This is a genomic window from Pontibacter mangrovi, assembly GCF_006385705.1.
Classification (GTDB): domain Bacteria; phylum Bacteroidota; class Bacteroidia; order Cytophagales; family Hymenobacteraceae; genus Pontibacter; species Pontibacter mangrovi.
In genome coordinates this window covers 1-57671 of the sequence record NZ_VFRQ01000019.1, presented here as the reverse complement: position 1 = coordinate 57671, position 57671 = coordinate 1, and the positions used below count along the sequence as shown (strand labels likewise).

The 57671-nt window shown below is 44.5% G+C and carries 48 protein-coding genes and 2 pseudogenes (1 of these 50 running past the window's edge); 44 read left to right on the top strand and 6 right to left on the bottom strand.

Features of this window, described 5'->3' with window-relative positions:
- Positions 1 to 621, bottom strand: the start of a protein-coding gene (locus tag FJM65_RS20645; RefSeq protein WP_140624182.1) for an RNA-binding domain-containing protein. Its footprint begins 834 nt before the window's first position; only the first 621 of its 1455 coding nucleotides appear in the window; the start codon lies at positions 619 to 621; its stop codon lies off the left edge, out of view.
- A 507-nt stretch (positions 622 to 1128) separates the two neighbouring features.
- On the opposite strand from FJM65_RS20645, the gene FJM65_RS20640 reads away from it, so the two are divergent.
- The 4 genes from FJM65_RS20640 (at position 1129) to FJM65_RS20625 (ending at position 3577) form a co-directional block, all read left to right on the top strand.
- Positions 1129 to 1419: a JAB domain-containing protein gene (locus tag FJM65_RS20640; protein WP_239023049.1), complete on the top strand. Its 291-nt coding sequence runs from the start codon at positions 1129 to 1131 to the stop codon at positions 1417 to 1419.
- Complete coding sequence (locus FJM65_RS20635; RefSeq protein ID WP_140624180.1) at positions 1403 to 1750, top strand: Rossmann-fold NAD(P)-binding domain-containing protein; 348 nt, start codon at positions 1403 to 1405, stop codon at positions 1748 to 1750. Before FJM65_RS20640 ends, FJM65_RS20635 begins: the two co-directional genes overlap by 17 nt.
- Before the next feature lie 174 nt (positions 1751 to 1924).
- Entirely contained in the window at positions 1925 to 2311 is a 387-nt protein-coding gene (locus FJM65_RS20630; RefSeq protein ID WP_140624179.1) for a VOC family protein, read from the top strand.
- Positions 2312 to 2323: 12 nt separating this feature from the next.
- Entirely contained in the window at positions 2324 to 3577 is a 1254-nt protein-coding gene (locus FJM65_RS20625; protein ID WP_239023048.1) for a PQQ-dependent sugar dehydrogenase, read from the top strand.
- Positions 3578 to 4108: 531 nt separating this feature from the next.
- On the opposite strand, the gene FJM65_RS20620 is transcribed toward FJM65_RS20625, so the two are convergent.
- From FJM65_RS20620 to FJM65_RS20610, 3 genes are all read right to left on the bottom strand, one after another.
- Positions 4109 to 4783 (bottom strand): DUF5655 domain-containing protein, encoded by a 675-nt coding sequence (locus tag FJM65_RS20620; RefSeq protein ID WP_239023047.1) that lies wholly within the window; start codon positions 4781 to 4783, stop codon positions 4109 to 4111.
- 93 nt (positions 4784 to 4876) lie between these two features.
- On the bottom strand, positions 4877 to 5299 hold the full coding sequence (locus FJM65_RS20615; RefSeq protein ID WP_140624177.1) for a DUF1801 domain-containing protein: 423 nt from the start codon (positions 5297 to 5299) through the stop codon (positions 4877 to 4879).
- A 294-nt stretch (positions 5300 to 5593) separates the two neighbouring features.
- The gene (locus FJM65_RS20610) at positions 5594 to 6823 is read right to left on the bottom strand and encodes an HD domain-containing protein (protein ID WP_140624176.1); all 1230 of its coding nucleotides are present in this window, start codon (positions 6821 to 6823) and stop codon (positions 5594 to 5596) included.
- 261 nt (positions 6824 to 7084) lie between these two features.
- On the opposite strand from FJM65_RS20610, the gene porX reads away from it, so the two are divergent.
- The 24 genes and pseudogenes from porX to FJM65_RS20495 all read left to right on the top strand — a co-directional run bounded on the left by porX (position 7085) and on the right by FJM65_RS20495 (position 34771).
- On the top strand, positions 7085 to 8647 hold the full coding sequence (gene porX / locus FJM65_RS20605) for a T9SS response regulator signal transducer PorX (protein WP_140624174.1): 1563 nt from the start codon (positions 7085 to 7087) through the stop codon (positions 8645 to 8647).
- A complete protein-coding gene (tsaE, locus tag FJM65_RS20600) occupies positions 8640 to 9092 on the top strand; it encodes a tRNA (adenosine(37)-N6)-threonylcarbamoyltransferase complex ATPase subunit type 1 TsaE (RefSeq protein ID WP_239023046.1) in 453 nt (150 codons plus the stop codon). The genes porX and tsaE overlap by 8 nt, the downstream gene beginning before the upstream one ends.
- 154 nt (positions 9093 to 9246) lie before the next feature.
- Positions 9247 to 10473 carry an alanine dehydrogenase gene (locus FJM65_RS20595; protein ID WP_140624172.1) on the top strand — a complete coding sequence of 409 codons (1227 nt, stop codon included), beginning with the start codon at positions 9247 to 9249 and terminating at the stop codon, positions 10471 to 10473.
- Between the two features lie 100 nt (positions 10474 to 10573).
- The gene (locus FJM65_RS20590) at positions 10574 to 12058 is read left to right on the top strand and encodes an MBOAT family O-acyltransferase (RefSeq protein WP_140624169.1); all 1485 of its coding nucleotides are present in this window, start codon (positions 10574 to 10576) and stop codon (positions 12056 to 12058) included.
- Positions 12058 to 12984 (top strand): hypothetical protein, encoded by a 927-nt coding sequence (locus FJM65_RS20585; protein ID WP_140624167.1) that lies wholly within the window; start codon positions 12058 to 12060, stop codon positions 12982 to 12984. Before FJM65_RS20590 ends, FJM65_RS20585 begins: the two co-directional genes overlap by 1 nt.
- 73 nt (positions 12985 to 13057) lie before the next feature.
- Positions 13058 to 14971, top strand: a complete 1914-nt coding sequence (locus FJM65_RS20580) for an acyltransferase family protein (RefSeq protein ID WP_140624164.1) — start codon at positions 13058 to 13060, stop codon at positions 14969 to 14971.
- 114 nt (positions 14972 to 15085) lie between these two features.
- Positions 15086 to 15249 (top strand): annotated as a pseudogene (locus tag FJM65_RS21830) (IS982 family transposase); the annotation flags it as partial.
- Between the two features lie 1037 nt (positions 15250 to 16286).
- A complete protein-coding gene (locus FJM65_RS21415) occupies positions 16287 to 16451 on the top strand; it encodes a hypothetical protein (protein ID WP_181163818.1) in 165 nt (54 codons plus the stop codon).
- Positions 16452 to 17452: 1001 nt separating this feature from the next.
- Complete coding sequence (locus tag FJM65_RS20570; RefSeq protein WP_140624159.1) at positions 17453 to 18910, top strand: lipopolysaccharide biosynthesis protein; 1458 nt, start codon at positions 17453 to 17455, stop codon at positions 18908 to 18910.
- A complete protein-coding gene (locus FJM65_RS20565) occupies positions 18907 to 19968 on the top strand; it encodes a nitroreductase family protein (RefSeq protein WP_140624157.1) in 1062 nt (353 codons plus the stop codon). Before FJM65_RS20570 ends, FJM65_RS20565 begins: the two co-directional genes overlap by 4 nt.
- A gap of 1 nt (position 19969) precedes the next feature.
- Positions 19970 to 21091 carry a polysaccharide pyruvyl transferase family protein gene (locus FJM65_RS20560; protein WP_140624155.1) on the top strand — a complete coding sequence of 374 codons (1122 nt, stop codon included), beginning with the start codon at positions 19970 to 19972 and terminating at the stop codon, positions 21089 to 21091.
- Between the two features lies 1 nt (position 21092).
- Complete coding sequence (locus FJM65_RS20555) at positions 21093 to 21950, top strand: glycosyltransferase family 2 protein (RefSeq protein WP_140624153.1); 858 nt, start codon at positions 21093 to 21095, stop codon at positions 21948 to 21950.
- 51 nt (positions 21951 to 22001) lie between these two features.
- Positions 22002 to 23195, top strand: a complete 1194-nt coding sequence (locus FJM65_RS20550) for a glycosyltransferase family 4 protein (RefSeq protein ID WP_140624151.1) — start codon at positions 22002 to 22004, stop codon at positions 23193 to 23195.
- A gap of 36 nt (positions 23196 to 23231) precedes the next feature.
- A complete protein-coding gene (locus tag FJM65_RS20545; protein WP_140624149.1) occupies positions 23232 to 24158 on the top strand; it encodes a glycosyltransferase family 2 protein in 927 nt (308 codons plus the stop codon).
- A complete protein-coding gene (locus FJM65_RS20540) occupies positions 24158 to 25285 on the top strand; it encodes a glycosyltransferase (RefSeq protein ID WP_140624147.1) in 1128 nt (375 codons plus the stop codon). The genes FJM65_RS20545 and FJM65_RS20540 overlap by 1 nt, the downstream gene beginning before the upstream one ends.
- Positions 25286 to 26392: a glycosyltransferase gene (locus FJM65_RS20535; RefSeq protein ID WP_140624145.1), complete on the top strand. Its 1107-nt coding sequence runs from the start codon at positions 25286 to 25288 to the stop codon at positions 26390 to 26392.
- A 129-nt stretch (positions 26393 to 26521) separates the two neighbouring features.
- Positions 26522 to 27646, top strand: coding sequence for a glycosyltransferase family 4 protein (locus FJM65_RS20530; protein ID WP_140624143.1), 1125 nt, complete (start codon positions 26522 to 26524; stop codon positions 27644 to 27646).
- 193 nt (positions 27647 to 27839) lie between these two features.
- Positions 27840 to 28802, top strand: coding sequence for a GNAT family N-acetyltransferase (locus FJM65_RS20525; RefSeq protein WP_140624141.1), 963 nt, complete (start codon positions 27840 to 27842; stop codon positions 28800 to 28802).
- A 6-nt stretch (positions 28803 to 28808) separates the two neighbouring features.
- Positions 28809 to 30014 carry a hypothetical protein gene (locus FJM65_RS20520; RefSeq protein ID WP_140624139.1) on the top strand — a complete coding sequence of 402 codons (1206 nt, stop codon included), beginning with the start codon at positions 28809 to 28811 and terminating at the stop codon, positions 30012 to 30014.
- Positions 30014 to 31024 (top strand): polysaccharide deacetylase family protein, encoded by a 1011-nt coding sequence (locus FJM65_RS20515; RefSeq protein ID WP_239023045.1) that lies wholly within the window; start codon positions 30014 to 30016, stop codon positions 31022 to 31024. The genes FJM65_RS20520 and FJM65_RS20515 overlap by 1 nt, the downstream gene beginning before the upstream one ends.
- Before the next feature lie 144 nt (positions 31025 to 31168).
- Complete coding sequence (locus tag FJM65_RS20510) at positions 31169 to 32350, top strand: glycosyltransferase family 4 protein (protein ID WP_140624135.1); 1182 nt, start codon at positions 31169 to 31171, stop codon at positions 32348 to 32350.
- The gene (locus FJM65_RS20505) at positions 32322 to 32939 is read left to right on the top strand and encodes a sugar transferase (RefSeq protein WP_140624133.1); all 618 of its coding nucleotides are present in this window, start codon (positions 32322 to 32324) and stop codon (positions 32937 to 32939) included. Before FJM65_RS20510 ends, FJM65_RS20505 begins: the two co-directional genes overlap by 29 nt.
- A gap of 109 nt (positions 32940 to 33048) precedes the next feature.
- The gene (locus tag FJM65_RS20500; protein ID WP_140624131.1) at positions 33049 to 33645 is read left to right on the top strand and encodes an acetyltransferase; all 597 of its coding nucleotides are present in this window, start codon (positions 33049 to 33051) and stop codon (positions 33643 to 33645) included.
- A gap of 1 nt (position 33646) precedes the next feature.
- Positions 33647 to 34771, top strand: coding sequence for a DegT/DnrJ/EryC1/StrS family aminotransferase (locus FJM65_RS20495; protein ID WP_140624129.1), 1125 nt, complete (start codon positions 33647 to 33649; stop codon positions 34769 to 34771).
- Positions 34772 to 34842: 71 nt separating this feature from the next.
- Here FJM65_RS20495 and FJM65_RS20490 read toward each other — a convergent pair whose 3' ends face one another.
- A complete protein-coding gene (locus FJM65_RS20490) occupies positions 34843 to 35175 on the bottom strand; it encodes a hypothetical protein (RefSeq protein WP_140624127.1) in 333 nt (110 codons plus the stop codon).
- A 595-nt stretch (positions 35176 to 35770) separates the two neighbouring features.
- Here FJM65_RS20490 and FJM65_RS20485 point away from each other — a divergent pair.
- Both FJM65_RS20485 and FJM65_RS20480 read left to right on the top strand, forming a co-directional pair.
- The gene (locus FJM65_RS20485; protein WP_140624124.1) at positions 35771 to 37702 is read left to right on the top strand and encodes a nucleoside-diphosphate sugar epimerase/dehydratase; all 1932 of its coding nucleotides are present in this window, start codon (positions 35771 to 35773) and stop codon (positions 37700 to 37702) included.
- A 376-nt stretch (positions 37703 to 38078) separates the two neighbouring features.
- Complete coding sequence (locus FJM65_RS20480) at positions 38079 to 38843, top strand: outer membrane beta-barrel protein (RefSeq protein ID WP_140624122.1); 765 nt, start codon at positions 38079 to 38081, stop codon at positions 38841 to 38843.
- A 117-nt stretch (positions 38844 to 38960) separates the two neighbouring features.
- On the opposite strand, the gene FJM65_RS20475 is transcribed toward FJM65_RS20480, so the two are convergent.
- A complete protein-coding gene (locus FJM65_RS20475) occupies positions 38961 to 39860 on the bottom strand; it encodes a flavin reductase family protein (protein ID WP_140624120.1) in 900 nt (299 codons plus the stop codon).
- Positions 39861 to 40236: 376 nt separating this feature from the next.
- On the opposite strand from FJM65_RS20475, the gene FJM65_RS20470 reads away from it, so the two are divergent.
- The 14 genes and pseudogenes from FJM65_RS20470 to FJM65_RS20405 form a co-directional block, all read left to right on the top strand.
- Entirely contained in the window at positions 40237 to 41022 is a 786-nt protein-coding gene (locus FJM65_RS20470) for a polysaccharide biosynthesis/export family protein (RefSeq protein WP_140624118.1), read from the top strand.
- A 19-nt stretch (positions 41023 to 41041) separates the two neighbouring features.
- The gene (locus FJM65_RS20465) at positions 41042 to 43396 is read left to right on the top strand and encodes a GumC family protein (protein ID WP_140624116.1); all 2355 of its coding nucleotides are present in this window, start codon (positions 41042 to 41044) and stop codon (positions 43394 to 43396) included.
- 160 nt (positions 43397 to 43556) lie between these two features.
- Complete coding sequence (gene tviB / locus FJM65_RS20460) at positions 43557 to 44864, top strand: Vi polysaccharide biosynthesis UDP-N-acetylglucosamine C-6 dehydrogenase TviB (protein WP_317131350.1); 1308 nt, start codon at positions 43557 to 43559, stop codon at positions 44862 to 44864.
- Positions 44865 to 45070: 206 nt separating this feature from the next.
- The gene (wecB, locus tag FJM65_RS20455; RefSeq protein ID WP_140624114.1) at positions 45071 to 46189 is read left to right on the top strand and encodes a non-hydrolyzing UDP-N-acetylglucosamine 2-epimerase; all 1119 of its coding nucleotides are present in this window, start codon (positions 45071 to 45073) and stop codon (positions 46187 to 46189) included.
- 10 nt (positions 46190 to 46199) lie between these two features.
- Entirely contained in the window at positions 46200 to 47462 is a 1263-nt protein-coding gene (locus FJM65_RS20450; RefSeq protein ID WP_140624112.1) for a lipopolysaccharide biosynthesis protein, read from the top strand.
- The gene (locus tag FJM65_RS20445; protein ID WP_140624110.1) at positions 47431 to 47931 is read left to right on the top strand and encodes an acyltransferase; all 501 of its coding nucleotides are present in this window, start codon (positions 47431 to 47433) and stop codon (positions 47929 to 47931) included. Before FJM65_RS20450 ends, FJM65_RS20445 begins: the two co-directional genes overlap by 32 nt.
- Positions 47932 to 47942: 11 nt before the next feature.
- Positions 47943 to 49247 (top strand): O-antigen polymerase, encoded by a 1305-nt coding sequence (locus tag FJM65_RS20440; RefSeq protein ID WP_140624108.1) that lies wholly within the window; start codon positions 47943 to 47945, stop codon positions 49245 to 49247.
- Positions 49247 to 50326, top strand: coding sequence for a glycosyltransferase family protein (locus FJM65_RS20435; protein WP_140624106.1), 1080 nt, complete (start codon positions 49247 to 49249; stop codon positions 50324 to 50326). Before FJM65_RS20440 ends, FJM65_RS20435 begins: the two co-directional genes overlap by 1 nt.
- Positions 50323 to 52500: a bi-domain-containing oxidoreductase gene (locus tag FJM65_RS20430; protein ID WP_140624104.1), complete on the top strand. Its 2178-nt coding sequence runs from the start codon at positions 50323 to 50325 to the stop codon at positions 52498 to 52500. Before FJM65_RS20435 ends, FJM65_RS20430 begins: the two co-directional genes overlap by 4 nt.
- Positions 52501 to 52512: 12 nt before the next feature.
- The gene (gene wecB / locus FJM65_RS20425) at positions 52513 to 53634 is read left to right on the top strand and encodes a non-hydrolyzing UDP-N-acetylglucosamine 2-epimerase (protein WP_140624102.1); all 1122 of its coding nucleotides are present in this window, start codon (positions 52513 to 52515) and stop codon (positions 53632 to 53634) included.
- Positions 53606 to 55186: an alginate lyase family protein gene (locus tag FJM65_RS20420; RefSeq protein ID WP_140624100.1), complete on the top strand. Its 1581-nt coding sequence runs from the start codon at positions 53606 to 53608 to the stop codon at positions 55184 to 55186. Before wecB (FJM65_RS20425) ends, FJM65_RS20420 begins: the two co-directional genes overlap by 29 nt.
- 1 nt (position 55187) lies before the next feature.
- On the top strand, positions 55188 to 56357 hold the full coding sequence (locus FJM65_RS20415) for a glycosyltransferase family 4 protein (protein ID WP_140624097.1): 1170 nt from the start codon (positions 55188 to 55190) through the stop codon (positions 56355 to 56357).
- Positions 56358 to 56464: 107 nt separating this feature from the next.
- Positions 56465 to 57529: a glycosyltransferase family 4 protein gene (locus FJM65_RS20410; RefSeq protein WP_140624095.1), complete on the top strand. Its 1065-nt coding sequence runs from the start codon at positions 56465 to 56467 to the stop codon at positions 57527 to 57529.
- A gap of 57 nt (positions 57530 to 57586) precedes the next feature.
- Positions 57587 to 57671, top strand: a pseudogene (locus FJM65_RS20405) (hypothetical protein); the annotation flags it as partial.

The following is a 57671-nucleotide window of genomic DNA, read 5'->3' as shown; positions in this document are numbered from 1 at the left end:
TGTGTACCCTTCCTGGTTTGTAGCGAAATCGCGCCGGTAGAAGCCGGCAGTCTTTAGTAGCTGCTCATCATTAAGTGCCAGCCACGGGTGGTTAGGGTCCCGGCTATAAATGAGGTTTCTTACTTTTGGAAACAGCTCAGGCTTGAAATCTGAAAACTTCAGATAAGGATAGATAGTACTCTCTGAAAAATGAGCACGTTTCCTGTTGTACAGTTCGGCTACTTGACTGTGGTTGTTCAGGCGGTAATCTCCATCCTCGCTTCTGTCAAAAATGACGCTGTTGGTTTTGTGTACTTGTGAACTCTCAGGAACCTGGATATAAAGGATGCTTTTACCATCCAACACGTATTCCTCCGGGAAAAGAATAAACGGCGGTTCAAGTTTCTGGGCGTTATTGGATAAATTTACAAGATCTACCTTGAGTTGCCTCACGCTGGCCGGATCAATACCAAGCACAGCACCATCATCGTCCACGCCAAGCAAAATATTCCCACCGGCGCGGTTCAAGAAGGCACAGACAGTTTCAAACAGGTTTTTAGGCAAGCTTGTCGCGGCCTTCTTAAACTCTGTCCTTAACCCCTCTCCTTCTTTCAGTATCCGACGAATTCTATTGTCACTCATGTCTTGGCTCACATAGCTATTAATGCGTAAGTTATAAAATTGCCATCAATTGATGAAGATGGAATTTGCAAAGAAAGGTATCATGGCACTGATAGAAGCATCGTTGTATGAACTAGATCCGGGCTCCCATACAAAAGAAAGCATTCATCCTCGATTCGCGAATAGTAAATTGAGAAGCTGCCAAGAGAATTTGAAATGATTAAACCAGAGTGCGGGGCAGCCCACGCTATAGGCTAATCCGATGCGCACACATGGAAAAGCAGCTTAGCTAAGATGCATGGGTTATGGGGAAAAAAATACAGCCATGCAAACCAGCCATCCTTGCCATCGCGATCCAAACCTGCCCGGACAGGTCGAATGCGCCGGAAATTCCGTTAACCGCAATGCCAGGGCGGACACTGTTTTTCAGCGGCTGCTGAAACATCGGGACCTCTCCTATAGCAAGATACTTTGACCGTAAAGTAAGCTGTGGTTTACAAAGAAGCGGATTTTTGTAAACCACAGTTTGTGTTACGTCCCGTGATGATGAGTGCCTCGGCTGTCATCATCTCCCACAACCATCTCTCTGGCAACCTTAAGCCAAACCAGGCGGACCTGCAGTTCACCAAAAAAATGATACAGGAAGGGGAGCGGCTGGATATTGCCGTGCTGGCCCGCCTCTTCCTCACCAGCGAGGGCTACACTCACTTGCAGACGAGGGGCTTCTCTAGCCCTTCGTTTCAACTCTTGTCACCTATGTGCGTCATGCGCATAGGTGATCATTTGGGGCAGACAGGTAATTATGATCTCACCAAATGATGTAGCTAAATTTATAACCAGCAAAATAGAGCAGGGAGTTGACCATTCAGAAGTGATAGAAATCGTCGGACCAAAAAAGTACGCAAGCAACGATATAGCAAAGGAATTCAGCAAAGTGCTTGCAAAAGAAATCGTCACGCACGAGATCCCGCGACAGGAATGGCGTGCCGTGATGAAAGGAGTTGGCTATGCAGAGGATGCTACCAGGAATTTCATAAAAATGACAGAAACGGTTGCCAACGGCAAGGCCGAACCGGAAGGAAAAGGACCCAACCCAATAGCAATGGATTCAACCTTTGAAGAGTACTTCCATCGATTCTTAGGAAAATAAATGGGTCTGCGGATAAGGTTTTACAAGCCTGATGCGGGCAAAAGGGTTACATTTGAATGGATTGCACGTTAAGGATCATAGCGGCAAACCAAAAGCACAGTGCTAACTCGCTCCAGGCCTCTATGTAACCATGGGCAGTCATCGTAAAAAAAGCGCCACTTAATCAGATGAAAAATGAATAAAGACTTCAAACCAGCAGGCTACAATTCAGTCTCGCCGTATTTTATTGTCAACGGTGCTCAAAGGTTTATCGACTTGATGGCAGTAATTTTCAGTGCAAAGGAACTAAGAAGGTATGAAAAGCCAGACGGGACGATCATGCACGCCGAAATGCAGATTGACGATTCTGTCATCATGCTTAGTGATGCATCGGACAGGTTTGCTTCTGTTCCATTAGTCATGCATGTTTACGTTCCTGATGTAACGGAAACTTTTAACAAAGCCATTACAGCAGGCTGCCAAGTCATGGAACAGCCAAAAGAACGTGAAGGAGACCCTGACAGAAGAGCAACATTTAAAGACTTTGCAGGAAATATATGGTCAGTGGGAACGCAGTTGTAGCTTACAAAACACATGAGAAATAGACCGATAGCGAAAACAAGGCTGGCCATGGCGGCAGGCGCGCTGCTGGCCCTGTCCTCCTGCGGGGAGAGGCAATCCCAGACGGCCCAAAGCGAGCGCGCGGCTCCTCCCGTGGCGGCGGCGCCGGTAGAGTCCAAGGCACCCAACACTGCCTACCGGCCGGCCTTTCCAGGCCAGACCAGGGTGGCCGGCGTGAAATCCTCCACCGTCTACGAGGGAAAGGTGCTGACAGATGGCCTTGAGAGCCCATGGGGCCTGACCAGCATGCCCGACGGCAGGCTGCTGATCACCGAGAAAGCCGGCACCATGCGCATCGCCTCTTTAGCAGGGGAGCTGAGCGCCCCCATCACTGGCATCCCGAGCGTCAGTGCCGATGGGCAGGGCGGCCTGCTCGGCGTCCGGCTCGACCCGGACTTTGAGCAGAACAGGATGGTGTACTGGGTTTTCTCAGAGCCGCTCCCGGAGGGCACCCTTACTGCCGTGGCCAAGGGAAGGCTTTCGGCGGATGAAACCAAGATCGAGGGGGCACGGGTGATCTACCGCGCCACCCCGGCCTACGAAGGCACCCTGCACTACGGGGGAAGGATCCTCTTCGATGAAGGCGGCAACCTCCTTGTCAGCACCGGGGAGCGCTCCGACACACTCACCCGGCCGCAGGCGCAGCAGCTTAGCTCCGGTCTGGGGAAGATTGTCCGCATCACCAAGGAGGGAGAGCCCGCCCGGGGCAACCCATTTGAAGGGCAGGAAGGCGCCAGGCCTGAAATCTACTCCTACGGTCACCGGAACGTGCAGGGGCTTGCCTTCCATCCGGAGACGGGGGATCTGTGGGAGAACGAGTTCGGCCCCCGGGGTGGCGACGAGCTTAACAGGATCGAGGCCGGCAAGAACTACGGCTGGCCCACCATCACCTATGGGCTTGAGTACAGCGGTGAGAAAGTAGGGGAGGGCATCCAGCAGCAGGAAGGGCTTGAGCAGCCGGTCTATTACTGGGACCCCAGCGTCTCCCCCAGCGGGATGACCTTTTACAGCAGCGACAGTATCCCGGAATGGAAAAACAACCTGTTCATCGGCGGGCTTAGCGGCATGCACCTTGTCCGGCTCGTGCTCGAGGAGAGCAAGGTGGTGGGGGAGGAAAGGCTGCTGGCAGGTGAGAAGCAGCGCTTCCGCGATATCACCCAGGGCCAGGACGGCGCCTTGTATGCCATTACCGACCAAGGGAGGTTATACCGCGTGTATAAAAAATAAGATCATAGCATTCCCCTGCATGGCAGGCTGAAAAGAAGAGAGGCGCCTCATTTAAAGGAGCCTTTTTTCTTTTTCGGGGCTAAGAGTAAGCAGGGCCTGCTAGCGCTGATGATAACCTCAGGCATGCCCGTATTTATCAAAGCAGCGGCGGTTGCCTTGACAGCTCCCTAAGCCAACCAAGCCTGATAGGTTATGCTGCGCCCTGCGCACCTTTAAAGGCAAGTTCTTTCGCCTATGTGGCTTACGGAAAAATGCCAAAGAAAGCCCTCGCCCTCGGGGCAGTGGCCAGGGGAGGCCGCTTTGCTTTACGCGATCTTCGCATTTGCAACCCTATGTTCTACCCGGTCGCGCTGGCAGGCTGTTATCTTTGCTGCAGCAAGCAAGCGCCGGAAGAACCCGCGAGCCAAGTCAAGACCTACCGCTTCAAGCTAAAACCGACCAGGGGGCAGGCGCAGGTCGGTTTGAGCAGATGCTCGCGCACAAGGCCAGGTGGCGCGGCAGGGAAGCCCCCACCATACCCGTCAGGACTGCTCAGGATGCGGGTAACGAAACCCGGGCCTGCAACTCTCCGGCAGGTCCTGGACTTGCGCCAAGGGGCACACCCTCGACAGGGATGTGAACGCAGCCGTTACCATCAAAAAGAAGGCGGCCGGGCAGATTGTTTCCGCCTGGGAGAGATACAGCGGCAGGAGCCGGGTAGCCCAGGAATCCCGCTGCCTTCAGGCCTGGGAGAGGCAATAACCCTGCCTTGTCATAGGCTGCCTTGATCCAGCCGATCACTTCTTTGTCAATGCCATTTATGTCGGTAAGATTGATTTTGTGAGAGCACATGGCGTTGGGTTTTTCGGGCACTAATTTTCCAAGGGGTTCCTGCCCGCTGAGGTGAAGTCCGATGTCAAAGCGTGTTTTTGTCGCAGGTTTGAAAGTGGCAAACTGCTTTTTTCGCCTTACGCGCACATAGGAGTTCTTGGGTGTGATCTCTATGTCCTCCCCCAACTTAGTCACTTCATCTAGGAGTTTGTTGTAGCGTGGTTGTTCTTTTCCTGCATACTGCCTGCCTATCAATGCGTCTGGATTAGCCGCAGCGCCAGCGTCAGCGCCCTTGGACTTGTGTGCAACAAGGTTTGCATAACCGTGCGTCAACCCGTGCTCTTTTTTAGGTACCGGATGATCTCTGAGTGTTTTGCGATTTTTCCCTGGAAACAATTTCGGTCCATTGTGCTAAGGTCTTCCCTGTGTTTTTGTGCAGGTTTTCAATCATTGCCAGCCTTGCCTTGTCCATAGATGCAGCGTGTTTGGTCAGTTATATTTTGTCTGAAGAAATGCAATGGTGGATCGCATCAGCTTTTTGAGTGCTTCTTGATCGATATCTGCTAGTCTCTTTATGTAAATACAGGATTTCCCCATTTTAAATTTCCCTAGATCCTGCAACAGCTCCTCCTGGCCCGGGCCTCCTGTGTACACATAAAGGGAGATGGCGGCTTTTCTGGGGGAAAAGCCCACGAGAGGCCAATCGCCCTCCTGACGGCTTCTCTCTGACTTATAGTGGTATTGCCCAAAGCCGATGATGGCGTTTCCCCACATTTTCGGCGCATGCCCTGTAAGGTCCTGCATCAATTTTAGGATCTCAAAGCTGTCCTTTCGCTTTTGTTCAGTGTCTGCAAAAGAGGAAATGAAGGCGCCAACGTCTGCATCATGCTGTTTTGTTTTTAATTCGGCCATGTCAAGCATATTTATGGTTTGTCACTGTTACGGGCTCCATTACCCACGAGGGCTGAGCAGATGGGGTGTGCCGGGCGCAGGGGGAATACCCGCCGCACCATGGCTGAAGGGAAGGTGCTTTGCGCCAGAAAAAGCGGTCCGGTCGGATGAGAGGCTGACAGCCCGGTATGCCGCCTCCCTCCCTTCAGCTTTCAAGATAAGCATCTGCGGGAGAAATGCGGCAGCATGGCCATTATTTTGTGGCAGGCCTGCCGTGAGGGCAGGGGAGGCCCTTACGGCAAGGAAGTGGCTTTTTCAGTGGGCCACCTCCTTGGGGTAGCAGACAAAGTGCTTTTCGACCTTATAGCTCAGGGCGCGGATGTTAGGCAGGTCCGAGGCCTCGGCCACATCCACCACGTAGCCCGACTTGGTGAGCATGCCGATGGTCTGTCCCTCCACGTCGTAGGCGTTGTTGCCGATCTTGCCCGAGATCATCAGGTAGCGGATATCGTCTTCGGCCAGCTTGTACTTGTCCTGCACCAGTTCCTTGAGGCCCAGGAGCATGTCCGCTTCAATGGGTTTGGTTGAGATGTATACTTTAAACAGGCGGCGGCTCAGGATGCACTGGGCCAGGTAGGACAGGATAAAGTCCGGGTGGTGGGCCCACTCTTTGATGCCGCTCCAGATGTCGTGGTCGTCCAGGGAGACAAAGCGCTCCAGGATGCTTTTGTCCCGCCTGAAGTCCTCGAGCGTGAGGTCAGAGGACAGGAAATAGCGCAAAGTGGAGCTGGCCGGCACCTCCTGGCCCAGCTGCAGGAGCTCCCGGGCGCGCTGCACCACGCGCAGCACCATGTGCTCGGCGCTGATCACGGTCTTGTGCAGGTATACCTGCCAGTACATCAGGCGGCGGCTCACCAGAAAGTTCTCGATGCTGTAGATGGCCTTTTCCTCCACCACCAGCTTGTCGTTGGCCACGTCCAGCATCTTGATGATGCGGTCGGCGCCGATCTTGCCTTCGTACACCCCGGTATAGAAGCTGTCGCGGTTCAGGTAGTCCAGGCGGTCCACGTCGAGCTGGCTGGAAACGAGCTGGTGAAAGAAACGGCGCGGGTAGTTATCGGTGAAAATATCGATGGCCATGGCCAATCTTCCGCCGAACTGTTCGTTGAGCAGGTGCATGATGTGCAGCGAGAGGTGCTCGTGGTGCACGTTTTTGAAGATGGCCGTCTCCAGGGCATGGGAAAAAGGTCCGTGGCCCACGTCATGCAACAGGATGGCAATCAGCGAGGCCTCGTACTCGGTATCGGTAATTTCATTATTTTTACTGCGCAGCGTCTGCAGGGCCGTGTCCATCAGGTGCATGGCGCCCAGGGCATGGTGAAAACGGGTATGCAGCGCCCCGGGGTAGACCATCTCGGTGAGGCCCAGCTGCTTGATGCGGCGCAGGCGCTGGAAGTAGGGATGCTCGATGATATCGAATATTAGCTCAGTCGGGGCGGTGATAAAGCCGTATACCGGGTCGTTAAATATCTTTTTCTTGTTCACAGAAGCAAAGGTTTGGGTGTTTGACTGCCAGGTGGCCGGCCGGCGGGCAGCCTGCTAGCTTAAACTTGTCAGGGCGTTTAAGGTTTAAATGGATGCCCCTGTCTTCCCGGCGAGCGGCACGGTTTGTGCGCGGCACGTGGGGAGCGGGCTTAACAACTGGGGCGTTGTGCCGTTTAATAGTATTAGCCCCTGAACGTGGTGGCCATCAGGTCATCATGACAATAACAGGAATCATTAGCAAACAGCAACGAACGATAAACGATGCAAAGATACACCATTTTATGGGCCGATGACGAGATCGACCTACTCAAACCGCACATCCTGTTCCTCGAGGACCGGGGCTATGACATCACCCCGGTCAACAGCGGGGCGGACGCCATTGAGGAGTTCCGCGAGCGCAGCTTTGACGTGGTGTTTTTAGACGAGAACATGCCCGGCATCAGCGGTCTGGAGACCCTGAACGAGCTCAAGGCCCTGCGGCCTGCCGTGCCGGTGATCATGATCACCAAGAGCGAGGAGGAGCACATCATGGAAGAGGCCATCGGCTCGAAGATCACCGATTATTTGATCAAGCCGCTCAACCCCAACCAGATCCTGCTGTCGGTCAAAAAGGTGCTGGAAAACAAGCGCCTGGTAAGCGAGAAGACCAACATGAGCTACCAGCGCGACTTCCGCCAGCTGGGCATGGCCTTCGGCGAGCGGCTGAGCTCGCAGGAGTGGGCCGATATTTACAAGAAGCTGGTGTACTGGGAGCTGGAGATCGACGAGACCGAGAACAAGAGCATGGCCGATGTGATCAACATGCAGAAAGACGAGGCCAATACGAATTTCGCCCGCTTTATCATGGACAACTACGAGGACTGGATCAACGGCGATGACGACGAGGCCCCGCTCATGTCGCACCAGCTCTTCAAGCGGCGCGTGTTCCCGATGATGAAGGAAAGCGACCGCCCGGTCTACTTTGTGCTGATCGATAACCTGCGCTACGATCAGTGGAAGGTGCTCGAGCCGATCATCTCCGAGTACTTCTCGGTGGACTCCGAGGAGATGTTCTACTCTATTCTGCCCACTACCACGGCCTATGCGCGCAACGCCATTTTCTCGGGCTTGCTGCCCACCGAGATCCAGAAGAAGTACCCTAAGATGTGGGTGAGCGATGATGAGGACGAGGGCAAGAACCTGCACGAGGCGGATTTTTTGGACCTGCAGTTCCAGCAGAACCGCGTAACAGACAAGCACAGCTACCATAAGATCACCAACGTGCAGGCCGGCCGGGACCTGCTCAGCAAGTTCACCAACCTGGACAACAACAAGCTCAACGTGATCGTGTATAACTTTGTGGACATGCTCTCGCATGCCCGCACCGACAGCAACATGGTGCGCGAGCTGGCCCCGGACGAGTCTGCCTACCGCTCCATCACCAAATCCTGGTTCCTGCACTCGCCGCTGTTTGACACCCTGCGGCTGATCGCCGAAAAGAAAGGCCGGCTCGTGATCACCACCGACCACGGCACGATCCGCGTAAAAAGGCCCTTTAAGATCATCGGGGATAGAAACACGAACACCAACCTGCGCTACAAGCACGGTAAGAACCTGGGCTACACGGACAAAGACGTGTTCACGGTGCGCAAGCCGGAACGATTTTTCTTGCCAAAGGCCAATGTTTCCACTACGTTTGTATTTGCGATAGAAGATTACTTTTTTGCCTATCCAAACAACTATAACTACTACGTAAACTATTACAAGGACACCTTCCAGCACGGGGGCGTCTCGCTTGAGGAAATGATCATACCCTTTATCACACTTTCGCCCAAGAATGCCTAAGATTGGAGAGAAACCGACACTGGTGAGGATGTCGTCGTTGGCGGAGTTGCCAGCGGCGGCTTCTGTGCTTTTAGAGGAGGCCGCCTCGGAGCCTGTGATCCTGTTCGAGGGGCCCATGGGCGCGGGCAAAACCACGCTCATCAAGGAACTTTGCCGGCAGCTGGGTGTTCTGGAGAACGTAAGCAGCCCGACCTTTGCGCTGGTCAACGAGTACGAGGGGGAAAAGGGAAAGCTAATTTACCACTTCGACTTTTACCGGATCAACCACGAGCGGGAGGCCCTGGACATCGGGGCACCGGAGTATTTTGAGTCGGGGAACCTGTGTCTGATCGAGTGGCCCTCGATGATCCCGAGCCTTTTGCCCGAGCGTTACCTGCTGGTGGAAATCACCCCGGACGCCGAGGGAAAGGAGCGGGAGCTGCGCATTTCCCGGGTAGCAGGCTAAGTCTCCCTGCCAGGAAAAGAAAAGCGCGCAGAACCCGCCGGACGCGGTAGAAACGTTAGGTAAGGATGCTGAAGGCATCCATTGGCATAAACAACCAGGGGATCGCCCGACAAGCCTGCAGGGCTTGTCGGGCAGGACCCTTAACAGATGAAGTATGACGGAGAAGTTTGCCGTAGATTTAGGAAAGCTTGCCACCAGCCCGGCTTTGTACCCGAAAGAGTCCATGCTGGCTGTGGAGGAGCGCCGCCGCAGCCTGTTTATCGGCATTCCCAAGGAGTCTTCTTTCCAGGAGAACCGCATCGGCCTGACGCCGGACGCCGTGAAGCAGCTCACCGACCAGGGGCACCGCATCCGGATCGAGGCCGGGGCCGGCGGACCCTCCAAGTATTCAGACAACGAATACTCCGAGGCGGGCGCCAAGATCGTCTATGCCACCGAGGAAGTGTACGAGGCGGACGTGATCTTAAAGATCGCCCCGCCCACTTACGAGGAGATTGAGTACCTGCGGCCGGGGCAGACGCTGATCTCGGCCCTGCACTTTGGCAACCTCACCTCAGACTACATCAACGCGCTGCTGCGCAAAAAGATCAACGCCATTTCCTTTGAGCTTATCCGCGACAAGTCCGACGCCAAGCCCGTGGTACGGGCCATGAGCGAGATTGCCGGCAGCACGGTGATGATGGTGGCGGCCGAGTACCTGAGCAGCAGCAACGAGGGCAAGGGCATCATCCTGGGCGGCATCACCGGGGTGGCGCCCACGAAGGTGGTGATCCTGGGCGCGGGCTCCGTGGCCGAGTTTGCCGCCCGCGCCGCCCTGGGCCTGGGGGCGGAGGTGCGCGTGTTTGACAACCACATCTATAAACTCAGAAGACTCAAGCACAACGTCGGCGCGCAGATCTTCACCTCCACGCTGGACAAGGCTGTGATGTACAGCGAAATCAAGCAGGCCGACGTGGTGATCGGGGCCTTTGTGGCCGATGAGGGACAGATCACCTGCATGGTGGAAGAGAGCGTGGTGGCCCAGATGAACCCGGGCTCCATCATCATCGACGTGTGCATCGACCAGGGCGGCTGCTTTGAAACCTCGGAGATGACCTCGCACACCCGCCCGGTCTACCGCAAGTACGACATCATCCACTACTGCGTGCCCAACATCCCTTCGCGGGTGCCCCGCACAGCCTCGCAGGCGCTGAGCAATATCTTCACGCCCATCTTCAGTGAGTTCTCCAAATACGGCGGCATCAACGAGGTGCTGTTCATAAACGAGCACTACCGCAGCGGCGTCTACATCTACAAAGGCAGCCTCACCAACGCCCACATCGCCAAGAAATTCGGCATGCGCTACAAAGAACTGGGGCTGATGATTGCGGTGCGGAATTAAGAAGACTACTCTTTCTGATAATAATGTTTAGCTACCTTCTGTACTTTTGATAGTAGTAAAATATTGGCAAATTTGCGTCTTGTTTTAGACTAACAAACTTATGCTTTTCAACTCGTTTGAGTTCCTCGTCTTCTTTCCGACGGTGGTGGGGCTCTACTTCCTCTTGCCGCACCGCTTTAGGTGGATACTCCTTTTGATCGCTAGCTACACCTTTTACATGTTCTGGCGCGTGGACTACGCCATTATTCTGGTCATTTCTACACTGATTGACTACCTGTGCGGGCGCATGATGGACCGCTACAGTGAGGAAGAGCGCACAAAGCGTAAGCCCTGGCTGTGGCTGAGCCTTGTGTCTAACCTGGGTATCCTGTTCACCTTCAAGTACTACAATTTCTTCTCCACGGCAGCCGTGGACCTGGCGCACTTGCTGGGTGTGAACTATGCTGCGCCGGCCTTCGAGCTGCTCCTGCCCATGGGCATCTCCTTCTACACCTTCCAGACAATGAGCTATAGTATAGACGTCTACTACGGCAGAATAAAGGCAGAGAAGCACTTGGGCATCTTTGCCCTGTTCGTAACCTTCTTTCCACAACTTGTGGCAGGGCCCATCGAGCGGGCGGGTAATCTCCTGGGCCAACTGAAGGAGAGGCACGAGTTCAACTATGACCGGGTGACCAATGGACTTAAGCTCATGGCTTGGGGCTTGTTCAAGAAAGTAGTAATCGCCGACCGCCTGGCCGTGATGGTGAATCAGGTCTACAACAACCCCACCGACTATGAGGGAATTCCGCTGATCATGGCCACCGTGTTCTTTGCCTTTCAGATCTACTGCGACTTCTCGGGCTACTCTGACATCGCCATCGGCACGGCTCAGGTAATGGGCTTTCGCCTGATGGAGAACTTTAGAAGGCCCTACTTCTCCAAGTCCATCAAGGAGTTCTGGGGCCGCTGGCACATCTCCCTCTCCACTTGGTTCCGCGATTATTTATATATTCCGTTAGGGGGTAACCGTGTATTGAAGTGGCGCTGGTACTACAACTTGTTCGTGGTATTCCTGGTGAGCGGTCTCTGGCACGGAGCCAATTGGACCTTCATCGTGTGGGGGGCGCTGCACGGCTTCTATCAGGTGTTCGGCAACCTCACGGCCGGGCAACGGAATGCTGTGGTCGATCGCCTGGGGCTCAACAGCAACAGGACATTGTACAAGTTCATCCAGGTAGTCATCACCTTCTTTCTGGTGTGCATGGCCTGGGTGTTCTTCCGTGCCAACACCATTTCCGATGCTTGGTACATTACTACCCATATGTTTCAGAACATTGGGGTAAGCGCAATGGAGCTGTTAGTGCAGCTCGTGAATCCCAGATCCGCCCCAGTCCTGTGGCTGGACAGGAAAGAGTTTATCTTGTCTGTGCTGTTCATAGCGCTTATGGAAGGAATACATATCCTGCAACGAGGCCGGGAGCTGCGGATGCAAATCGCTTTCTCCAGACCAATTACCAGATGGACCGTGTACAGTTTGTATCTTTTCGTCCTGTTCTACTTTGGCATCTACAACTCAAGTGCCTTCATTTACTTCCAGTTCTAATGAAAAACTTTGCTCTTAAGGTAATCCTGCTGCTAGGCGTAGCGGCAATAGTTCTAGTGCCTGTCATGTGGAAGTTCGATACGGGCTATGTAGATCCGTTCTATACCCGTTTAACCACCGCACCAGCCCCTTCTCTGATTATCGGAACCTCAAGGGCTGCGCAAGGCCTCCAGCCACAGGCTTTCAAAAGCCTAGATCCGGAGATGCAGAACTTCGCTTTCACGCTATCCCATTCCCCGTTCGGTCCGGCTTATTTGGACTTAATAAAAGAGAAGGTCGACGAGGATGCAGAAGATGGGTTATTTATAGTGGCTGTCGATCCCTGGGCAGTTTCCTCCCTGACAAAAGAAGAGGAGAATACGGAGAACTTCCGCGAAAACGCTTCATTTGTTTCCAAGATAAACCTAGAGAACGTTAACCCAAATTATGAGTACATCTTTCGCTTCTACCCTAAGCCGCTCTACAGCGTGTTCGGTGGAGGGAAAAATGAGATGAGGCTTCACAAGGACGGATGGTTGGAGGTAAACATCAAAGTGGACTCAGCCATTGTAAAGAACAGAACAACAAGGAAGCTCAAAGACTATGAGGCATATGCCAGGGAAGGATCGTTGTCGCCGGTCCGGCTACAGTCGCTGAGTGAAACGATAAATTTTCTGGACAAACACGGGGAGGTGTACCTGGTGAGGCTGCCGACTTCTGCAGAGTTTGCCGCGCTAGAGAGAAGGTACTCTCCTGATTTTGACATAAAGATGAGAACTCTGGCCGCAAGCCATGGTGTGCATTACCTCAATTACATTAATGCTTCAGGCAAATACCAGACCACTGACGGAAATCACCTTTACAAAGAGGCCGGCAAACTACTCTCAGAGAAAGTAGCTTCAGACATTTTGCATATTAAAAAGCTAGTATCTGCTGATGCTGGTTAGCTGTAAATAAATATTGTAATCTCCAACTACAGCATTCCTTCAGAAAGACCGTTCACAGATTAAATTATATTATATGACCATTGAAAGCCTGCCTAAAAATAGCTTTAGGTATGACATAAATGCCCTTAGAGCTATTGCTGTACTAGGAGTCTTACTTTTTCACTACAAAGTCTCCTATTTAGAAGGTGGATTCACAGGTGTAGATATCTTCTTTGTCATCTCTGGCTACTTGATGACTAGGATAATCCTCGGATCGATCGGGAAGGGTGAATTTTCTTACAAAGACTACCTTATAAAAAGGTTAAAAAGAATTGTCCCTGCACTGTTATTTCTTGTCATTGTACTTACACTAGTAGGCTTCTTTGTTTATCTACCCGAAGACTACAGGCTAAATCAACGGAACGCTGCAGCTAGCCTGCTGTTTTACTCCAATATATTGTACTGGCAAAGTGCTGATTACTTTGCCCCTTCTTCCGATACCAATATCCTTCTGCACACTTGGTCTTTATCCGTTGAGTGGCAGTTTTACTTACTATACCCCGTCACTCTAGTTATATTAAAAAAGCTCTTAATAAAGCAAAAACCCTTTGTTGTATTCTTCACCGGTTCTACACTGTTCATACTTATTGCTTCCATTATTTATTCAAACTTCAACCCAACTTCCTCTTTCTACTTACTTCCCACAAGATCTTGGGAAATGCTTGCAGGCGGAGTTGCATTGTTTTCAGAAGGAGTACTAAAGAGCCACAGATGGAGGAAGGTTACAGCAATAGCAGGTTATTTATTAATCCTGCTGTCCCTGTTAATTCTCCATCCTTCCATGGTTTGGCCAGGAGTTTATACCACTATCCCTGTTCTAGCTACATTCTTAGTGATAATAGCAAACTTTAATGACTTCAGAATAGTGAGGCATGCAAGCGTCCAATTCATTGGCCGGATATCATACTCTCTGTACTTATGGCACTGGCCAATTTATGTTATAGCTCTTTATTTTGGAGTGGAAGCGGGTTGGATATCTATCCTTTTACTTACTCTTATAGCATTTTTTTTAGGGTATGTTTCATATACTTACATTGAATCCTATAAATTCAATAGCATTACACCGATTGTTGTCTGTATGTCCCTTCTCTTTATAGGCACTACAGCCCTTAGTTATTTTAGCACAAATCACGTTTTGTTTAAGCCTAAAACATTAGAAATTGCTAGCTACCGCTCAAGCCACCAGATTGAGATAGATAGTCTGATGAGCACTGGTGAATGCTTTTTGACATCAAAGCATACTGGAATAAGAGACTACCAAAAAAACGTCTGTTTACAACTGAATAAGAATAGGAAAAACTTCCTACTCATCGGCGATAGCCATGCAGCTCATCTTTCAGCATCTCTAAGAGAACATTTCGAAAGGAATGATAGCCGACTCTTTTTGATTGCATCAAGTGGAGGGTTCCCTACAGTTGAACCTTTTGGTAATAGTAGATTTAAGGAAGTGATGGATTATGCCTACAGAGACTTCATTCCTAACAATGCTGACAATATTGATGGGGTAATATTAAGTGCAAACTGGGTAAAAGCGATGAGTTCTGTCACTACCACTGAAAAACTTGTTAAATACATGGCTGAAACTCTAACTTATTTCAGGAAACATAACATAAACGTAATTATAATTGGCCAAACAGATGCCTACATTATACCCTACCCAACGATCATGGCTAGGGAGCACGAGTATGATCTGCAACTCAGGAACAGCTACATAAACAAAGGGATTTATCAAATAAATGAAATACTATGCAGCGAGTTCAAGAATAACTACATCACTGTTCTAGAGCCCAACTCTGCTCTACCTCTGTCTACCGGTGATACTCCTTATATATGGGATAACAGCCATATGACCAAAATTGGCGCTGACTTAGTTGTAAAGAAAATAATGGACAGCCAAATAGCTCATAGTTTTTTTAGTAATAGTTTCAAATCTATTGTTCATAAGTAATTCAAGTTGCGTGATAATGCACGCGGTGTTATAAAAAAAACTGTCCTGCCAGTGGCCGCGCTTACGGTTTAAAGTTTGCAGACTTAAACCGTAACAGCCAAGAGAGAACAGACCATTACCATATACTGCTTCATCGACATCTCTTCCATGCCGTTGACGGAAAAGATGACGCTCACTGCAAAATAATTGATGCCGAGCTGCTGAGCACGGCTCTGCGCTTGGCCCGCAACCTCCACCCGGCCTACTCCTACATGCAGGTTCACCACGGGGTGAGCCGCTCATGGTCTGTCTTTCTCTGGATCTGCTCCGGAAAGCGCATCGAAACCACCTTCTTCGGCATCTTGGGCTTCTTTCCCTAGAAATTACACGCTGTTACGCCAGAAGGCTTCATCCTCAAAGGCATCCTCAATACCGTCGCCTTTACCCTGGCTCAAGGCGTCTACTAGCGCGCAACTTGAGTTAAGTAACTATAGATTACCCTAATACCCAAAATTTATTGAGTTGTACGCCAGTTTTGTTTTAGGCGCATGGCACATTATGATTATCCAGCACTGATCAGAGAAGATTTCTCTGATTTGCTTCGAGTAGAGCAAGAGCAGCAGCGGGCCCTTCCCTGCAGCAGGTCGGGGAGCAGGTAGGCCTGGGGCGGAACAAGAACCAGCTGCTGTGGAAGCAGTACTGCCAGCAGGGGTTCAATTCCCTGCTGGTGACCCACTACACGGGCTGCTGGGCCAAGCTTGACAGCTGCCAGCAGGCACGCCTGCTCCAGCGTCTGGACGAGGACGGCATGCTCACGCAGAGCCAGATCAACACTTGGGTCCTGGCCGAGATGGGAATCACTTACTCCCAGAGCGGGCTTACTGCCTGCTCACCCGGCTGAAGGTAAAGCTCAAAACGGGCCGGCCGGTGCACGTGCATAAGGATGGGGCCGGAGAAGAGGCTTTTAAAAATTTCGAGTGGCTCAGGAGCGACTAGGGGCAGCGGGTTTACTTCACCGACGAGATGCGCTACGGCACCCGTACCCGTTCCCGCCGCAGCTGGAGCAGGTCCCGCTGCCCGGTGAAGCTGTGCTACGAGTGGTCCTACCTCTACGTGGCCCTGTGCCCCTTCACCGGGGACGTGTTCGCCATGCTGTTGGCCTAGACAAGGCCGGTTTACAGCTCTTCCTTCAGCAGCTGGAGCTTCACCTGGAGGAGAAGGGTTGCCGGTGCCCATTGCCCATCGGGGACGGGTTTCGGCGCACACGGCCTAGGACTGGGGGCGCAGCGGGCTGAAGTGGCAGCGACTGCCTACCGCCTGCCCCGAGCTTAACCCGGTGGAGCGCTGCTTCGAGGAGCTTCGCCAAGGGACAGCCAATAAGGTCTTTGCAGACATTGGCCAGATAGAGCAACTGCTCGAAAGTCTGGTCAAGGACTACATCCAGCAGCCACAGAAAGTAAAGCAGCTAACCCTGTTTCCCTACATGGAGCAAGGCGCATAAATGAATTGATACTAGTATAAGTTACAGGCTCGCATTTTTTATTACCTGATTTTCTGTTTTGTAAGCCAATCCTCCTATCGGACTAACTTACTTATTTTCTTTTGAAGTTTATGACTGGTTTAAATTAGACTATGAATCACTTGAAGCTTTCATTGTATGATGTATTGCATAATGTATAATATATGTGCTACAATCATACTATAAAAGTTGCAATATTAATATAAGACGCAATCAATAATGAAAGTTTGCTTCCTATACTAATCACGTCTTTTGTGTTGTTCATAATCACTCTTTGAAAAAATCTTTAATAATAACAACTAGACATGTTTTAAATTTGCTTAATAGTGCATATCTCATATGATAACTGTAGATTTGTGATTTAGCATCCGGCAGCTGGTACAAAATGGAACTTCCTAAAGTTTAAGCAAGCCTAGTTGGAGGGCATTGCATTAGTGTCGATCCATACAATCTGGCACAGGAGGTAGGGTATTACCTGGAAATAATATTAGTGGGTCGCCGCCTAAAAGATGGAGTGGGTGAATATGTGGCGCATGAGGTAGTGAAGCTGATTGTAAAGAAAGATATTTTGGTGAAGGACGCAAACGTGCTAATGCTCGGTATTACTTTCAAAGAGAACTGACCAGACGTACGTAATACTAAAGCCGTTGACATCCTACACACCCTGAAGAGCTACCACATAAATCTCTCAATATACGATTTTTAGGCTGAACCAGCGGGGCTGAAATATGAGTATGGTTGAGACTCTATAACTACCTTGGACAATTCTATTACCTATGAAGCCGTTATTCACGCAGTATTGCATAAGGAGTTTAAACAACTTGATTTGACTAAAATTTGTAACCTAATGCGGTAGTGTATGACGTGAAGGGAATGCAGCTAAAGGAATTGGCTGACGCTCTGTTGATGTTTTAGGTGCTCTTAAAATTTGTGTTTAAAAACGAGTTTAATATTTGTTGCTCGATAAACTACTATAATTTTACATGAATAATAAATCCCTTAAAGGGAAGGTGGTTACAGGTATTTTCTGGAATGCTATTCAATTAATCGTAAACCGCTCTTTTTCTTTTATTATCAAGCTTGTATTGGCAAAGCTTCTATTTCCAGAACAATTTGGTTTAGTTGGGATGGCGGCTGTTTTTACAAGCTTTGTTCAAGTTTTTAATGACTTAGGATTTGGAGCAGCTTTAGTGCAGCGGAAAGACGAAGATCTTCGGGAAGAGCACTATCACACATCCTTCTGGACAGGTGTTATTTGGTCAATTGCATTGTATATTACTATAGCTTTGATAGTAGCTCCTTTAGCTGCAGATTTTTACAAAGAACCTGTGATGAGGCAAATAATTCCAGTGATGAGTCTAGGTGTTCTAGCTAGCCCAATCAATCTGGTACATAGAGCTCAACTTACTAAAAGTCTTGATTTTAAAAGGTTAACATATATAAGTAATTTTAGTAGTATATTCTCTGGTATACTATCCTTAATACTAGCTTTTTCAGGTTTTGGGGTATGGGCGTTGGTTTTCAATTCTGTAGCAACGTTTGTAGTAGCAATGCCTATGTATTTCAAAGCTACAAAGTGGAAACCTAGATTGATTTGGGAGAACGAGGCTTTTAAAGAAATCTTTGGTTTTGGCGTTAACACTATGGGGACACAGGTTTTCAATAACCTAATCAGTAAATTCGATTATCTTATAATAGGTAAGCTTCTTTCCGCTTCGGCATTAGGTGTTTATACTTTAGCTTTTACTCTGACAGACACATTTAGAGGTCAATTAATGTCTGTTATGAATACTGTCATGTATCCCATTTACGGCAAGAAGCAAGATGATGTTAAATCCCTGGCTTTGTACTATCTAAAAGTAGTTGAATATAATGCGATCATAATTTATCCAATAATGATGTTGATGATGTTATTTGCTTCACCCATCATTCATGGATTCTTTGGTGAAAAGTGGGTGGATGCTATTATTCCAGTTCAAATTCTTTCTGTGTCCGTAGTTTTTCATCTTATGGTAAGTTCCAACACATCTCTTATTAGAGGAATGGGAAAGCCCGGATTAGAATTCAAGCTCCAACTCTTCAAATCATTGGTATTATATGTCCCTCTGATTTTCATAGGGACAAAACTCTATGGTACCGTAGGCGCAGCAACAGCGATATTAATAAATAAAATTTTAAGCGTTTTTATAGCACAATACTTTCTAAAGAAGCTTTTAAACATATCATTCCTGAAATTATTATCAGCCATAAAACCGAGTGGTATTGGGTTTGTTATCGGATCCATAGTTGGTTATATACTGCACTTTAAATTAAAAATTTTTTGGCCCTTAAGTGCAGTTATTTCTTTATCAATCTATTTATTGATAGTTTATTTTATGATTGGTAAGGAAATATTATATCAAATTAACTCCTTTAGAAAGCAAAAAAAATCAGTAAGATGATTAAGAAGATTATAAAAAGATTTAAGGCATACCGGAAAAAAATCATAGACTACTACCTTCCAGAATTTTGCTATAAAAGCACATTCATGTCATCGATGTATTATTTTATCTTCTCACCAGCATTTAGAAGAGAAAATAAGGCAGTCTTAGCTGGGAAAGTCAAACATATGAAAGAAGCACAAGTGGAAAAAGCAAATTACTTTTTGCTTGTGCGGAATATTCATAGAATTGAAAAAGGATTACTGATGCGTCCAAGGCGTGATGTTTTTGCCAAAGACTATATCAAAGAAACAGTTGATTCATATATTGGTGTAATGGGTAATCAATCAGAAAGCCTTTCACAGTTAAGTTGGTTCACAGATGTCCTTAATTCTTATTTTGATACATCAGGAGAGGATAAGGTAATTGCTAAAGAAAAGATTCGCTACAAGGAATTTGTACAAGGGTTAGATGGCCAACTCTCTAATTTTCAGTGTACGAAGATCAAAATTCCGTACCATAGAAACGAAGAACTCAAGCCAAGGATTAGCTACGAAGACTTTCATAAATTAAGTAAATACAGAAGATCAGTTAGATGGTTCTTAGAGCAACCAGTTCCAAGAGAATTGATTGATAAAGCAATTCTAGTTGCTTCTCAAGCTCCTTCTGCATGTAATCGCCAACCATTTGAATATCATATTGTTGATAACCCTCAATTAGTTAAAGAAGCAGTTAAACTGCCTATGGGGACAACTGGATATGCTCGTAGTATACAGACGTTTATAGTTGTTGTTGGAAATTTAGATGCTTATTTTGACGAAAGAGACAGGCACTTAATATATATAGATGCTTCTTTAGCCAATATGTCTTTGATGTTAGCTTTAGAAACCTTAGGATTAGGTTCTGTATCAATAAATTGGCCTGATATTGAGGAAAGGGAAAGAAAGATGGATAGGTTTCTTGGTTTGAAGTCTTATCAAAGGCCAATAATGTGCATAGGAGTAGGTTATCCTGATCCCGAAGGAATGGTAGCGTTTTCAGAAAAAAGAGATTTAAATCAGATTAGAAAATTTCTATAGAATGGTTATAGAACTTAAAGGGATGGGTGTCCAGAATAAAGGGGCACATCTAATGCTAGAGGCAGTACAACAACAATTTGAGCAGCACAATGTAATCCTTGCCATATCTTGGGATTCAGGAGGAGTTGGATACAGAAGAGCGAAAGAGTTAGGGCTTTTCTACTTACCACCTAATTTAGGTAAGAAAGCTTTATTGTTTAAACTGATAAAACACCTACCTATGAATATACGCAGATCATTTAAAATTATTTTAGATGAAGAGGTAGATGTTATTTTAGATGGTTCTGGATTTGCATATGGAGATTTTTGGGGAGCTAATAAACCTTTGAAAAGATTTCAGAATGTATTAGCCGGAAAAACTCCTAAGTATGCTAAAAGTATTTTACTTCCTCAGGCTCTTGGCACTTTCAATGATGAAAAAGTAAAACACTCTTTCAAAAAGGTGCTTGATAAGTCTGATCTTGTATTCGTAAGAGATGAGCAGTCAATGGACTATATGATAGATGCATATGGTCAGCAAGAAAAGTTCATACTTGCTCCAGACTTTACCAATTTAGTTGATGCTGGGCCAGAGCAGAAGTACCCGGAAGGAGAGATATGCCTTATCCCAAATTATAAGATGTTTACACAAGATAAAGAAGCCTATATGGGCTTTTTAATCAATGTACGCACGTTCTTGAAAAATCAGGAGAAAAAAGTTTACTACTTGATACACGAGGGGGAAAGAGATAAACAGATTGCTAAAGATCTTAATAAAAGATTAGCGCTGAACGATCCGATTGTAGAAGAATTTGATCCAATTAAGATTAAGAATAGAATTAAATCAGCTGATTTGATCATTGTTTCGAGATTTCATGGACTTGTTAGTGCTTTGTCTCAAGGCGTGCCAGCTATTACAACATCTTGGTCTCATAAATACCAGATTTTGATGAAAGAGTATGGACAAGAAGATGCCTTGGTAGATATTCGCAACTATGAGTTTGAGAATGTAAAAGATCTTATTTCAGAACTTTTATCTAAAGGCAAAGCAGCTTTTCAAAATGAGCAATCAAATACTATACAGAAGCAAAAGGAACGGTCAAAATTAATGTGGGAGACGCTTAAGAACCACATCAGCATTTAAAATGAATTCATTTAAAGTATCAGTCATAATCCCTGTCTACAACGCAGAAAGGTTTCTTAGAAATGCTGTGGAGTCCGCTGTTCAACTTGAAGAGGTGGGAGAAGTAATTCTTGTTGAAGATAAATCTCCTGACAATGCATTAGAAATATGTAAGCAGTTGGTGAGGGAATATGATAAGGTAAAACTCTACAGGCATCCATATGAAGAAAATAAAGGGGCTGGTGCTAGCAGAAATTTAGGAATCCAAAAATCTAACTTCGAGTTTATTGCCTTCTTAGATGCTGATGATTGGTACCTTCCAAATAGATTTATAGTTGAAGCTAAAGTTTTAGCTACAGACAAAGATGTGGATGGAGTTTATGGTGCGACCGGATATTTCTATCATGATAAAAACTTGTTTACTAAAGACCTAACAACAATTAGTAAAAAGCATATCAGTAACAATTTACTTTATAATCTTACAACTAATAAAGGTGCATTTACTACAAATGCCATCACTTTAAGGAGAAGCCTACTAAATAAAACTGGCTTATTCGATACAGACTTAAAGTTGCATCAAGATACACATTTATGGTATAGAGTAGCTCACTTTGGAAACATTGTGCCAGGTATAACAGACAAGCCAGTAGCCTACCGAAGAGTTCACAGTGATAACAGAATAGCAAATCGTAATAGAAACTCTGCAAACCTCTTTGCGCTTAAAAATTACTCGACATTTAAGAACTATAAAAGAGTGGAGGCAAAGCCACTTTTTAATATCATTATTGAGTATGTACGGGCAAAGCATAGCAATATTATAATGAAGTATGCGATGACTATGGCTTTATCAATTTATCATTTTAAAAAATTCAAATTCTAGCCTCTTTTAGTTACCCAGTTGATTAATATTGATATATACCCACTTTAATAGATGAAGAAGAATAGAAAGACTCTAATGCAAAAAGATGATGCAGAATCTTTAAGGCCTAACAGAGGGCTATTTATTTCTCCTTATCAATCTCTTACAAACATTGGGTGGCAAAATATTCAACTAGCTACAATGAAAAACATTATAGATGCATATGCATTTAATAATGTGAAGGAACAAGATAATGTTTATAATCTGAATAGTTTATTGAATAGAACAATTCGTAGATTGTCACCATATATTAACGAAAATGTTGCTTATCCTCTAAAGCTTAAGCAAATCGTAAAGAGACATAAAATCAATTTTATTGCTTGTAATTTCTTAGATTTTGCGCTGAGATTTCACCAGTTTATTAGAACACAGGAGATCCCTTTTCTAATCTTCTGTCATGGAAGAGATATCATATGGGATTATATTGATCCAAAGTCTGGTCATATGCAGTATGACAAGGATTTTTTTAAGAAGTTAGATTTAATAAAACATCAAGCATATTTTATAGCTAATTCTAATTTTACAAAGTCACAGCTCGAAAAAGTAGGGGTCAAACCTGAGAGAATTTATATCAAATATTTCGGGCTTGAACACAAGGATATTAAAAAAGAGGAAAGAAAGAAAAGAAGTTTGAGGTTGCTCTTTGTAGGTAGGCTAATAGCTTGGAAAGGGCCTGTTGAAGTAATTTTAGCATTTATCATCGCAAAAGAGAAAGGTTTCAAAGGCACTTTGACTATAATTGGTGGTGGGTCATTAGAGAAAGAGTGCAGGAGAATATCCTATGCATCAAAGTATAACGATCAAATATTTATTTTAGGTTCCAAGCCACATCATGAAGTTATGGAATTGTACAAAGAGCATGATGCAGTGGTCGCACACCAAAGAACAGACCCTAAAACTAATCAAGTAGAAGCTCTTGGTGTAAGTTTGATAGAAGGCCTATCTTATGGACTTCCAGTCGTTACATGTGCCTCGGGTGGAGTGTCTGACATAATTTCTAATGGATACAACGGCTTCTTAACTCCTCAAAATGATATAAATGCACAAGCTCTAAAATTTATAGAATTAGAAAATAATTTGGACTTGTATAATCAAATGTCAAGAAACGCTATTGAAACTGTAAGAACAAAGTTTTCAAAAGATGTTGATAAGCAAAGGATATTAGACATATTGGAATATATATATTCAACTAAAGGGAAAGTCTAATATTAAAACCCCAAATACACTATTATATTTAACATTATGGAAGAACTAGTTTCTATTGTTATGCCAACTCACAACAGGGAAAGCATGTTAACTAGAGCTATTGAAAGTGTAGTAAATCAAACTTATAGTAACTGGGAATTATTAGTTGTTGATGACGCTTCGAATGATAACACGCAGCAACTAGTTGAAAGCTTTGTTAGTAAAAACAATCGGATAAAGTATTACAAGCTTAATGTAAATCAAGGCGCTTGTGTAGCGAGAAACAAAGGATTAACAGAATCTAAAGGTGATTATATCACTTTTTTAGATTCTGATGATGAGTATGTGGCTGATAAGGTAGCGCTTCAGGTTAATTGTTTTAAATCTAGCGGTATCGATGATTTAGGAGTTGTAAGTTGTGGAAGAATAGATTTCAGAGATGGTATTAAATATAACGAGTGGGTGCCAAAATTGAAGGGTAACATATTACAAGACTTGTTGCTTAAAAATAGAATTGGAGCTGGTACTCCTTTTTTAATGGTTAAAAGATCTGTAATAGAAGAGCACAACATTCAGTTCGATCCTAACATGCCTGCTGGCCAGGATTGGGATTTTCTTACTCAAGTCTGCCAATATACTAACTTTGATGTAGTTCCTAAGCCATTAGTTAAGGTGCATCACCATTCAGGAGAAAGAGTTTATAATCCTGAAAGAGCAGTTTTGGCTTTCGGCCGACAGTACGAAAAGTATAGGCACCTTTTACTGAAGAATGTTAAATTACATGATACTTTCGTATTAAAAATGGCAGTGCAATGCTATGTTTATGGGTATAATGAAAGAGCATTAGAATTATTAACACAAAAGATTTTCGACAGGAATATTAAAGTGGTCTTGTGGCAGAATTATATACAAGTGGCTACAGAAAGAAAGTCATTCCTCGCAAAGGCAACTTTTAAATTCCTCAAAAGAGCTACATTTCTATAATGCAAACTATTTTATTTATTATAGATACACTTCAAGTAGGTGGTGCTGAAAAAAGTATTATTGAGATAGCATCTAGATTAAAGACCTACCGACCTGTGATATGCACTTTGTTTTCGAAAAATGCTGATTTAAAACCTGTATGTATTTCTAAAGGCATTGAAGTAATAGAGTTGAACTTAACTGGTAGGCTTTGGCTGCTCAAGGGTATAAATAGAATTAGATCTGTTGTTGATAAGCTAGAACCTGCCTTGATCCATGCAAACTTATTCAAGGCAGAATTGTTAACGAGAATTGCTTTTTATAAGAAAAAAGATCTTCACATTGGATCATTTGTAAATGACTCTTATGCTGTAGAAAGATATCAACAACAGACAGCAACAGAAAACCTTAAGCTAAATATATATAGGCTGATAGATAGTTTAACGGCAAGGAGTGCTTCTCACTTTACCTCAATTACTAACAGTATCGCTGTCACAAATGCAAAAGCTCTTCATATTAATCTAAGTAAAATAACAGTAATCTATCGCGGAAGAAAAACTAGTAATTTCTCTATTAGTCATCCTGAAATCACAGAAGAACCTTTTATTTATCTTGCTGTAGCTAGACTTCTTAAGCGTAAAGGCTACTTAGAATTAATCAATGCTGCCAGTATTCTAAAGAAAGAAGGTAAGATAAGTTTTAAAATATTGGTAGCCGGTGATGGACCTGATAAGTCTTTGTTCATTCACAAAGTGAAAGAACTAGCCCTAGAAAAGCATTTTGAATTCTTAGGTACGAGAGAGGATGTGCCGGCGCTATTGCAAAAAGCGCATTGTTTCGTGTTTCCTTCGCACTATGAAGGGCAGGGAGGAGCATTAGTAGAAGCAATGTTTGCTGCAAAGCCAATTGTTGCTACAAATATCCCTGTAATAGAAGAACAGGTTGGCAATGGTGAATTAGCAAAATTATTTAAATTGTTTGATTTCACTGATCTGGCTAGTAAGATGCTCTGGATATATAATAATTATGATGAAGCAACTAGCATGGGGGTAAAAGCGCGCGAAGTAGCTATAAGTAAATTTAACATTGATGTAGTTGCATACCAGCATGAGCAACTATATTCGAAAATATTGAAAGAATCAAAGTAAATGAAAGTTCTACAGCTAGTACAAAAGCCTCAACTTAGAGGTGCCGAAATATTTGCGTCGCAACTTTCAAATCACTTACAGAAATCAGGTATAGATGTACACCTGATTTCTGTATTTAGTGGTACCTCTGAACTTCCCTTCACTGGAAAAGTGAGTCATTTTAATAGACCTTTAAATAAAAGGCTTTGGGACTTTAAAGCATGGAAGCTTTTTGCTGAATTAGTTAAGCGGGAACAACCTGATTTAATACAAGCAAATGCAGGTGATACATTAAAGTTCGCCATATTAAGCAAACTTATTTACAGGTGGAATACGCCTGTAGTTTTTAGGAATGCTAATAAGATGGGTGATTTCATAGATACAAAGCCAAAATACATATTAAATCGCTTTTTTGTGAACCAAGTTGAGGCAGTTATATCGGTAAGTCGGCTTTGCGAAAAGGACTTTATAAAGACTTTTAATTTTCCCTCGCTGAGAATTAAGACTATTCCAATTGGGGTGGAGGAACAAATAATTGCTCCGGAGCCTCCAGCAGATCTCATAAAAGTTTTTAAGAAATATAAAGTAATGGTTAACATTGGGAGCTTGGTTCCTGAGAAAAATCATGAAGCTCTTATAAACATTTTTGATGCTGTAGCCCAAACGGATTCATCGATCTTTCTAATCATTGTTGGGGACGGTAGGCTGCGGAAAGAATTGGAGGAAAGAGTTGCTAACTTATCTAGTAAAGATCGAATTTTGTTTGCGGGCTATCGTAATGATGTAATGCAGATTTTGATGCATGCCACAGCTTTTCTGATACCAAGTCTGATTGAGGGGCTGCCTGCAGTTATATTAGAGGCCATGTATTGCCAAACACCAGTTGTTGCGAATAATGTAGGAGGGATCAGTGAGATAGTTAATGATGAAACGGGGTGGTTGATTGATAAGGGAGATATACAAGGCTTCATTAATGCGGTTACTGAGGTATTAGTAGATGATGATAAAGTCAGGTACAAAGTTGCTAATGCTCATCAGCTAGTTACCGGAGAGTACATGAATTCTCAGGTAGCTGCAAGGTTCAAGGAAGCCTATAAGAGTGTGGTTGCAGGGGAAAATATATCCTGAGTTTAAATAAACCCCTAGCCCCACCGAGAAGGGAAATCTTACGAAAATAGTAAACAACAATACTTCGTGTTAAATTATAAAACTAGAGTTCTTCATCTAATCAAATCGCTGGGTAGAGGCGGAGCAGAAATGCTTCTACCAGAAACGCTCAAGGTGCATGATCGGGAACAATTCGATTTCCATTTTGCTTACTTTCTGCCTTGGAAGGACCAAATGGTGTCTGCCATTGAAGCGCTGGGAGCGAAGGCTGTTTGCTTCCAGGCCAATAATAACCTGCAAATGTTTCAGCGAGTGGGAGAAATCAGCCGCTATGTAAAGGAGCATCAGATCGATGTGATCCATAGCCATCTTCCCTGGGCAGGCGTGATTGCCAGGCTGGTGGGGAAGAAAACAGGTGTGCCGGTTGTTTATACTGAGCATAACAAATGGGAGCGTTATAACAAAATCACTTACTGGCTCAACAAACTCAGCTTTGGCTGGCAGGATGCTGCTGTGGCGGTATCGGATGATGTGCAGCAGTCTATTCGTAAGAACGCAGGAGCTAATTTCCGAGAGCTTACTTTGCCTGCTGTGCAAGAAACCAGGACAAGTCGGAGAGTACAGCAACCCTACCTGCTCAACATTTTAAATGGTGTGAACACAGCACATTTTGTGCGGGATGAACAGACTGGCTTTCAGATACGGCAGGATTTAGGCATACCGGCTAATGCCCCTGTAATCGGTACCGTGTCCGTGTTCCGCTTTCAAAAGCGTCTAGATGTGTGGATGGAGATCGCTGCTGATATCCTGAAAAAAGTACCTGAAGCACATTTCATTATTGTAGGAGATGGACCTCTGAAGGAAGAACTGCTGGCGAAAAGAAAGGCATTGGGCATAGAAGAGCGCTTGCATATGCCGGGCCTCAAAACCGATGTAAAACCATACTTCAGCGCCATGGACATCTACATGATGTCCTCCATTTTCGAAGGTTTGCCCATTGCCTTACTGGAAGCGATGAGCTGTGGGTGTGCTGTGATCAGCACCAAAGCTGGCGGTGTTGGCGAAGTGGTAGAAGATGGCACTAGCGGCCTGCTCTGCGAAGTAGATGATTATAGGAAACTAGCGGATTACGGCGAGCAGCTACTACAAAACCAGGAGCAGCGATTAGACCTAGCAGCAGGAGCCCGCTTCCGGGTGCAAGCTGATTTCAGCATAAATAAAATGGCAAAGCAGCTGGAAGAGCTATATTTGTATTTGAAAGAGGAGAGAGGGTAGACCGGGGCTAACTACCCCTAGCCCCTCAGAGCTACGCTTGCCACCTTCGAACTCACGTTCTCGGTAGTCTAGTGCGTGAAATTCTCCTCTTGCACGATTGTCATCCCCCTGCCCCTTTCAAAGGTGGACTTTTCTGCACGATAATTCCCCTCCTTGGAGGAGCAGGGTGGGTTCATATTTTTGAGTATATAACATGCAAATTAGAAAAGGAACAGAAGCCGATATACCAGCAATAGTAGAACTACTGAAGTCTTCCCTGGGTGAAGGGTTGATACAGAAGTCGGAGCGCTTGTGGAACTGGAAACATGTGGAGAATCCGCATGGGGCTTCACCGGTACTTGTGGCAGAAGCTGACGGAAAGGTGGTAGGGGTGCGTGCTTTTCTAAGATGGCAGTGGGTGTACAAGGGACAGGTACTGCAGGCTATAAGAGCTGTAGATACAGCTACGCATCCGGATTACCAGGGAAAGGGGATCTTTAAAAAGCTGACGCTGCAGGGGTTGGCCGATGCCAAAGAAGATGGTATACACCTAGTGTACAATACTCCCAATGAGAGCAGCAAGCCGGGTTACCTGAAGATGGGTTGGGTCGAGATGAGCCGGATGGCCTTAAAACTCAAGATAAATCCTTTTGCCTACAAGCGCCAGGCAGTGCCGCAGGCTCCTTCGCAGGATTGGCGAGCTTTGGCAACGCTGTTGCCAAAGCTCGCCAACCCGATTGCTACGACCGACCAGGTGCAGACCTTTTTAAGCCCGGCCTATTTACAGTGGCGCTACCAGGATAACCCGCTGTTTGATTATCATTTCCTTTCTGATTATAAATCATATGTGCTTTTTTACCGTATCAAATCTCACAGTTTTGGCCAGGAGATGCGGGTACTGGACCTACTGACTGATTCAAAAGTCTTTGATAAAAAAGCAAAAAGTGCATTAGCAGCTTCATTTAAGCAAATCAGCAATGCTTGCTTCCTGACATCTGCATCGGGAAGACATTTTGAGCTGGCAAGCTGTGTTTACTCAGGTATGGGCCTGCTGCCTGTTATGGATAAAGGTCCGATCGTAACCCTGCGCAATGTTAGCTTGCAGGAGGACTTGTTCAATAAATTGAGCAGGCAGCAGAACTGGGGTTATACATTAGGGGATATGGAATTGTTTTAGACAGAAATGATCGGTGCTATAATATTGTTTTTTTTTCTCTTGGTAATTAATCAAGCTATTCTTAAGAGCTATAAGAAGAAGTTTTCTTTCTTCTCTGTTTCTCTGATGAATAGGTTGTTTTTTTATCATATACTTTTTTGGGGAGTATACTATACATATACTCTTTTTAATAGATCGGATTCTATCAACTATTTTGAGAGATCAGCATCTGGATATTGGCACGGTGACTGGCTTTACTTATTAACTACCGGCTCAAACTTTATAAGATTTGTTGCTTATCCTTTTACAAATACTTTAAGTTTTAATTATGAGATGGCAATGCTTGTATTTGCTTGGTTTGGCTATATAGGTTTTGTTCATTTTTATATCTTCTTCCGAGAAAATATTAAGCTTAAACTGCAGGTATGGGGGTATGATATATTGTTGATTTTGCTCTTCCTACCTAATATGCACTTTTGGACTTCATCTTTGGGTAAAGGGTCACTTATTTTCCTTGGTATAAGCCTTTTTGCTTACGCAATGCCTTTTCCTATGAAACGGTGGTTTGCAATGTTGTTAGGTTCTACTATTGTTTTTATGATCCGCCCTCATATGTTTATGTTTTTAGGGATTGGAGCTATTATTGGTTATTTTACTGGTAGGGAAAAAGTGCCGCTTTATCGTAAGTTGTTTGTTTATGCTGCATTTATTGGTGCTGTATTAATTTTGTCTGATCAAATATTAGCTGTTGCTAATTTGAATGAAGATGATTTGACAGGGAGCTTTGATAGATTTGCTACGAAAAGAGCTGCGGGTCTAAGTAGTGCTGGCTCAGGAGTTGATATAAACAATTACCCTCTTCCTCTCAAGCTCTTTACATTTTGGTTTAGACCCTTATTTGTAGACGCACCTGGTGCACTAGGTTTATTTGTATCTTTTGAGAACCTAATTTATCTGTTACTAACATTTAAAATAATAGATAAAGATTTTATCCCCTTCTTGAAAAAATCTACCTCGTTAGTTAAAATGAGTTTAGTGATTTTTATCTCTTCTTCTATTGCTCTTTCTTTCGTGATGTCGAACTTAGGAATCGCGATGCGACAGAAAAGTATGGTAATGTACTTTTTATTTTTTGTTATTATATCATTTATGGAATATAAGCAGCGGAAGAATATGGAGTTTAGGGAGAACTTAAAGGCTGAGCCTTTACATAAAAAGCTACGTCTAATATAATGAAAAATAATCCTGCCTTTACCATCTCCCTGGACTTTGAACTGTACTGGGGGGTATTTGATAAAGTAGTACTGGAAAATAAACAGCAGAACTTTAGCCATACCCGCCGTATTATACCAAAGCTTCTGTCATTGTTTGCGCGGGAGGAAGTTCATGTAACTTGGGCTACCGTCGGGATGCTCTTTGCAAAGGATTGGCAAGATTGGCAGAATTTTGAGCCGGCACAGCATCCAACTTATACTAATAAGCAATTATCTGCTTACCGACTGCAGAAGCTGTATAGCCAGAATCTCGCACTTAATACTAATTTCTTTGCTCCCGAACTAGTGAAGCTTATAGCTAATACACCTTACCAGGAACTGGCGACGCATACCTACTGCCACTACTATTGCAAGGAGCAAGGGCAAACGCTGGAACAGTTCAGGGAGGACCTTAGGGCAGCAAAGCGTATAGCCAGAGCTAAAGGCTTGCCAGCACCAGCTTCACTAGTATTTCCGCGTAACCAGTTTAACCAGGAGTATCTGATAGTTTGCTTTGAAGAAGGGATTACCAGTGTGCGTTCCAACCCGAAAGACTGGTTCTGGAAAGATACTGTAGAGGATAAGTTTCTGAACAAAATTTTTCGTACCGGGGATGGTTATCTGCCCGTTGGGCAGCGAACATCTTTCCCGCTATCATCATTGCAGCAAGCAGAGGGGATGCCCCTATCTATTCCGGCTAGCAGGTTTCTGCGGCCAGTGAATGGCAGTAAGCCTTTGTTGAACAAACTCCGCCTTAAGCGCATATTGAACGAAATGTCGGAAGCTGCAAAACGGAAGGAATGCTATCATTTGTGGTGGCACCCACATAACTTTGGTAATCATCCGGAGCAAAGCATGGCAGACCTCAAGATTATTATAGATCATTTCAAGCATTTACAACATAAGTTTGGAATGGTAAGTATGTCAATGCAGGAGATACAGGCGTTTGTGTGTGAGGGGAAGTATAGTGCCATGGGGGCAAGGTCATAACACAACCTATCACCCAAAATGACTTCAGGGTCCGAGACTTATCATAGGATCAATGTTTTTAACCTGCTGCATTAATACTTAACTTTACCTAAACTAATATTCTTCTACTCTCCCTGCTTTAGGGAGCACAGGAGAGGAGTTAATATGCCAAAACTATTCCGCATCACAACCGTGCCACTTTCACTGCAGAAGCTTATCACGGGGCAGCTGCCTTACATGCGTGCCAAAGGCTTTGAGCCGCTGATGATCTCGGCAGATGGACCGGAGGCAAAGGCAGTGGTAGCAGAGCAAGAAAGCGAACTTATGCTGGTGCCGATGACGCGTAAGGTGACGCCGCTGCAGGACCTGAAGTCGCTGTGGGTCTTTTACAAACTCTGCAAAAAGCATAAACCAGAGATCATCCACTCGCACACGCCCAAGGCTGGCATCGTGGGAATGCTAGGGGGGATGCTGGCAGGCGTACCCATACGGTTGCATACCGTGGCAGGCTTGCCCTTAATGGAATCGAGTGGCGTTACGCGTCTTATCCTAAATGCAGTGGAGAAACTGACCTACGCCTGCGCCACGAAAGTATACCCGAACTCCACGGTGCTTAAAGACTTCATCTTGCAAAGTGGCTTTTGCGGACCTGAGAAGGTGCATGTAATTGGCAATGGCAGCAGCAATGGCATTAACACTGAATTCTTTAAGCAAGAAGCATTGGATCCTGAGCAGTTACAGAATTTATGGAGGGAATTGAGCATAACACAGGAAGACTTTGTCTTTGTGTTCATCGGTAGACTTGTAAAGGACAAGGGCGTGCAGGAATTGGTAGCGGCATTCAAGGCAGTGCAGTTAAGTCACCCGCATGCAAAGCTCATTCTGGTTGGCCCGCTGGAACAGGAACTGGACCCGCTTCCTCCGGAAACACTGCAGGAGATAGAACAGAATCCTGCCATACTATCTGTCGGTTTTCAGAACGACGTGCGGCCTTACCTAGCGGTTAGTCATGCGCTGGCTTTCCCGTCTTACCGCGAAGGCTTTCCAAATGTGCCCATGCAGGCTGGTTGCTTTGAATTGCCAAGCATTGTGACAGATATTAACGGCTGTAACGAGATTGTAGTGGAGGGCGAGAACGGGTTGATTATCCCACCCAAGCATACACAAAAACTACAGGAAGCCATGGAACGTTTGCTGACTGACCGGCCACTGTATGAGCACCTGACATCCAACGCGCGCCGCATGATCGTGGAGCGTTACGACCAGCAGCATTTCTGGGAGCTGTTGTACCAGGAGTACCTAGACCATCTAAAAAAACATGAACTGGCTTTACCGACATTTTCTTAAGCGCCTTTTTGATTTTATACTTAGCCTCACCGCTTTTATCGTCCTGCTGCCAGTTTTCATACTCGTGACAGTGCTGCTATACATGGCCAACCAGGGCAAGCCTTTCTTCCTGCAGCCTCGGCCGGGTAAGGGTGGAAAGATCTTCCGGGTGATCAAGTATAAAACGATGAACGACCAAAAGGATGCGCAGGGGAACCTGCTGCCCGACGAAGTGCGCCTGACGCCGGTAGGCAGGTTCGTGCGCAAGACATCGCTGGATGAGGTACCGCAGCTGTTGAACGTAATCAAAGGAGACATGAGCCTGATTGGGCCGAGGCCCTTGCTGGTAGAATACCTGCCGCTATACAATCAGGTGCAGCGCCGGAGGCACGAGGTAAGGCCGGGCATCACCGGGTGGGCACAGGTGAACGGTCGCAACGCCATCAGTTGGGATGCAAAGTTTACCTATGATGTATGGTATGTGGACCACATGGCGCCCTGGCTCGATGTAAAGATCATTTTCCTTACTATCTTTAAGATCTTTAAATCAGAAGGTATCAATGCCGAAGGCGTAGCGACCATGCCGAAGTTTCAAGGTAATGACCGGTGATTTGAATGATTTCAGAGACTATGTATGATTCGATTGGATAGGTAGCGACCTGTCCCTATAAAACAATTTCTCTCTAACTCTTTATCTCCTAAACTCTCTAACTTCAAAAATGTATCTATACGGAGCCAGCGGCCATGCCAAAGTCATCATCGATATGCTGCAAAGCGCAGGCATAACGGTGTCCGGTTTATTTGATGATAACCCGGACCTGCAGGAGCTGTGCGGTATAAAGGTGCTCGGAAAGCTGGAGGAAGGACAAGAACTAGACGAGCCGCTCATCATTAGCATTGGCAACAACCGCATCCGGGCCCGGCTTGCGCAGCAACTGCAGGTGGCGTTTGGGCAAGTCCTTGCTTCTACCGCAATCGTATCGCCAAGTGCCGTGATAGGTGAGGGAACTGTGGTAATGCAGGGTGCTATTTTGCAGGCGGGTGTACAGGTAGGGCGCCATGCCATTATTAATACCGGAGCCAAAGTAGATCATGAGTGTGGGGTGGGGGATTTTGCACATGTCTCGCCGGGTGCCGTACTTTGCGGCAACGTGTCGGTGGGCGAGGGGACCTGGATAGGGGCCGGAGCTGTGGTGATACCGGGCGTGCAAATAGGGAAGTGGTGCCAGATCGGTGCCGGAGCTGTGGTGATTCGCGATGTTCCAGACAAGGCTGTGGCGGTGGGCAACCCAAGTAAGGTTATAAAATACTGTTAACATGAACGATAAAATCTGGCTGTCTTCCCCGCACATGGGGGAGAGCGAGTTTGAAAATGTAAAAGAGGCTTTTGAGACGAATTGGATCGCGCCGTTAGGCCCGCACGTAGATGGCTTTGAGCGAGACCTGGCTTCCTTCCTGGGAGAAGGCGTGCATGTCGCGGCGCTGAGCTCAGGTACAGCTGCCCTTCACCTGGCCTTGATTTTATTGGGTGTTGGGGCGGGCGATGAGGTGATCTGCCAGTCGATGACCTTCTCTGCCTCAGCCAACCCAATTGCTTACCAAGGTGCAACGCCCGTGTTTGTGGACAGCGAGGAAGAGACGTGGAATATGTCGCCGGAGCACCTGGAGGCAGCCATTCAAGATCGCATGGCCAAGGGTAAAAAGCCTAAGGCAATTATTGTGGTGCACCTGTATGGTATGCCGGCACAGATGGACTGCATCATACCCATCGCTGATCGATATGAAATACCTGTAGTGGAGGATGCGGCAGAAGCGCTCGGCTCCTCCTATAAAGGGCAGAAGCTGGGGACCTTCGGGGCGATGAGCATCCTATCCTTCAACGGAAACAAGATCATCACCACGTCAGGTGGCGGCGCTTTAGTGTCTAAAAATGAAGAATGGATCCGGAAGTCCCGCTTTCTGGCGACACAGGCCCGCGATGCTGCCCCGCACTACCAGCACTCGCATATTGGCTATAACTACCGCATGAGCAATGTATGCGCCGGGATTGGCCGGGGCCAAATGGAGGTGTTGACGCAACGAGTGGCGAAGCGCCGCAGCAACTATACTTTCTACAAAGAAGCTTTTGCCAATATTGAGGCTATCCGTTTTGCCGATGAGCCCACAGAGGATTATTACTCGAACAGATGGCTGAGCACGGTGCTTATTGAAGGGGCCATAACAAGGGAAGACATCCGACTGCATCTGGAAAAGGATAATATCGAAACCCGGCCGCTCTGGAAGCCCATGCACCTGCAGCCCATATTCGCCGGAGTGCCCTTTTATGGAGACGGCACCAGCGAGCGCCTCTTTGAGAAAGGCCTCTGCCTGCCGTCGGGTTCTAACCTAGCTGAGGCTGACCTGGAGCGTGTGGCAGCGCAACTAAAGGGGCTGTTTCAGTAAAAATACAGATGCCAGCAATATAACAAAGGGCGTTGCCAATTCGCGGCAGCGCCCTTTGCTTTTTTTACAAGTTATTTGTTGTCTTTCTTGTTAGCAGCGCCCTGCCCATGTTGCTGACTGGCAGTGGGCTTCGTGCCGTGTTGTCCTTTATTAACGCCACCCTTAATGTTGGCTGTATTGGAATAATCTTTAGGATTTGGTTGGGCGTTGGCCTTGCTGGCTAAATCCCGTATTGTCTCCTGGGTTTTATCTTTCTTGTTTTCCATAATTACTTCCTGTTTGTTTTCATATTTCGTGTACCATGTCATACGACCCACAAATTCAGAAGTTCCCGGTTGCCTAATGTTCCAGCGCATTGCTATTTGAATTTTGTATTTAAAGTAGGCGATGACCAGGTAAGGCATACAAGTTATCGCTCAGCATTCCCATCCTAATACCGTAAGGGAACAGAAGTACAAGGTAAAATGATCGTTTTTTTAAGTGATGAAGGGATGTTTCAGATTATGAACAGCGTATTAATAGGTAGTAGTAGCCTGTTAAGTAAGTAAGCTGTTGGTAGTTAATTTTTTAATTGGTAAATGGACGTTAAAGCAAGTAGAGCGGGTTTCTTTATTTAAGCATCTTTTTCTACTTCCAGAAGAGATGAGGGTCTCATATTTATACCCTATATTTGCACTAAGTTTAGTAAATTATGTATTATGTTTTACTAATATTCTAACAGCTGATACTTGGAATCTGAGCGCAAAAAAAACGCAGTGGAAGAAAAAGAAGAAGTTTAAAACTTATCTCAGCCTCCTGCGTTGAAGGTACGTGTATTAGCATCGGTCGCTTTAACCGAACTACTAAAGTATAATAAAACGTAGTATAGTTGACGCAATGTTGTTAGTTTTGTGTAGTTGGAAATTGTTTGGCGTTTGAAGAATTTTACAAGAAATGCAGCTTTGCTGACCGTATATCTTGCCAGGTAATAGGAGGCGGAAAAGCTGTAAAAGTTTCTATATGAAAATATTTCTGAACAAGTCACTTCCGAAGTGGATAGTGCTATTGATCGACCAGATGATTATGAGCTGGTCGTTTGCCCTTTCCTTCTTTGTGATTAAACAGTTCGAGTTTGAGGAGATCATGCGCGGGCACTTCCTGGTGTATACCGGGTTGTTTGTACTGGTGTCGCTGATCACCTTCTACACCATGCGCATCCATACCGGCCTCATCCGGTACTCCAGCATTTACGACATCTACCGCATCTTTACCGCTGTGCTGATTGCCAGCCTTTCATATGGTGCGTTGATCGGGCTGTGGATCTCGCCGATGTACCACATCGACTCGGTAAACATTTACCTGGTGCTGCTCATCAGTTTCTTTATCTCCTCCACTTTACTGACCCTGGTACGCATGGGGGCAAAAGCGCTTTTCCTCTTCTTCCGGAGCGATTCTTCGGGTGTGCGCGAGCGGGTGCTGATCTATGGCGCCAACGGCTATTCGCTTCTGCTGAAGCAGGCCCTTGAAACCAGCGGCACCGGGCGTTTTCAGACCATGGGATTCCTGGATGAGAATCCCAATAAAGTAGACAAGCACATCCACCAAAAGCGTGTGTACCATATCGATGATATTGAGAAGCTGCAACAAAAGCTGAAAGTGGAGAAAGTGCTGGTATTTGCCGAAGATCTGCAGTCTGATAACCAGAAACTATTTGTAGAGCGCTGTGTGGAACTGGGCGTGAAGGTGCTAACCGTGCCGCCCACCGAGCAGTGGATGTCGGGCCAGCTAAGCCTGAACCAGATCCGTGACCTGAAGATCGAAGACCTGCTGCAGCGCCCGCCTATCGTGATTGAGAACGAGCGCATCAGCAGCGACTTGCGCGGCAAGCGCGTGCTGGTGACAGGAGCTGCGGGCTCTATCGGTTCCGAGATTGTGCGCCAGGTGATGAGTTATGAACCGGAACTCCTAGTGGTATGCGACCAGGCAGAATCGCCGCTGCACGAGCTGCAGCTGGAAATGGAGGAGAAGCACCCGAACGGGAAGATGGCCATCTTTATCGGAGATATTACCAACTCTAACCGCATGTACTCTATGTTTAAAGAGTATACGCCGGACCTGGTGTATCACGCGGCGGCTTACAAGCACGTGCCGATGATGGAGAACAATCCTTGCGAGGCCATTTTGACAAACGTTTTAGGCACACGCATCCTGGCTGATCTGTCGCTGACCTTTGAGGTAGAAAAGTTCGTGATGATCTCTACGGACAAGGCCGTGAATCCTACCAACATTATGGGTACTTCGAAGCGTATTGCCGAGATTTACATACAGTCGCTGAATAACCTGCACCACGGCAAGGTAAATGGTACCAAGCACCCTTACACGCAGGTGCCGCAGACACGCTTTATCACCACCCGCTTTGGCAATGTGTTAGGCTCAAATGGCTCGGTCATTCCGCGTTTCCGCCAGCAGATCGAAAAAGGCGGCCCTGTGACGGTGACGCACCCCGATATTACGCGCTATTTTATGACCATCCCAGAAGCCGTGCAATTGGTACTGGAAGCTGGAACTATGGGCAACGGCGGTGAGATCTTTATCTTTGACATGGGCGAGCCGGTGAAGATCGTGGACCTGGCGCGTAAAATGATCAAGCTGGCGGGACTGGTGCCGGAGGTGGATATTCCGATCACCTACACCGGTCTTAGGCCAGGGGAGAAGCTGTATGAAGAGCTGCTGAACGAGGAAGAAAAGACAATTCCTACGCACCACAGTAAGATCAGGATCTCGAAGGTGCGAAATTACAGCTACGATCAGGTGGTTTTAGATATCGACGAGCTGGTGCAGCTGAACAAGACCAAAGATGAGCTGCAGGTTGTTCGCAAGATGAAACAGATTGTACCGGAATATATCAGCAAAAACTCCCGATTCGAAGAACTGGACCTGCAGATAAATTAAGATTGCGTAACCTTTAAACCATACGGAGCCCGCCACACAAGCGGGCTCCGTATGGTTTAAGACACTTTTACATACCCTGCAACTTGTTTCCAAATTGTTAAGTGGGAACCTGGATGCAGATTAAAACATATCCATTCGTAAGCTATTATTCAGAAGATTTTAAGTGCTGTTAGCGTAACAGGGTGTTACCGGTACTTCCTGACTGCAGTTGTAGACTAACAGAAATTCATCCTAAAGCTTATTGCTTTTTTTCTGAAACATTCCCTTACGTTTCTTAAAAAAGGCAATATTATTTTTAAGTATAGTTTATATATTAATATTATTATATGTATTATTGTGCAAAGTTTTACTCTTTACATAGCCAGTATTGTTGTTTATGAAGCACAAACTCTACTTTATACTTGCCTCCGTTATTTTGCTAAGCCTCTCTGCCGTGCAGGTGCAGGCACAAAGAGGTTATAAGCCAAAGTTTCGCCAAAGCCAGTACCGTTACTTTAAGCGTGAGCCGAAGTTTGCCGTGGTGGCAGGTGCAGGCCTGGCTGTTATGAACAGCGATAACCGCTCAGGAGGACTGGGGGAGAAAAATATCATCCGCAACAACGGCCGTGGTGCCGCCTTGAATATTGGTGCTCTTTACCAATTGACACCAAGGGTAGCCGTAACCGGTACCGTAGACTTCACCAGGTTCAAAGGCTATGAAGATGATGTGAATACGCTGGGACACGACAAGTCTTTCAACGCGGAGTCTATCGGGGCTTCGGGTTCAGTGGTTGTCAACCTGATTAACAGCTATGGAGGGCGTGGCATTTACCGTCCGAAAAACCGCCGATTGATAGTACCTTACCTGAAAGCGGGTATCGGTTTTATCAACTACAAATCCTCTTCTTTCCTGAAAGCGACCGGCGAGAAGTTTGAACCGGAGGCAGATTATCCGACTATTGCCGCAGTCATACCGGTAGGCGCTGGGCTTAAGTTTTATTATTCTCCTCGTCTTAGCATCGCGCCAGAGTTTAACCTGAACTTTACCACCACCGACCACTTGGATAACATGGTAGATCCAGAAGGTTTACTGGGCAAAAACGATCATTTTATCACCGCTTCTGTCAAAGTGATGTACTATCCTAAATTTAGGGGAAGATAGAATAGTTAAGGTTAATAAGGGTAATTGGTTTGATTATACATTAGAGGCGCTCTTTATAAAGGGAGCGCCTCTTGCTTTAGAACAGATTTTATCATAGAAACAACTGGAGCAGTTTCTTCAGAGTTTCCTTATAAGTAAAAGGGCTTTCCAGGCAGCCTCGGTCTGCCCATCCTCCAGTAGTTTCTTGGCCAGTCCTTCCAGTTCCTGGTGCGCTTCTTCAGGATCGGCTTTATATTTATTCAGCAAGCGGTTAACTAATGGGTTGGTTATGAAAGCCTCTACCTCAGCTTCTGTAGGCATGGATTCAGTGTTGCCGAGCCTTGCCAAATTATTGCCTGTTAAAATCGAACTGGTTCGGATAAAGTCTGGCAATTGATCGATGCCCATGCCTTTGTTGCGAAGCGGCTTGGGCAGTTCAAAGATGCAGTCGCCATTGGCGCGGAGGTAGTAATTGCCGCCCATACGCGCTACTGCGTCTAGTTTAAAGGGGTCTACTTTACCAGCTTCATTAAGTATACTTTCGTTCACGTGCATCAGCACCACCTCGCAAATCACCAGGTTGCCGGCACCGCCCTCTGCTCCCAAACTTATGACCTCCTTTACCTTGCACTCAAAGGCCACGGGAGCTTCTGCCACGCGCGGCGGAGAGACTTTTAAAGAAGGTGTTGGCGTAAGACCGGCTTTGATAAATTCATTGATGCCGCGGTCGTACTCGGTACTGGCCAATGACATTTGCTCTACCAGTTCATAGTTGGCTATGTTGATCACTGCCTCCCTTGTTTCCAGTACGTTCTCCAGGGTGTGTTTAGCAGTATTGTCGCTTACCCGACGGGCAGGAGAGAATATCAAAATAGGAGGCTTGGCGCTGAAGACGTTAAAGAAGCTGAAAGGGCTTAGGTTCACATTCCCTTCTTTATCCGTAGTGCTCACAAAAGCAATGGGGCGCGGTGCGATAGCTCCTAAAAGCAGAGCGTGAACCTCCGCTGTTTTTGTAAGGTGAGGGTCGATCGTTATCATGTGCTGTAGCTACAATTTAAAGCGCAAGACTTTGTGGATGAAGATAAAGCCAGGCTGTTGCTGCAACTTACGAAATATCTTCTAAAATATAGTGTTAGAGGCAGCGAAGCACTGGTTTGAAAATTGGACAAGTTTGCCATCATAGAGGGATGCAATAAAGTATGAAAGTTAATCTTACGCCTCTGCACCAAACTAGCCGTGCTGCCATCGCTATGAAGGTATGAATATTATATGATTCGAATTTTTTTTGAACCAATTTTAATGCTTTAACAGGTTTAAGCCTTACATTTGCAAAATGAGCTAACTACGACAATCAGCGAAAAAGGTTTCGCTTTGATATCTTGCTACAGCTTATAAGTTAACGCTTTACCTTGAAATGAAATTTAACTTAATCTACCTTTTCGCTCTTCTTTTCATAAGCTCCTGCGGCCCCACCCGGAACCTAGCTTATTTTAGTGATCTGCAGGAGCAGGCAGTTTATAAAGAAGAGGTGACCAATGCCACTGAGCCTAAGATACAGGCTGACGACCTGCTGAGTATCTCCGTGACGAGCCTGAACCCGGAAGCGAACGCTGTATTTAATAAGGGAGTGATTCCACCAGCCGGCACTATAACCGATTTCAGCGCCTCCAACCGCGCCACCAATATCCACAGCGAAGGCTACCTAGTAGATAAGAACGGTAACATCGAATTTCCGGTGCTGGGAAAGGTGGCTATAGGCGGTCTCACCAAGGAAGAAGCAAAAGCCAAATTGGCCGCGGCGTTGGATGAATATTTAAAAGATCCCATCGTCAATATCCGGTACCTGAACTACCGTGTCACCGTGATTGGCGAAGTAAGCCGCCCGTCCACCTTCACGATTCCATCCGAAAAGATCAATATCTTGGAAGCTTTGGGTATGGCCGGCGACATGACTGCTTTCGGCAAACGGGAGAACGTGCTCATCATTCGGGAGGGAAACGGCGAGCGCACCATGGCCCGCGTGAACCTGAATAACAAGGAGATGCTCAACTCCCCTTACTTTTACCTGCAGCAGAACGATGTGGTGTATGTGGAGCCGGACCGCATGAAGCAGGTGCAGGCTAGCACCAATACCCGTACCCTCTCCATCATTACAGCAGTTACATCATTGGCCATTGTAGTCGCGTCTAGGTTATTTTAAGCATTATTTATTACATAGTATGTCTGAGAAAGAGGTCTTTCAATTTGAGTCTGAGGAAATAGACATCAAAAGCATCCTGCAGCGGTACCTGCGCTATTGGTACCTGTTTGTGCTGGGGGTGATCCTGTGCCTAGGCCTGGCTTTTGTGTACCTGCGCTACGCGACACCTGCTTACCAAATCAGTAGTACCCTCCTGATTAAAGACGATAAAAAAGGCCCGGACCTGAGCGGCAATGCCGTGTTCAGCGACCTGGATTTGTTCAAGACTACTAAAAACATCGATAACGAGATACAGGTACTCAAGTCCAAGAGCCTGATGCAGCGCGTGCTGTCGGAGCTCTCGCTCTATACTTCCTATTATGTAGAGGGCAATGTAAAAACATCAGAAGTGTACGGGCGCTCCCTACCGTTGCGTGTTATTGTGAGCAAACTAGACTCTGCGGCTTTTGGTCAGGAGCTGGTCTTGCAGCTGAAAGATAATAACAGCTTTGAACTTGCCGATGCCGAAGGACAGCAGCGTGCTTCTTACAAGTTCGGTCAGGAGATAAAGCATCCTTACGGAACTTTTACGGTAGTGGCGGCTGCCGGTGTGGCTCCGGAAGATAAACAACAGCTCATCATACGCTTCCACGACATCCGCAAACTGGCTGACTACTATAACAAAGAACTGACGGTGGCGCCGGTAAATAAAGAAGCAAGCGTGCTGACTATTAGCCTGGTGGACCCGGTGCCGGAGAAGGGCAAAGACATCATCAACAAACTGATAGAGGTATACAACAAGGAGGCCGTGGAGGATAAAAACCTGGTAGCCGCCAGCACTATTGAGTTTATTGATGAGCGCCTAAAGTTCCTGACAACGGAACTGACGGATGTGGAGAAGAATGTGGAGCAGTATAAGCGCCAGAATGAGCTGACAGATGTGAGTTCTGAAGCGCAGCTGTACCTGCAGCAGGCAAGTGAGTATAATAAGCAACTAGCCCAGTTCGAGATTCAGCTGGATGTGCTGAATTCCATTGAAAAATACCTGCGCCAGCAACAAGATGAGCAGTTTGAGGTAGTGCCCAGCACCCTTAATATTCAGGATCCGACCCTGCTGGGGCTGATCACGAAGTTTAATGAGTTGCAACTGGAGCGCCAGCGGATGCTGCGCACCACTAAGGCTAATAATCCGCTTGTCCAGAACATGACGGATCAGCTGGCCAATCTGAAGGTAAACATCTTGGAGAACCTGCAGAACATCAAAAAAGGATTAGAGATTACCCGTAATAACCTACAGGCAAGTTCTGCTCAGTTTGAGTCCAGGATACAGCAGGTGCCTGCGATGGAGCGTGAGTTGCTGGAGATTAACCGCCAACAAGGTATCAAAGAAGGACTGTACCTGTACCTGTTGCAGAAGCGGGAAGAATCTGCGCTTTCCCTGGCTGCCACAGTCTCTAACTCCCGTGTGATCGATCCGGCCATGGCCGGCGACCTGCCGGTGAAGCCTAAAAAGCAACTCATCTACCTGCTGGCTATTTTGTTAGGAATGGGTATGCCTTTTGCCTTTATTTATATAAAGGACCTGCTGAACGATAAGGTGGAGACGCTGCAGGAGGTGAAAAAAGCCACTGCAACGCCAATACTGGGAGAAATATCTCATAGTGAGCACCCTGAAAAGCTGGTGGTAAGGGAGAATAGCCGCAGTGCCGTGACAGAACTTTTCCGCCTGGCCCGTACCAATTTGCAGTTTTCTACGGTCGGCAAAGAGAACAAGGTGATCCTGGTTACCTCCAGTATGAGCGGTGAGGGTAAGACCTTCTTCAGCATTAACCTTGGTGCCAGCTTAGCCCTAACCGGTAAAAAAGTGGTGCTGGTAAATTTTGACCTGCGCAAGCCGCGCCTGATGCAGGACATGGGCCTCTCTAATGACTTAGGAATTACGAATTACTTGGTTTCTGAAAAAGTAGCCATTCAGGATATTGTCACCCCGGTACCCGAAATGTATGGCTTATACGCTATCGGCTCTGGCCCGGTACCACCTAACCCTGCAGAGCTGATGATGAGCCCTAAGGTGCAGCACCTGCTTGAAACGCTGAAGGAAACTTTTGATTATGTGCTGCTAGACACAGCCCCGGTGGGTCAGGTGGCGGACGCCTTTACCCTGGCACCTTATGCCGATTCCAGTGTGTTCATCATCCGCTACGACTACACTTACAAGTCGCAGATTGAGGTGATTGATGATATTTATAAGCAAAAGAAGCTAAAGCACCCGATGATCGTGCTGAACGATGCGAAGAAGGAAAATGGCTATGGCTACGGATATGCTTATGGCTATGGCTACGGCGAAAGTCAAAAGAAGGGGTGGAAGAAGTTTAAGGCGGGAGTTGGGGTCTGATGTAAAGCATTAGGGACTATTAAAAGATTTTTAAATTTTCTCTTTAAATATCGCCCTGCCTTTCCAAGTTAGAGAATTTTACTTGTACAATTATTTCCCTCTTGGGAGGGGCAGGGGTAGGTTATTTTAACAGTACCAAAAGCATAAAATAAATAAAAGTATGTCATCAGATATAGCAGTAGTAGAAAATGCTCGTATCGCTGTGATCGGATTGGGCTATGTTGGTTTACCACTAGCCGTAGAGTTTGCCAAGAAATATAAAACGTTTGGTTTCGACATCAACAAATCGAGGGTTCAGGAGTTAAATAACGGCCACGACCACACCTTGGAAGTAGCTGATGAACTCCTGAAAGAGGTGTTAACTCATGACTGCTCAAGCCCGAAAGGCTTATACTGCACTACTGAGTTGGAGAAAATTCAAAGCTGTAATTTCTTTATCATTACAGTTCCTACGCCGGTAGATAAGCACAACCGCCCGGACCTAACGCCACTTTATAAAGCCAGTGAAACTGTAGGGAAATTGCTGAAGATGGGGGATATTGTAGTATATGAATCTACGGTTTACCCAGGTGTAACAGAAGAGGAATGTGTGCCAGTGCTGGAGCGTGTATCTGGCTTGAATTTTAATAAGGACTTCTTTGCTGGTTATTCACCGGAGCGAATAAATCCAGGTGATAAGGAACATACGGTAGCCAAAATCTTAAAAATTACCTCAGGCTCAACGCCCGAGGCCGCTGAAAAAGTAGATCAGCTCTATAAGTCAGTTATCGTTGCCGGTACCCATAAAGCAACCTCCATTAAAGTAGCGGAAGCGGCCAAAGTGATCGAGAATGCACAGAGAGACATCAACATTGCCTTTGTAAACGAGCTGGCTAAGATTTTTAACCGCTTGAACATTGATACAGATGATGTATTGGCAGCAGCGGGCACGAAATGGAACTTCCTTAAATTTAAGCCAGGGCTGGTGGGTGGCCACTGTATCGGCGTAGACCCTTATTACCTTGCCCAGAAGGCGCAGGAGGTAGGCTATCACCCTGAGATCATCCTTGCTGGCCGACGTCTCAACGATGGTATGGGTGAATATGTAGCCCACGAGGTGGTGAAGCTAATGGTGAAAAAGGACATACCTGTGAAAGGTGCGAACATACTGGTGTTGGGCATTACTTTTAAAGAAAACTGCCCGGATGTTAGAAATACTAAGGTGGTAGACATTCTGCACACTCTGAAAGACTACAATACCAACATCACTATTTATGACCCGTGGGCTGATCCGGCAGAGGTTAAGCATGAATATGGTTGGAATTCTGTTAAAGAAATGAACAGTACAAGTAACTTCGATGCAGTAATATTGGCTGTTTCTCATGATAAGTTTCTGACACTTGATTTGAGCAAAATATGTAAAGAAAATGCTGTGATATATGATGTGAAATGTGCAATGCCAAAGAATTTGACTGATGCAAGGTTATAATGATAAGAAGTGGTGCGATGCGCAGTGCTGTTAGTCTTCATAAGTGCTGCACTAGTTGATGTAGTAGGGTTCAAATTATAATTCTGTGACAGCTTTTATGTATCAAGCAGAATTAGTCAAAGTATAGTTATAGGGGCTTTAAGCGGTAGAGTGTTAAACATAAATTTTTAGAAATTTTAAAAGAAACAAACAGTTGAGGAGCTAAAATGAAGAAGAAGATACTGATTATATTTGGAACCCGCCCGGAGGCTATTAAAATGGCTCCCTTAGTGAAAGATTTCCAACATTATACTGATCATTTTGAATCAAAAGTTTGTGTAACTGCGCAGCATCGTGAGATGTTAGATCAGGTACTTGAGTTTTTCAACATAAAGCCTGACTTTGATCTTGATCTAATGAAGCCAAATCAAAATCTTTCAAATCTTACAGCAGACATCATCATCCAATTAAAGAGTATTCTGGAAATTTTTGAGCCAGACTATGTTTTTGTACATGGAGATACCACAACAACTATGGCAGCAAGCATTGCTTCATACTATTCTGGAGCGAAAGTTTGCCATATAGAAGCGGGATTAAGGACTCAAAACAAATGGTCGCCATTTCCTGAAGAAATAAATAGGCAGGTAACTGGAAGAATTGCTGATTATCATTTCGCACCTACAAAAGCATCTAAAAATAACTTATTGAAAGAAAATATTGAAGAATCAACTATCGTGGTTACTGGTAATACTGTTATAGATGCTTTATTGCAAAGTATTGAGAAAGTAAAAGTTAATCCAAGCCCCACAGTGAAAATACTGTCTGAAAAGCTAAATGATAAAGAAGTTGTTTTGGTTACTGGACACAGAAGAGAAAATCATGGTGAGGGTTTTGAAAGAATCTGTAAGGCACTTAAAGACTTAGCATTACTTAAACCTAATATTTTAATTGTTTATCCAGTGCATCTGAATCCAAAAGTGCAGGAGCCAGTGAATAGGATTCTCCAAGAGGTACCAAATGTAATACTGGTCGAACCATTAGCATACCAAGATTTTATTTGGTTAATGAACCGTTCTAAAATTATCTTAACTGACAGTGGTGGAGTTCAGGAAGAGGCTCCTAGTCTTGGTAAACCTGTGCTAGTGATGAGAGATACAACAGAAAGGCCCGAGGCAGTTGAAGCTGGAACAGTCATACTAGTTGGAACAAATGAAAATTTAATAGTTTCTGAAACTATAGATCTGTTAGAAAATGAGCAACGCTATAATGCGATGTGTATGCTACATAATCCCTATGGTGACGGTAAGGCTACGAAGAGGATTATTGAATATATTTTAACTTTGTAAAGTTTTACCATTGTTACCGCAGAAGTTTCAAAATATCGCATGGCAGTTAGCTGGTGCATTTTTTAATAGAGGGGCTTTTTTTCTTGCAATGTTAATTCTTGCAGATAAGTTAGCGCTAGAGGAATATGGCCGCCTAGGATTATTGCTTCTGATCTCTAATTCTATTTCAGGAATAGTAGTACCTCCTTTAGGTCTTAATATAAGAAACGAATTAATAGAGATTGATTTTGAAAAAAGAAAGACTTATCTAAGCCAAAATATTGCTATCATTTTTGCTTTTGTAATTGCAGTATCAAGTATTCTATCCTTTTGGATTGTATTTGAGTTTGGAAGTACTGCATTGATATATCCAATCTTATTTTTCTTGCATACACTCTTCTTAACAATCTTTAATTTTCTCAACTACTTTTATTCAGGCATAGATGAATTCAAAGCATATAATAAGCGAACACTTTGGACAGGTGTTTTAATGATTCCCTTTATATTTTTCTTTCCAATAAAGTCTGCCATTTATCCTCTTATAATTTTTACTTCTGCTTATTTCGTATCCGTTCTTTATTTGTTGCAAAAGTTTAGATACAGAAATAGTGACTATTTTAGTATAGATTTTCTTTCATTAAAGGAATATATTAATTGTAGAAGAAGTATTTTGGTGCCGATTTTTCTTCAGTCCTTAGTTAATTTACCTGTTTTATCTACTGTTCAATTTATTATAGTTTCCTTCACTGCTAATTACAAACTAATAGGAATTATTACTTTTGCAACACAAATTACAAATTTAGTAAGCATAATTGTTAACCGCGTAAACTCGGTTACTATTCCTGCTTTAAATAAGATAAAAACTAAAAGAATTCTGTTTAGAAAGAAAGTAGTTACTGAAGCTTTATTCTTATTTGGCCTTTCCTTTACTGCATCTCTAGTAGTTTCCTTTTTGATCCCAACAATAATATCTTTTACAGATAATAAGATAATGGCTTATAGATATGAAATAGTTTTTTATGTAATAGCTAATCTTACCACCTATGCATACTGGTATGCTCAAGAAGTTAACATTATTATTAAGGAAAATTGGAAAGTATTTTATGCTAACTTGATTTGGGCTGCAATAGTTATTCTTACAACACTTTTAATAGCTTTACTGGGTCAGGATATTAGTTTAACTACTTATTCCATATTAGTTATAGGTTCTAGAGGATTAATAGTTTTATTCTTAATTAAGAATATTATTGAAATAACCAAATATGAAAAAAAGAGCGATAAAGTTTTTGTTTAGATCCATACGCTTGCCATTATGGTATATTTCTATGGAGAAATGCTCAAAATTTCAATTCTTTTGTCTAAAGGAAATGGGAGTAAAGTTTAATGGTAAACCAAGATATTTATCGGCTAAAGTTTGGTTTGATGGTACTGATTATTCTTTAATAAAAATAGGTAATAATGTTACAATTAGCAGTAATATAAGAATCCTAACTCATGACTGGGCTTTAGATACAATTTATCAAGGGTACTATGGAACTCGACAGGATAAACCTTTGGGTAGAACTAGGGCTGTGGAAATTGGAGACTCTTGCTTTATAGGTACAGGAAGTTTAATACTGCCAGGTACAAAACTTGGGAAATGTTGTATTGTTGGGGCTGGAGCAGTCGTAAGAGGTCATTTTCCTGATGGTTCAATCATTGTTGGAAATCCTGGTAAAGCGATTGAAATAAACAGCAAAGAATACCTAAACAAGTTTATTTAAAAAAGATTAAGATGATAAGACAGTTATTTTTCTTTTTTTCTACGGTAGCAATAATTATTGCTTCAGGTAGAAATCTTGAGCTGTCCCTTATTCTAGCTTCACTTTTTTGTGTATGGTATTTTATAATCAAATTTCAAATTAAATGGAATAATCTTCTTTTTCTGATTTTCGGATTTTGTTTCTTTTTAAAGTTTGTTTTTATACCTTTTATAATAAATATAAAATATATTGATACGAACTCCTTATTTACTTATTCTATAGACAACCTCATATTTAGTGTTTGTATCACATTATTTTTTTTAATAGCCTTTTTTTTAGGTCAAGTAACTACAGGGGAGGTAACGACAAAAAAAATAGTTGTTTCTGACTACCAAAACAAAAAGTATATAAAGCTTACCCTAAGTGTTTTTGTTCTTATTGGAATATTTATATCCTTTAATATTACTTCAATATTACAAAGTTCTGATAATCGAGTTTCAGCTGCAGAAGGAACAGGTTATTTGTTCTTCCTAGGGTATAGTGGGTATCTCTTAACAGGTTATTTCATAAATGAATATATTCATTATAAAAAAAGTATCACATCATTATGTGTCATAGCATTGGTGTGCGGACTATTTTTTTTATTTAGATTTCATAGGGGGGGCTTTCTCTATCCTTTAAGTTTTGTTATAATAACTTTCTCAGGCTTAAAATTCGGCTTCAAAAAAGTTTTTTGGATTTCTATTTTTTTAATTCCTTTGCTTTTTGAAATTAATATTGTTTCAAGTGCACTGCGCACTGAATTTTTAGGGACGGAGTTTAATTTTGATAGGGTACTCAGTCGTGTTGAATCATTAAATAAGGAAGTTACTATCCCACTTGCGTTTGGTCATATTGAACTACTTTCTGCATTACTATATAATGACATTCCTAGAATTTATCCCACTACCTTTTTCAGTTCTTTCTTGAATTGGGTTCCAAGATTTATTTTTGCAGATAAAGCTCTTACTACTGGGCCTGTATTAGCATTAACTATGTTTCCCGATACAAGGACCTATAATGGAGGGTATGATTCAAGCTTAACAACAGGTATATTAGTTGAATTATATTATAATTTTAAATTAATGTTCTTCATTCCAGCTTTCTTATTAGGCTTTATATATCAAAAGGTATATAATTATATCCTTAAACTTGAAGATATCAGCATCCTAATCATTTTTTTATGGTTGTTCGGCTTTGTTATATTTTTTGATGATTTAGGAGGTTGGATAAATAAAGTATTTATATGTTTTATTTTGGCTATGATGATTCAAATTATTAAAAAGATAAGAATTTAATGAGGGCTTTCAATTTTTATAAAAGTGATGATGTTTCTAACGTCAGGTTACAGAAATATTTTAGAATATTTTCTGATCATAGAGTTCCTTTTCGTCTGTATGGCTGGCAAAGAAGCGAAGAATCTTTAAAATTTGATTTTAACGAAAGCGCTCATTATTTAATCCGAGGGGGAGGATATGGTAATAAAAAGAAGTTAGTGATGAAGTATATAGGATTTACTGCTAATTTATTGCTGTTTATTATTAAAAATTATAAAAAAATACAAAATATAGAGAATATAGCAGTAAATTTTGACACTGCTTTGGTGTTTTTTGTAACAAAACCGTTTACAAAAGTTCCATATATTTATGAAGTACATGACTCTTTTGCTCTGAGTTACTCTATGCCATCATTTTTGAAAAAAATATTAATGAAAATTGATGCGCATATAATGAAGAATGCTAAATATGTGATACATGTTGACAAGAATAGAATTCTTGATCATAAACACAATAATATTATTATATATAATAGTCCCCAAGATTATTTTTCAGGTAAGTTTGAAAAGCGGGAGTTAAATCACTCTTTTGCAGTTATTGGCAATATATCTGAAGGAAGAGGCATTCTTTCAATATTAGCTTTTGCTAAAGATAATCCTCGTGTTAATTTTACTTTAATTGGGAAATTCTATAATTTATCCCTGAAGCAAGATTTTGTTAAGCTTAATAATATTACCTATTATGATTACCTTCCACAGGCCGAATTATTCAAAAAAATACTTCATTGTTGTGGGATTTTTTCTTTGTATGACCCAGCATTAGAAATAAACCGTCTAGCTGCCTCAAATAAAGTTTATGATGCAATGATGCTGGGAATCCCTGTAATTACTAATCCAGAAGTTCAGAACTCTAATTTTATTGTTTCAGAAGAAATTGGACTGACTGTTAACTATAATTATGACGAAAGTTGGGGAAGACTTAAATGTGATAGTTTTATTGAAGTAAGTAAAAGATTGGGAACGAATGGAAGGCGACTTTTCGAAAAAGAATTTGAATTTAAAAAAATGGTTGAAGTTAGTTTGTTAAATAATATTAAATGAAACAAATTATACAAGATCTTAAATCTGGGGACACAATATTAGAAGAAGTCCCTGCACCTATAGTCAAATCCGGGCAAGTACTTGTCCAAACAAGCCGTAGCCTAGTATCACTTGGTACAGAACGCATGCTGGTTGAATTTGGTAAAGCCAATTTTCTACAAAAAGCCCGCCAACAACCAGATAAGGTGAAGCAGGTGCTGGATAAGGTGAAAACGGATGGGCTAAAACCTACGATGGATGCTGTCTTCAACAAGCTAGGTCAGCCATTGCCATTAGGGTATTGTAATGTCGGTAAGGTTGTAGCTGTTGGGAAAGGGGTTAATGAATTTAAGGTTGGTGATCGAGTAGCGTCCAATGGGCATCATGCGGAGTACGTCTCTGTTCCTCAGAACCTGGCAGCTCGTATTCCGGATAATATATCAGACGAAGAAGCGGCGTTTACTGTAATTGGAGCTATAGGTTTACAGGGCATACGCTTAGTTAATCCGACCTTCGGTGAAACTGTTGTAGTAGTGGGACTTGGTCTTATTGGCTTGCTTACAGCGCAGATGCTGAAGGCTAACGGCTGCAGGGTGATAGGGTTCGATTTTGATGCTCGCAAGGTGAAGCTTGCCGAACAAGCTGGTATATTAGCTTACAATCCTGCCGAAGGTATTAACCAGGTAAAGTTGGTGCAGACAGTAACTAATGAGATTGGTGCTGATGCTGTGGTCATCACTGCTTCTAATAAAAGCAATGAGATTATCGCCCAGGCTGCTCAAATGTCCAGGAAGCGCGGGCGTATTGTGTTGATCGGTGTGATTGGGTTGGACATCAGCCGTGCCGATTTTTACGAAAAGGAACTTACCTTTCAGGTATCCTGCTCCTATGGCCCTGGCCGCTACGATGAAAGCTACGAGCAAAAAGGGAATGATTACCCGATTGGCTTTGTACGCTGGACCGAAAAGCGGAATTTTGAGGCTGTGTTGCACGCCATTAGCTCTGGTGTTTTGGATGTCACTCCTCTCATAACAGAACGTGTGCCGCTAGCTGAGTACGAGCAGATATATGGTAACATGTCCTCATCTGGTTCTATTGCTTCCATACTGGTATACGAAGATAAAAATCAGACACCAGAGAGAGTTGTCAATTTACTAACTAATTCCTTTTCTGACCAAAAGGGTGTTCTGGGTATAATTGGTGCAGGAAACTTTACCAGCGCCATGATTCTACCATCCTTGAAAAAGGCCAATGCCTCCATAAAGTATATTGCCAGTTCGGGAGGCTTATCTAGTACTACGCTTGCTAAAAAGTATGGTATTGCAAACACAACGACCGACTATAAACAGCTTCTGCTGGACCCGGAAGTAGATCTTGTGCTGGTAACTACACGGCATAATATGCATGCCTCTATGGTCGTGGAAGCACTACAGGCAGATAAGCATGTATTTGTTGAAAAGCCACTCGCGTTAAATGAGCAAGAACTTAGTGAAATCATTGGAGCTTATTCTTTAAAAAAGAAAACTATCAATGTTGGATTCAACAGGCGTTTCGCTCCTTTGGCAGCCAAAATGAAGAAGCTCGTTGGCAACAGTGATACCCCTATTAATATAGTAGCAACCATCAATGCCGGTTTTATTCCGGCAGATTCCTGGGTACAGGATATGGAAACTGGCGGTGGCCGAATCATCGGGGAAGCTTGCCATTTTATTGACCTTTGCTCTTATTTAGCAGGATCAATGGTCAAGTTAGTATGCATGAATGCTATGGGGGTAAACCCGGAAGAAAATACAGATAACGCCACCATCCTATTGCAATACGAGAATGGTACCAATGCTGTCATAAACTACTTTGCCAACGGTAGTAAGGCTTATGCAAAAGAGAGGGTAGAGGTATACAGTCAAGAGAAGACCCTGGTGCTGGATAACTGGAGAAGCTTGAAGGGGTACGGATTCAAAGGTTTCTCTTCAGCTTCATCTGGGCAAGACAAGGGACATGCCAACCAATTCAGTCTGCTTGTTGAGAATGTGAGAAATGGGGGAGAGGCAATTATTCCAATGGATGAAATTGTAAATACCACGCTTGCCAGCTTTGCAGCTATAGAAAGCCTGAAGACTGGGCAGTGGGTCAATGTTCAAAATAAGAAAACAGAACTTAAAAGTGAAGAGAAGGAGCTATACGTAGCTTCTGTTTAAACCCTTAATAATATGCTTGTTACTATTATTGCCGGTGCCCGCCCTAACTTCATGAAAATTGCCCCAATCATTGAGGCAATCAGAAATGCAGCACAACAGGGAAAAGATATGTCTTACCGACTGATCCATACCGGCCAGCATTATGATAAAAAAATGTCCGGTGACTTTTTTGAGCAGCTGGGCATTCCGGAGCCCGATGCAAACCTGGAGGCTGGAGGGGGCACGCAGGCAGAGCAAACGGCTGCCATTATGGTGCGTTTCGAAAAAGAGCTTCTGGAAAACCGACCTGAGCTTGTGCTGGTAGTAGGGGACGTAACCTCTACTATGGCCTGTGCCATTACAGCGCAAAAGCTACAGATACCAGTGGCCCACGTAGAGGCAGGTATCCGCTCTGGTGATTGGGCTATGCCTGAAGAAATCAACAGGCTAGTAACAGATAGCATCACAAACTACTTTTTTACAACTTCAGATATTGCCAATCAGAACCTGTTGAACAGCGGTATTGAGCAGGAGCGGATCTTCTTTGTGGGGAATACGATGATTGATACGCTGCTGAAGCAGATGCCAAAGTTTCAGCAACCACCGTTCTGGCAGGAGCTTGGCCTGAAGGAGAAAGAATACCTGGTGATGACGCTGCACCGGCCGTCTAACGTAGACGATGCCGAACAGTTGAAGAGCCTGTTAGATGTGCTGGAACAAGGGACAGAACAGCTCCCTATTATATTTCCGATGCACCCGCGTACACGGAATAACATCGAGAAGTTCGGTATCAAGCTAAACAATGTTAAGGTGGTGGACCCGCTGGGTTACCTAGAGTTTAATTACCTGGTGCAGCATGCCAAAGGCGTGGTAACGGATTCAGGTGGTATTACAGAAGAAACCACTGTGATGGGAGTACCTTGTATGACCCTGAGAACATCTACAGAAAGACCTGAGACCTGCACCATTGGTACAAATGAGTTAATTGGAACCAACCCCAAAGCGCTTGAGAAAGCATTGGAGGTACTCTTTGCCGGAAATTGGAAAAAAGGTGGCATTCCAAAACTTTGGGATGGCCATACGGCAGAACGAATTGTAGAACACTTATGCACAATCTTTGAAGTAAATGTTGTCGAAGGTTCTACAGCTGTATAACACGGTAAAACACCTTAAAGTTAAGCAGTTACGCTACCAGGTGCAGTACCGCTTAAACAAGCCGGGCAAACTAACAGCGTATGAGCAGGGTTATAAAGTGGATGATGTCCATTTTCTTCGTTTTGTAACCTTGCCCCCTGTATATCCTGCAGCTCGAGAAGATGGTACTTTCATCTTCTTGAATCAGACAGCAACCTTTGGAGAAGCCATCGATTGGTCGCTTAGCAAATACGGCAAATTGTGGAATTATAATTTGCAGTATGTAAACTACCTCCTGCAAGAGGATTTACCGTTAGCGAAACGAATCGGATGGCTGAAGTCATTACATGCTTGGCTAAGAGAAGGTCGGCTACCACTGGAGCCTTATCCTGCTTCGCTGAGAGCAATTAATACGATCCGACTGCTGAGTGCAAGAAAATTTCAGGATGATAGTATCTTATCGGCACTCCAGGGCGAGCTGAACTTCCTATACTGCCGTCCAGAATTCCATTTGCTGGGCAACCACTTATTAGAGAATGCATTTGCCCTAATGATGGGAGGAGCCTTTTTCTCGAACGGAAAATGGGTTTCAAAGGCACAACAACTGTTGCAGGAAGAACTAGAAGAACAGGTCTTATCAGACGGCGCTCATTTTGAGCTCAGTCCCATGTACCACCAAATCATCTTCTTCCGTTTATTGGAGCTGTTGGATTGGTATTCCACTTGGAAAGGTAAGGATCCGGCTTTTGAATCTTTTCTGCAGGAAAAGGCTGTGAAGATGTCTTCGTGGCTACAGCACATGACCTATTTAAATGGGGATATCCCGCATTTTAATGATAGCGCGAACGGTATCTCTTATAACAGCGCCTTTCTTCTGCAGTATGCTGCAGAGTTAGGTATAGTAGCCGATGAGGCGCTGAATCTATCTGATTCTGGTTATCGAAAGTATGGTTTTAAAAGTTACGAATGCATCGTGGATGTGGCGGCAATCGGACCCTCCTATCAGCCGGGACATGGGCACGCAGACGCCTTGTCTTTTGTAATGTACGCGGATAAAAAGCCCTTATTTGTGGAGGTGGGTACCTCAACCTATCAAACCGATAAACGCAGGGCGCTAGAACGTTCCTCAGCATCACATAATACAGTCGTTGTTAATGGGCGGAATCAATCTCAGGTTTGGAGTTCTTTTCGGGTAGGGAGCAGGGCGCAGGTAAAAATTGAAAAAGATGAGATAACTCAGCTACGAGCCTCACATGATGGCTATAAAAACATTGGGGTAACCCATACGCGTGAATTCATTTTTAGTGAAAAAGTTGTTATAAAGGACGAAGTGCAGGGCGAAGAGGCAACTGAAATAGTTGCTTATTTCCACATTCACCCGGATCGGGAAGTGCAGCAAAAGGGAAGTACTATCGTGGTTGATAATTATATCTCGCTCACATTCAACGAAGCACTCTCAGTGAATCTTTCACCATATCAAATGGCTGATGGATATAATTCTTATCTGGAGGGGCAGCGTGTTGCTGTCCGCTTTCATGATAAGCTAATTACTACGATCAGCTTTTTAAATTAGTATGAAAAACATCCTATACCTTTCCTTTTTTTTTGAGCCGGACTTAAGTGCCTGCTCTTTCCGTAACTCATCTTTGGCGGCAGAATTGGCTAAACAAGTTAAGGGCAAAGCAACAGTAGAGCTATTTACCACAAAACCTAACAGATACAGTAGCTTTAAAACTGCAGCTCCGGCTCAGGAAGTGCGTGACAACCTGCTGATTCATAGGTTAGATATACCTGTCCATAAAAATGGCTTTTCAGATCAAGTGAAGTCATTCTGGTCATATTTCTCGCAAGTAAGAAAACTTACCAAGAACAAGCAATACGATCTAGTTTTTGCCTCCTCTTCGAAGCTTTTTACAGCGTACTTAGGCTATACGATTGCCAAGAAGCAAAACATCCCTCTTTACCTGGACATACGCGACATCTTTATCGATACGATAGAAGATGTCGTGAAAAACATCGCTGTCCAGAAAACACTGGTGCCTGTCTTTCGAAGAGTGGAAAGAAAGGTCTTTTCTAATGCTACGCACATTAATCTGATCTCTGAGGGATTCAAAGGGTATTTTACGAAGTATGGAAAACCGTCCTACTCTTCTTACCCAAATGGCATTGATGATGTGTTTTTGAGCTTACCGCTTTCAGAGGAGAAGCCCGGCACCGTCAAGACCATTATGTATGCGGGTAATATTGGAGAGGGCCAGGGACTTCATAAAATAGTACCTCAAGCCGCTGCCAAGTTAGGGAAGGAATATAAGTTCGTGATCATCGGGGATGGGGGAGCCAAGCAGAAGCTCCTAGATGAAATAGTCGCCCATAAAGTTAATAATGTTGAGTTACGACAACCTGTTCAACGGAAAGAGCTAATTCAACTCTATGGAGAGGCTGATTTTTTGTTTATCCATTTAAACGACTACAAAGCATTTGAAAAAGTGTTGCCTTCTAAAGTTTTTGAACTAGGCACCTTTGATAAACCTGTTATTGCCGGAGTAGCCGGTTATGCAAGTAAATTTATCGATCAGTATTTGTCAAACAAGATACTATTTAAACCTTGTGATGTAGATAGCTTTGTGAAGCAATTAAAAGCGTATCGTTATAAAAATGAATACAGGAAGACATTCATTGAGAATTTTAAAAGAGAAACGATTAATAAAAAGTTGTCAGCTTCAATTACTTCCTATATTAAGTAATAAATATCTTTATATTTGTAGTTGAAATAGACTTATATTGTTTGCAATTTTCAGCTACAAATATAAAGATCAACTTTTTCTTGTGTTAGCTTAACAAGCGGCTTCTCATGATACAAATTTTTACATTTTTTCTTACCGCTTTTATTATCACTTATTTTGCTGTTCCCTCAGTAATCAAAGTGGCATCACTACGTAACTTGTTTGATGAGCCGAATGAACGAAAGCTGCACCACCAGACAATTCCTGCCCTAGGGGGCGTTGCCATTTTTGCGGGTATCTTTTTCTCTGTTCTCTTTTGGGCAGAGGGCTTCAACTTCAGTCTGCTCCGTTGGATCGTCCTCTCGCTGGTGATCATCTTCCTGCTGGGCCTGAAAGACGATATTGTAGCCATAGATCCGCTTAAAAAGCTGGTAGGGCTTCTGGTCGCCTCCGGTTTGGTTATTGTCTACGGAGACTTACGAATCCATAGCTTTTACGGCCTTTTAGGATTAAATGAGCTGCCTTATGTTATCAGTGTTCTCTTTACTCTGTTTGTCTTTGTCGTTATTATCAATGCCGTCAACCTAATCGATGGCATTAATGGATTGGCAGGAGGGGTTGGTACGATTGCCTCTGCGGCCTTCGGAGCGCTTTTCCTATACAACGGCAATGTCAACGCGGCGGCTATTGCTTTTGCCACGGCAGGGGCTTTGCTGGCTTTTCTGCGTTATAACTTTGCCAAAGCTAAGATATTCATGGGGGACGGGGGCGCTTTGGTTATTGGATTTGTACTTTCCGTTTTGTGTGTCCGGTTTTTAAATGCAGAGCTAATCATTGAACCTATTAGCCTACAGCCCATCTCCACACCCCTGGTAGCGCTGGCAATCCTAATCATTCCCCTGGTAGATACCCTGCGTGTTTTTACAATTCGTATTCTACAAAAACGCTCTCCTTTCAGTGCCGACCGCAACCACATCCACCACATGCTGCTTGACCTGGGCTATAGCCACAGAAGGTCAGCTGTAATTCTTTATGCAGCTAATCTCTACTTTATTTTGCTTACCCTTGTGTCACAAGAGCTGGGGCAGCATGTTGTGCTGTTTCTGATAGTGGTAACGGCTTTTGTATTTTGCCAACTGCCAGTGTTGATGCTGCGTAGCAAGAATGGTGCGTTAGAAAAGCAGCTAGCGTAGCGACCGTAATATTTCAATTTAACTTCTTACAATAGCTATCTCGGCCCCACGCGCCGCGAGTTCCTCTTTGCCGACGACCTGGCCGAGGCCTGCCTCTACCTGATGGAGCGCTACAGCGGCCGCGAGCTCGTCAACATCGGCA

Excerpts from the sequence above, each read along its gene's own strand:
- FJM65_RS20415 (WP_140624097.1), top strand. The coding sequence starts at position 55,188 with ATGAAAAACATCCTATACCTTTCCTTTTTTTTTGAGCCGGACTTAAGT.
- FJM65_RS20500 (WP_140624131.1), top strand. The coding sequence starts at position 33,049 with ATGTATCTATACGGAGCCAGCGGCCATGCCAAAGTCATCATCGATATG.
- FJM65_RS20520 (WP_140624139.1), top strand. The coding sequence starts at position 28,809 with ATGATCGGTGCTATAATATTGTTTTTTTTTCTCTTGGTAATTAATCAA.
- FJM65_RS20580 (WP_140624164.1), top strand. The coding sequence starts at position 13,058 with ATGACCATTGAAAGCCTGCCTAAAAATAGCTTTAGGTATGACATAAAT.
- tviB (WP_317131350.1), top strand. The coding sequence starts at position 43,557 with ATGTCATCAGATATAGCAGTAGTAGAAAATGCTCGTATCGCTGTGATC.
- FJM65_RS20560 (WP_140624155.1), top strand. The coding sequence starts at position 19,970 with ATGGTTATAGAACTTAAAGGGATGGGTGTCCAGAATAAAGGGGCACAT.
- FJM65_RS20630 (WP_140624179.1), top strand. The coding sequence starts at position 1,925 with ATGAATAAAGACTTCAAACCAGCAGGCTACAATTCAGTCTCGCCGTAT.
- FJM65_RS20625 (WP_239023048.1), top strand. The coding sequence starts at position 2,324 with ATGAGAAATAGACCGATAGCGAAAACAAGGCTGGCCATGGCGGCAGGC.
- FJM65_RS20475 (WP_140624120.1), bottom strand. The coding sequence starts at position 39,860 with ATGATAACGATCGACCCTCACCTTACAAAAACAGCGGAGGTTCACGCT.
- FJM65_RS20490 (WP_140624127.1), bottom strand. The coding sequence starts at position 35,175 with ATGCCTTACCTGGTCATCGCCTACTTTAAATACAAAATTCAAATAGCA.
- FJM65_RS20515 (WP_239023045.1), top strand. The coding sequence starts at position 30,014 with ATGAAAAATAATCCTGCCTTTACCATCTCCCTGGACTTTGAACTGTAC.
- FJM65_RS20495 (WP_140624129.1), top strand. The coding sequence starts at position 33,647 with ATGAACGATAAAATCTGGCTGTCTTCCCCGCACATGGGGGAGAGCGAG.
- FJM65_RS20615 (WP_140624177.1), bottom strand. The coding sequence starts at position 5,299 with ATGGCCGAATTAAAAACAAAACAGCATGATGCAGACGTTGGCGCCTTC.
- FJM65_RS20555 (WP_140624153.1), top strand. The coding sequence starts at position 21,093 with ATGAATTCATTTAAAGTATCAGTCATAATCCCTGTCTACAACGCAGAA.
- FJM65_RS20570 (WP_140624159.1), top strand. The coding sequence starts at position 17,453 with ATGAATAATAAATCCCTTAAAGGGAAGGTGGTTACAGGTATTTTCTGG.
- FJM65_RS20530 (WP_140624143.1), top strand. The coding sequence starts at position 26,522 with ATGCTTCTACCAGAAACGCTCAAGGTGCATGATCGGGAACAATTCGAT.
- FJM65_RS20585 (WP_140624167.1), top strand. The coding sequence starts at position 12,058 with ATGAAAAACTTTGCTCTTAAGGTAATCCTGCTGCTAGGCGTAGCGGCA.
- FJM65_RS20485 (WP_140624124.1), top strand. The coding sequence starts at position 35,771 with ATGAAAATATTTCTGAACAAGTCACTTCCGAAGTGGATAGTGCTATTG.
- FJM65_RS20420 (WP_140624100.1), top strand. The coding sequence starts at position 53,606 with ATGTTGTCGAAGGTTCTACAGCTGTATAACACGGTAAAACACCTTAAA.
- FJM65_RS20470 (WP_140624118.1), top strand. The coding sequence starts at position 40,237 with ATGAAATTTAACTTAATCTACCTTTTCGCTCTTCTTTTCATAAGCTCC.
- FJM65_RS20635 (WP_140624180.1), top strand. The coding sequence starts at position 1,403 with ATGATCTCACCAAATGATGTAGCTAAATTTATAACCAGCAAAATAGAG.
- FJM65_RS20505 (WP_140624133.1), top strand. The coding sequence starts at position 32,322 with ATGAACTGGCTTTACCGACATTTTCTTAAGCGCCTTTTTGATTTTATA.
- FJM65_RS20445 (WP_140624110.1), top strand. The coding sequence starts at position 47,431 with ATGAAAAAAAGAGCGATAAAGTTTTTGTTTAGATCCATACGCTTGCCA.
- wecB (WP_140624102.1), top strand. The coding sequence starts at position 52,513 with ATGCTTGTTACTATTATTGCCGGTGCCCGCCCTAACTTCATGAAAATT.
- FJM65_RS20595 (WP_140624172.1), top strand. The coding sequence starts at position 9,247 with ATGACGGAGAAGTTTGCCGTAGATTTAGGAAAGCTTGCCACCAGCCCG.
- FJM65_RS20465 (WP_140624116.1), top strand. The coding sequence starts at position 41,042 with ATGTCTGAGAAAGAGGTCTTTCAATTTGAGTCTGAGGAAATAGACATC.
- tsaE (WP_239023046.1), top strand. The coding sequence starts at position 8,640 with ATGCCTAAGATTGGAGAGAAACCGACACTGGTGAGGATGTCGTCGTTG.
- FJM65_RS20435 (WP_140624106.1), top strand. The coding sequence starts at position 49,247 with ATGAGGGCTTTCAATTTTTATAAAAGTGATGATGTTTCTAACGTCAGG.
- wecB (WP_140624114.1), top strand. The coding sequence starts at position 45,071 with ATGAAGAAGAAGATACTGATTATATTTGGAACCCGCCCGGAGGCTATT.
- FJM65_RS20540 (WP_140624147.1), top strand. The coding sequence starts at position 24,158 with ATGCAAACTATTTTATTTATTATAGATACACTTCAAGTAGGTGGTGCT.
- porX (WP_140624174.1), top strand. The coding sequence starts at position 7,085 with ATGCAAAGATACACCATTTTATGGGCCGATGACGAGATCGACCTACTC.
- FJM65_RS20510 (WP_140624135.1), top strand. The coding sequence starts at position 31,169 with ATGCCAAAACTATTCCGCATCACAACCGTGCCACTTTCACTGCAGAAG.
- FJM65_RS20430 (WP_140624104.1), top strand. The coding sequence starts at position 50,323 with ATGAAACAAATTATACAAGATCTTAAATCTGGGGACACAATATTAGAA.
- FJM65_RS20480 (WP_140624122.1), top strand. The coding sequence starts at position 38,079 with ATGAAGCACAAACTCTACTTTATACTTGCCTCCGTTATTTTGCTAAGC.
- FJM65_RS20440 (WP_140624108.1), top strand. The coding sequence starts at position 47,943 with ATGATAAGACAGTTATTTTTCTTTTTTTCTACGGTAGCAATAATTATT.
- FJM65_RS20565 (WP_140624157.1), top strand. The coding sequence starts at position 18,907 with ATGATTAAGAAGATTATAAAAAGATTTAAGGCATACCGGAAAAAAATC.
- FJM65_RS20545 (WP_140624149.1), top strand. The coding sequence starts at position 23,232 with ATGGAAGAACTAGTTTCTATTGTTATGCCAACTCACAACAGGGAAAGC.
- FJM65_RS20525 (WP_140624141.1), top strand. The coding sequence starts at position 27,840 with ATGCAAATTAGAAAAGGAACAGAAGCCGATATACCAGCAATAGTAGAA.
- FJM65_RS20550 (WP_140624151.1), top strand. The coding sequence starts at position 22,002 with ATGAAGAAGAATAGAAAGACTCTAATGCAAAAAGATGATGCAGAATCT.
- FJM65_RS20535 (WP_140624145.1), top strand. The coding sequence starts at position 25,286 with ATGAAAGTTCTACAGCTAGTACAAAAGCCTCAACTTAGAGGTGCCGAA.
- FJM65_RS20590 (WP_140624169.1), top strand. The coding sequence starts at position 10,574 with ATGCTTTTCAACTCGTTTGAGTTCCTCGTCTTCTTTCCGACGGTGGTG.
- FJM65_RS20410 (WP_140624095.1), top strand. The coding sequence starts at position 56,465 with ATGATACAAATTTTTACATTTTTTCTTACCGCTTTTATTATCACTTAT.